This is a genomic window from Streptomyces sp. AMJ-169 (genome assembly GCF_055597585.1).
In genome coordinates this window covers 171,967-228,540 of the sequence record NZ_JBVLTJ010000011.1, presented here as the reverse complement: position 1 = coordinate 228,540, position 56,574 = coordinate 171,967, and the positions used below count along the sequence as shown (strand labels likewise).

The following is a 56,574-nucleotide window of genomic DNA, read 5'->3' as shown; positions in this document are numbered from 1 at the left end:
CCGAACAGGTCGGTCTCGGTCTCCTCGGTGAACGTGGTCTTGATGACCCCGGCGCGGGTGCCGCCGATGGCCTTGGCGTACGACAGCGCGAGCGCGAAGGCGCCCCCGGTCGCGTCCTGCTCGACGGCGGCGATCGCGGGGACGCCGCGGCCTTCCTCGTACTGGCGGCGCACGAGGTGGCCGGGGCCCTTGGGGGCGACCAGGGCGACGTCGACGCCGGCGGGGGCCTTGATGAAGCCGAAGCGGACGTTGAAGCCGTGGGCGAAGAACAGCGCGTCGCCGTCCTTCAGGTTCGGGGCGATGGACTCCTCGTAGACTTTGGCCTGGATGGGGTCCGGGATCAGGATCATGATGAGGTCGGCCTCGGCGGCGGCCTCGGCGGGGCTCACCACGCGCAGGCCCTGCTCCTCGGCCTTGGCCTTGGACTGGGAGCCCTCGTGCAGACCGACGCGCACGTCGACGCCGGAGTCACGCAGCGACAGCGCGTGGGCGTGGCCCTGGCTGCCGTAGCCGATGACCGCGACCTTGCGGCCCTGGATGATGGACAGGTCGGCGTCGGCGTCGTAGAACAGCTCGGCCACTTGGTTTCTCTCCTTGAGTGCAGGTGTTGCGTCCCACCGTATGACGGCGGGGAGCGGGACGGACGCGGGGTCTCGCCATGCGGATCCCGGCTTTAAAGAATCACGCGCCGAAGGATCACGCGCTGCGGTCGAGGGCGCGCAGGGAGCGGTCGGTGATGGAGCGGGCGCCGCGGCCGATGGCGATGGTGCCGGACTGGACGAGCTCCTTGATGCCGAAGGGCTCCAGCATCTTCAGCATCGCCGAGAGCTTGTCGGCGCCGCCGGTGGCCTCGATGGTGACGGCCTCCGGGGAGACGTCGACGGTCTTGGCGCGGAAGAGCTGGACGATCTCGGTGATCTGGGAGCGGGTCTCGTTGTCGGCTCTGACCTTGACCAGGACGAGTTCGCGGTGGACGGCGTGGGACGGCTCCAGCTCGACGATCTTGAGGACTTCGACGAGCTTGTTGAGCTGCTTGGTGACCTGCTCCAGGGGGAGGGCCTCGACGCTCACGACGATGGTGATGCGGGAGATGTCGGGGTGCTCGGTGACGCCGACGGCGAGGGAGTCGATGTTGAAGCCGCGGCGGGAGAAGAGGGCGGCGATGCGCGCCAGGATGCCGGGCTTGTTCTCGACCAGGACGGAGAGCGTGTGCTTGGACATGTCGTACCGGTCTCTCAGTCGTCTTCGCTGTCGCCGAAGTCGGGGCGGACGTTCAGGGCGGCCATGATCTCGTCGTTGGAGGTGCCGGCGGCGACCATCGGCCAGACCATGGCGTCCTCGTGGACGATGAAGTCGATCACGACGGGGCGGTCGTTGATCGCGTTGGCCTCTTCGATGGCCTTGTCGAGGTCCTCGGGGGACTCGCAGCGGATGGCGTGGCAGCCCATGGCCTCGGAGAGCTTCACGAAGTCGGGGATGCGGGTGCCGCGGGCCTGCGGGTCGACGTCGCTGGGGCCCGAGTGCAGGACGGTGTTGCTGTAGCGCTGGTTGTAGAACAGGGTCTGCCACTGGCGGACCATCCCGAGGGCGCCGTTGTTGATGACGGCGACCTTGATCGGGATGTTATTCAGGGCGCAGGTGGTGAGTTCCTGGTTGGTCATCTGGAAGCAGCCGTCGCCGTCGATCGCCCAGACGGTGCGGTCGGGCACGCCGGCCTTGGCGCCCATGGCGGCGGGGACGGCGTAGCCCATGGTTCCGGCGCCGCCGGAGTTCAGCCAGGTCGCGGGCTTGTCGTACTGGATGAAGTGGGCGGCCCACATCTGGTGCTGGCCGACGCCTGCGGTGAAGACCGTGCCCTCGGGCGCGAGTTGGCCGATGCGTTCGATGACCTGCTGCGGGGAGAGGGTGCCGTCGCCGGGCTGGCTGTAGCCGAGCGGGTAGGTGTCGCGCCAGCGGTTGAGGTCCTTCCACCAGGCGGCGTAGTCGCCGTGGTGCCCTTCGCTGTGCTCCTTCTGGACGGCCTGGATGAGGTCGGCCAGGACCTCGCGGGCGTCCCCGACGATCGGCACGTCGGCGGCGCGGTTCTTGCCGATCTCGGCGGGGTCGATGTCGGCGTGGACGATCTTGGCGTAGGGGGCGAAGCTGTCGAGCTTGCCGGTGACGCGGTCGTCGAAGCGGGCGCCGAGGGCGACGATCAGGTCGGCTTTCTGGAGGGCGGTGACGGCGGCGACGGAGCCGTGCATGCCGGGCATGCCCAGGTGCTGGGGGTGGCTGTCGGGGAAGGCGCCCAGGGCCATCAGGGTGGTGGTGACGGGGGCGCCGGTCAGCTCGGCGAGGACCTTCAGCTCGGCGGTGGCCTGCGCCTTGATGACGCCGCCGCCGACGTACAGGACGGGCCGTTTGGCGGCGGTGATCAGCTTGGCGGCCTCGCGGATCTGCTTGGCGTGCGGCTTGGTCACCGGGCGGTAGCCGGGCAGGTCCATGACGGGCGGCCAGGAGAACGTCGTCTTCGCCTGGAGGATGTCCTTGGGGATGTCGACCAGGACCGGTCCGGGGCGGCCGGTGGAGGCGATGTGGAAGGCCTGCGCGATCGTCCGGGGGATGTCCTCGGCCTTGGTGACCAGGAAGCTGTGCTTGGTGATCGGCATGGTGATGCCGACGATGTCCGCCTCCTGGAAGGCGTCCGTGCCGATCGCCTTGGACGCGACCTGGCCGGTGATCGCCACGAGCGGCACCGAGTCCATGTTGGCGTCCGCGATGGGCGTGACCAGGTTGGTGGCGCCGGGGCCCGAGGTCGCCATGCAGACGCCGACCTTGCCGGTGGCCTGGGCGTATCCGGTGGCCGCGTGGCCCGCGCCCTGCTCGTGCCGGACGAGGACGTGGCGCACCCGCTTCGAGTCCATCATCGGGTCGTAGGCGGGCAGGATGGTCCCGCCGGGGATGCCGAAGACCGTGTCGACGCCCACCTCCTCGAGGGAGCGGATGAGGGACTGCGCGCCCGTGACGTGCTCGACGGTGGCGGAGGACGGCCCTCCGGATCGGGGCCGCGGCTGCGGATGCGGGGCCCCGGAGGCCTGCTCGGTCATCGGCATTCTCTTCTCGAAGCTGAGGGTTTTCGGCGGGTTTCGTGCGGAGTGCGGCGGTTGCTCGGGGGGCGTCCGTGCAACAAAAAACCCCTCGTGCCGTAGGGCAAGCGAGGGGAGCGCGTCGGGTGCGGGGGCTGGGCGGTCCGGGTCTTCCGGGCGTCCTCAGCTTCAGCCGACGCGCTGTCCAAGTACGAGAATTCGGGTGCGCATGGCATTGACCCTCCCCCCGACGCGCACCGACTGTCAAGCGGGTGGGACGGGGGTCTCATTATGTGAGCGAGCACCAAGCGGACCATGGGTTCGGCACCTGCGGGAACGAGGGCGGACTGTGCGTCGTACGACTTTTGTACGACGCACAGGTGCCCTGGCGCATCCGCTGGGCCGGTGCCGGTTCACGCATTCACGTGAGGGCCGGTTCCGCCGGGCCGTGCGGCACCGGGTAGGCGCCGGAGCCGAGCGCCCTGCGCAGCCGGTACTCGTCGAGCGGGCCGGAGAAGGCCATGCCCTGCCCGTAGGTGCAGCCCAGCTCGCGCAGCGCCACCACCTGTTCGGGCAGGTCGACCCCTTCGGCGACGGTCTGCATCCCGAGGTCGGCGGCGAGCCGCAGCACCCCGCCGGTGATCTTGTGCAGCCGCGCGGACTCGACGACGCCCTCGACGAGCCCCCGGTCGAGCTTGAGGACGTCGACGGGGAGCCTGCGCAGCGCCGTGAGCCCCGTACAGCCGCTGCCGACGCCGTCGAGCACGATCCGGACCCCGAGCCGGCGCAGGGCCGCCAGACGCCGCTCCAGCTCGTCAGGGGACACCTTCGCGTCCTTCGGGTCGAGATCGGCCAGCTCGATCAGCAGCGCGCCCGACGGCAGCCCGTGCCGGGTCAGCAGCGCCTCGACCGAGCCGAGCGGCAGCGAGCGGTCCACGAGCCGCCGGGCGCCCATCCGGACGACGACCGGCACGGGCCGGCCCCCGGCGGCGCGCTCGGCGGCCTGCTCGACCGCCTCCGCGAGCACCCAGCGGCCCAGCTCGGCCGTCTTGTCGCTGTCCTCGGCGACCCGCAGGAACTCCGCCGGCGTGAACAGCACCCCTTGCGAGGAGCGCCACCGCGCGGTCGCGGCCACCGACGAGATCCGGCCGTCGGCGAGCCGTACGACGGGCTGGTGCAGCAGCGTGAACTCCCCGTCGTTGAGCGCCGCCCGCAGCCGGGTCGCCAGCTCCGCCTTGCGCACGACGTCCTGCTGCATCTGCGGCTGGTACAGCTCGACGCGTCCCTTGCCGCCGGCCTTCGCGCGGTACATCGCGAGGTCGGCGTTGCGCAGCAGTTCGCCCGCGCCGAGGCCGGGTTCGGCGAAGGCGACGCCGATGGAGGCGGCGACGCGGACGTCCTGCCCGTCGATGGCGTAGGGCTGCGAGAGCGCGACGCGCAGCCGGTCGGCGAGCTCCAGGATGTGCCGCTCGCGCGCGGGCCGGTCGTGGGTGTTGTCGCCCAGGATGAGCGCCGCGAACTCGTCGCCGCCGAGCCGGGAGGCGGTGTCGGACTGCCGTACGGCTTCCTGGAGCCGGCGGGCGGCCTGGACGAGCAGGTCGTCGCCGGCGGCGTGGCCGATGGTGTCGTTGACCGCCTTGAAGCCGTCCAGGTCGATGAAGAGGACGGCCGTGCCCCTCGGGCCGCTGCCGCGGTCGGAGCTGCGGCGGCCGGAGAGGGCCTGCTGGACGCGCTGGGTGAACAGCGCGCGGTTGGGCAGGTCGGTGAGCGGGTCGTGCTCGGCGTTGTGCTGGAGCTGCGCCTGGAGGCGGACCCTTTCGGTGACGTCCCGGCTGTTGAAGATGAGGCCGCCGTGGTGGCGGTTGACGGTCGACTCGACGTTGAGCCAGCCGCCGTCGCCGGAGCGGAAGCGGCACTCGATACGGGTGGTGGGCTCCTCCAGGGGGCTGGCTGCGAGGAAGCGGCGCACCTCGTGCACCACGCAGCCCAGGTCCTCGGGGTGGATGAAGTGGGCCAGCTCCCGGCCGAGCATCTCCTCGGCGGGGCGGCCGTAGACCCCGGCGGCGGCCGGGGAGACGTACCTCAGGGCGCCGCTGGGGGCGGCGATCATGATGACGTCGCTGGAACCCTGCACGAGGGAGCGGAAGTGGTTCTCCTTCTGCGCGAGTTCCTGGGTGAGGTTGATGTTGTCGAGGAGCATGATGCCCTGGCGGACCACGAGGGCGAGGACGACGGCCGTCCCGGTGAACAGGACGACGCGGTCGACGCTGTGGCCGTTGAGGACGTTGTACAGGATGCTCAGCACGCAGACGGCCGCCGCCAGGTAGGGCGTGAGCGCGGCCAGCGAGCCGGTGACCGGGCGGGTCGGACGGCTCGGGTGGTCGGGCGGCGGGGGCGCGGGGGGCTGCGGGCGGGGGTGGTCCAGGGCCGGCGGGGCCTGCGGGTGGCGGCCGGGGATGTGCTCGTGGACCACGCGCGTGTGCTGCGCCTCCGGGTGGCCGTGCGGGCCGTGCGGGTGGGCGCCGTCGGCCGCGCGCGGGTGCGGGTCGGCCGGGTGCCGGGGCTGCTTGCCCTCCTCGGGCAGCCGCCGGGTGCGGGCGTCGCGCTCGGGCTGGGAACGGGCGGCGGCCCAGGGCGCGTACGCCAGGAGCAGCGAGCCCGCGAACCAGCCGGCGTCGAGCAGCTGTCCGGAGCGGTAGTCGTTGTGCAGCAGGGGCGAGGTGAACAGGGCGTCGCACATGACCGTGAGCGCGAGCGCCCCCACGGCGGTGTTGACGGCCGCGCGGTTCATCGCCGAGCGCCGGAAGTGCAGCACGAGGACCATGCTGACCAGGGCGATGTCGAGCAGCGGGTAGGCCAGGGACAGCGCGGTGTGGGCGACGCTCGGGCCGTCGAACTTGGCGGCCTGGGCGAGGGCGAGGCTCCAGGAGAGCGTCAGCAGCGAGCCGGCGATCAGCCAGGCGTCGAGGCCCAGGCAGACCCAGCCCGCCTTGGTGACGGGCCGGGCGGCGAGCACCAGGAGGCCGACGATCGCCGGCGGCGCGAAGCAGAGGAAGAACAGGTCGGCGTAGCTGGGGCTGGGCACCTGTTCGCCCAGCACGACCTCGTACCAGCCCCAGACCAGGTTGCCCAGGGACGCCATCGCCGAGGACAGCGAGAACAGCAGCCAGGCGGGCCGGAAGCGGACCCTGCGGGTGCGGGCGTACAGGAAGCAGGAGACGGCGGCCGTCCCCGCGGCGGCGCTGAGGCCGAAGTCGCCCATGACGAGGGCGAGATGGCGCGAGCCCCAGCCGAGCGCGGAACCGACGGCGTATCCCGCGCACAGGAGGGCCAGCAGGAGTTGGTGGACCAGATTGGTCCCGCTCGCAGGGGGCTTCTTCCCGGTCCGGGTGTCACCCGCCGGGCGCTGCGGCCCGCGGGTCCTGTCGAGCGGGTTCACGGCAGTGGGCGGCGCGTTCACGAGGGCCTCCCGGTCTGCTCGGCTCCTGGTGCGTACGTGGCGGAGGGCGCTTTGGGGAGCGGCGCTTCCAGATGCCGCCCCGGATACCGCTCCAGGTGCCGCTCTAGATGCCGCGAGCCCCGGGAAAGGTCAGTTTCCCGGGGCCGGTGCGCCCCTGTGGTCGCGCTGTGCAACTGGTGGGTGTGCGTCTCGTGGTGGCAGGTGCCGTACCGACCGGCGCGGTGACCGCTTGCGTCCGCCGCGGTGCGCCAGGGTCGCCGTCGGCGGCCTCGCCGCGTCGGATCGTTCGCCCATAGGCCGTGCATCACCCGTCGCCCCCCTCACAAAGTCTGAGATGTCATCCCCGGCGCCGATCGGTGCGGCGCAGCCCCTCGTCGGGACGATACACCAGTCTCGTCACTCAGGGACATAGTTCCTCTACGCTCCGTGACGACCAGCGGCGATGCGGGTACGGCCCGCGCTCAGGAGACTGCGGAGGGTGTGCACATCGGATTAGCCGACCGTTTCTCCCGTCGTAGTGAGGATCACGTTCCGAAGAGGTTCACGGTTCACATAGCGGGTCAGCTGATCGACCAGAAGCCGCTCGGCGCGTGGCCGGAAAGCGGTGCTCGGCCCGCCCACGTGCGGACTGATCAGCACGCCCGGCGCGGTCCACAGCGGATGCCCCGGGGGCAGCGGTTCGGGGTCGGTGACGTCGAGCGCCGCGAGCAGCCGCCCGCGCTCCACCTCCGCGAGCAGCGCTTTCGTGTCGACGACGGGCCCGCGCGAGACGTTCACCAGCAGCGCCCCGTCCTTCATCCGCGCCAGGAACCCCTCGTCGACGAGCCCGCGCGTGCTCTCGCTCAGCGGCGTGACCAGGACGACGACGTCGGCTTCCGGAACCAGCAGCGGCAGCTCCTCTATGGGGTGCACGGGACCGCGCTCCGTCATGCGCCCGGAGCGTGCGACCCGTACCACCCGCGCGACCTCGAACGGCACGAGCCGGTCCTCGATGGCGGCGCCGATCGAGCCGTAGCCCACGATCAGCACGGTGCGGTCCGCGAGCGCCGGGCGGAACCCCCCTTCCCACACGCCCTGCTGCTGCGCCCGCACGAACTGCGGGACGCCCCTGAGCGACGCCAGGATCAGCGTGAGCGCCAGTTCGGCGGTGCTGGTCTCGTGCACCCCTCGCGCGTTGCACAGCTGCACCCCGGCCGGCATCGGCGCGAAGGACGGCACCAGGTCGTCGACCCCGGCCGAAAGGCTCTGCACGACCCGGAGATTGGCCATCTGCGGCAGCGGACGCGTGCGCAGTTCAAGGGACTTCATGTAGGGCGCGACGTAGAAGCCGCACCGCGCGGGGTCGCCCGGGAACTCGGCGGCGCCGTCCGGACCGCCGTCCCAGAAGAGGTAGTTGGGCCCTTCGGGGAGGCCTTCGATCTCCTCCGGCGGAAGGGCGAGCCATACATCGTGAACGTCTTGACGTGCGGTGTCGTCAGTCATGGTCAGGAGGCTATGTCAGGACGCGCGCGCGTAGAGGTTAGGTTGGCAGCCGGAACAGGGAGGTTCACGAGCAGGTGGAGCGCAGGACGATCGGCGCGGGGGCGCTCTCGGTGGGGGCCGTCGGACTCGGGTGCATGCCGATGAGCTGGGGGTACAGCGCGTCGCGGCGGCGGGGTGAGGAGTCGGTGCGGGCCCTGCACCGGGCGCTGGACCTGGGCGCCTCGCTCCTGGACACCGCCGACATGTACGGCCCGTTCACGAACGAGCGGCTGGTGGGCCGGGTCCTGCGGGAACGCCGGCAGGAAGCTTTCGTCTCGACGAAGGTGGGCCTCCTGGTCGGCGACCAGCACATCGTGGCCAACGGCCGTCCCGGGTACGTCCGCAGGGCCTGCGACGCGTCCCTGCGGCGGCTGCGGACCGACGTCATCGACCTCTACCAGCTGCACCGGGCCGACCCCGAGGTGCCGGTCGAGGAGACCTGGGGGGCGATGGCGGACCTCGTCCGCGCGGGCAAGGTGCGCGCGCTCGGGCTGTGCGCCGTGGGGGCGCGCGGCGGGCGCCGGACCGGAGCACACCTCCACGACCTGACGCTCCGTCAGTTGACGCGCGTCCAGCAGGTGTTTCCGGTGAGCGCGGTCCAGGCCGAGCTGTCCGTGTGGTCGCCGGAGGCACTGACGTCCCTGCTGCCCTGGTGCACGGCCCGCGACGTGACCCTCCTGGCGGCGATGCCCCTCGGCAACGGCTACCTCTCCGGCACCCTGACCCCCGGCCAGGGTTTCGAACCGGACGACATGCGGGCCCGGCACCCCCGCTTCACCGCCGAGATGATGGCCGCGAACCAGCCGATCATCTCCGGGCTGCGGCGGATAGCGCGGCGGCATGGGGAGGGGGTCACTCCGGCGCAGGTGGCGCTGGCGTGGATACTCGCGCAGGGGCCGGGGGTGGTGGCGGTGCCGGGGGCGAAGCGGGAGCGGTGGGTGGAGGAGAACGCGGGGGCGGTGGGGGTGCGGTTGACGGAGGGGGATCTGGAGGAGGTGAGGGGGTTGCCGGGGGCGGTGGGGTCTTGGGATTGAGGGGGGTTTCGGGGGGCGGGGGTTTCGGGGGGCGGCGCTTTTGTCTTCCAGGGTGGAGCGAGGGGACGGTGTTTCGAGGGGACGGTGTTTTTTGGGGGCGGTGTTTTTTGGGGGGCGGTGCTTCGAAGGGCAGTGTTTTTCTGCTCCGGGGTGGCATGGGCGCGGGGTGTTGCGGAGGGCGCGGGTGTTGCGGAGGGCGTGGGTGTTGCGGAGGGCGTGGGTTGTGGAGGGGGCAGGTCATGGAGGGGGTGTCTCTCGCGGCGGGCCGGGCGGGGGCCCGTCGGCTCCGAGGGCGGTTCCGGGAGTTGCTTCGCCGGCGCCCGTTTCGGTGTGGGCGTCGGCCCTGCGGGGAACCGCATCGGCGGATTCCGGACACTCGTTCGAGTGGGTGGGGTGGTGGGCGGGAACTCCTGGAGGGGCTTGCGGTGTATGACAAGTAGGAACCGTCGCGGGGAAGGGAGCGGGATCGTGGGACGTCGGGGTGCGGGGGCCGGGTTGGCTGTGGGGGCGTTGTTGGTCGTGAGCGGGTGTTCGTCGGACGGGGGCGGGGTCTCCGGCGGTTCCCCGTCAGGGTCTGCCTCGGCCGGCGTGAGCGGGGCGGCGCCGGCCGCGAAGGGGAGCGTCAGGGTCGTACGGACCGTCGCTCAGGGGCTGGACTCTCCCTGGGGGGTCGCCGCGATCCCGGGCGGCGGGCTGCTCGTGGCCTCGCGGGATCGGGGGACGCTCACGCTCGTGGACGTGGGGTCGGGGGCGAAGACCGAGATCGGGGAGGTGGCCGGGGTGGCGGCGGCCGGGGAGGGCGGGCTGCTCGGGATCGCGGTGTCGCCGTCGTACGCCTCTGACCGGATGGTCTACGCGTATCTCACCTCCGCGTCGGACAACAGGATCGTCCGTATGCGGTACGACGCGGCCAAGCCGGCCGGGCAGCGACTGGGGGCGCCGGACACCGTGTTCAAGGGCATCCCCAAGGGTTTCGTCCACAACGGCGGGCGGATCGCGTTCGGGCCGGACGGGATGCTGTACGCGGGGACCGGGGAGAGCGGCGACACGGGTCTCTCCCAGGACCGCTCCTCCCTGGGCGGCAAGATCCTCCGCCTGACCCCCGAGGGCGAACCGGCGCCGGGCAACCCCTTCCCCGGCTCCCCCGTCTACTCCTACGGCCACCGCAACGTCCAGGGCCTGGCCTGGGATCCCGAACAGCGCCTCTTCGCCGCGGAGTTCGGCCAGGACACGTGGGACGAACTGAACGCGATCAAGCCTGGCGGCAACTATGGCTGGCCCAAAACGGAGGGCACCTCAACAAACCCCGCATACCAAAACCCCCTGGCCCAATGGCCCACGGACGACGCCTCCCCCAGCGGCATCGCCTACGCCGGCGGTTCGATCTGGATGGCGGGCTTGAAGGGGCAACGCCTGTGGCGCATCCCCCTGAACGGCACCTCGACGTCGGCGGCCCCTGAGGCGTTCCTCACGAAGGAGTACGGGCGACTGCGGACGGTGGTGGCGGCTGGGGGCGGGAGGCTCTGGGTGACGACCAGTAATACGGATGGGCGGGGGGATGTGGGGGAGGGGGATGACAGGGTTTTGGAGGTGGAGGTTGGTTGAGGGGGCGACGCGGGGGGCTGGCGCGGGGAGGGGTGCGGGGAGGCGCGGGAGGGGGTGCGGGGCTGTGGCGGGGAGGCTGGCTCGGGGGCTGCGGCGACGCGGGGGGGGGCTGGCGCGGGGAGGGGTGCGGGACTGCGGCGGGGGCGCAGCAGGCGGCGGGGGCTGAGCGACGGGAGTCGGAGCGCCGGGCGGCTGATCGGCAGGAGCCGGAGCGGCTGGCGGCTGGCGGCTGGCGGCTGGCGGCTGGCGGCTGGCGGCTGGCGGAGCCTGCATGGCCGGGCTGCTGAAAGCCAGAGCAGCGGGTGGCGGAGTTGCGGGGCTGGGGTTGTCGCGGATCAGAACTGCGGGATGCGTGGCCGGGGCTGCCGAAAGGCAGAGCAGCGGGCGGCGGGGCGGCGGGGGCCGGGGCTGTTGCGCATCAGAACTGCGGGCTACGGAAGCTGCGCGGCCAAGGCCATCGCGAGCCAGAGCAGCGGACACCTACAGCTGGATCATCAGAGCTGCTGGAGCGGCGAGGCCAGGGCGGCGCAAGCCGGGGCGGCGGGCGGCGGAGCTGCGGGACCAGGGCTGTCACGGATCAGAACTGCGGGCTACGGAAGCTGCGTTGCCGGGGGGCGCGAGCCTGAGCAAGGGAAGTGGGAGTTCTCCGGCCAGGGCCGACGTGAACCAGAGCGGCGTCGGCAGTTGCATCGCCGAGGCTGCCGTGAGCCGGAGTGGAAGGCGGCGTGACCCCTTGCGCGGCCAGGGCTCTTGTGAGCCAGAGTCCGGGCAGCGGGGCTCGCTGTGCGGCGGATCCGGGTGGCGAGGCTCGCTGTGAAGCCGAGGCTCCACGCGGCGGGGCCTGCTGCGCTGCCGGAGCTCGCCGTGCCGCAGATTCCGGGTGCGGCCGGACTCGCTGTGGAACCGAAGCTCCGAGCGGCGGGGCCTGCTGCGCTGCCAGGGTTCCTGTGAGCCGGAGCGACCAGCGAAGTGGACTCGGTCTCGCGTTCTCACCTGCGATGCGGCGGGCGGCGTCTCTCGCGGCGTGTGCCTTGCAGGCGAAGTCCCGTAGACGGAAGCAGCGGACGGCCTGCCCCGGAGCGCGCCCTCACTTGAGATGCGGCGGGCGCCAGCTCTCGCAGCGGCTGCCTCGCAGGCGAAATCCGTAGACGGAAGCGGCGGGCGGCGTGCCGCAGAGCGTGCCCTCACCTGCGAAGTCCCGGGCCGTATGTCCAGAAGGGTGCCCCTCGCCGTCGAAGCCTCCCCCCGGAAACAGCGGACACCTACAGCTGGATCATCAGAGCTGCTGGAGCAGCGAGCGGCGGGAGCTGCGTGGCCAAGGCGGCTGCAAGCCAGAGCAGCGGGCCACGGACCAAGGACCAAGGGCGCTCAGCTCTCCCCTTCAGCCCTCCCCCTTACCCCGGCCTTCCCCCTCGCCCTCCTCGTCTACCTCACCCCACCCCGCCCTCTCATCCCCCTCGCCTCCCTCATCAGCCCCCTCCCCCTGCACTTCCCCCTCTTCCTCCCCGCCGGTCCCCTCCCCCTCCTTCGCCACCCGTACCACCACCTTCCCGGACGACAGATCTATCGGCCCCCGGCCTGGATCGGCGTCCCCCACGTCCTCTCGGGTCAGTTCCAGGCGGTTCTGCTCGTCCTGAGTATGTTTGCGGCCCGGGGAGAAAAGTTCCTCGAAAGCGTTGAACATCGCGGTTCCTTTCCGGAGGCCCCCCTCAAGTTCTGTTCCATTATCCCGCGCCCACCCCGAACAGCCCCATCCGATGAGCCACCGCAGCCGCCTCCCCCCGCCCCGACACCCCCAGCTTGGCGAGGATGTTGGAGACGTGGACGCTGGCCGTCTTCGGGGAGATGAACAGTTCCTCGGCTATCTGGCGGTTGGTGCGGCCGGCGGTGACCAGGCGGAGGACGTCCTGTTCCCGGGTGGTCAGGCCCAGGGAGTGGGGGCGCTCCGGGGCCTGCCTCCCCTTCGCCGAGAGACGGGCCCGCTGGGCCAGCAGGGCCGCCGACTCCGACAGGGGGCGGGCCTTGAGATGATCGGCGACCGCACGGACCAGCCGCAGCAACTCCGCCGCCCGCGCCCGGTCGTCCTCACCCCCCTGCTTCAGCAACGCCTCCGCGAGACGATGCCGCACCCGCGCCAGATCGTAGGGCCGCTCCAGGGACTCGAACGCCGTGACCACCTCGGACCAGGAGTCCACCGTGTCCTCACCCCGCGCACGGGCCAGCTCGGTACGGACCCAGTGGGCGTGGGCGTGCCAGACCGGGGCGTCGGTGGTGAGACCCCGGGCGGCGACGGAGATCCGGTCCAGAATCTCCTCCCGCCCCTCATGACCTGCAAAACCGTCCGCCACCGCCAGACCCACGGACCCATCCGCCCCCACCGTCGCCGCGAGCCGCCCCGAGGAAACGTCCGCCCTGGCAGCCGCCCCGGCTCGCCCCGAGGAAACCCCACCCGTCTCCCCCACCCGACCCGAGGAAACGTCCACCCCGGCAGCCGCCCCCACTCGCCCCGAGAAAACGTCCGCCCCGACAGCCGCCCCAGCTCGACCCGAGAGCACGTCCTCCCCCACCGCATCCCCCGCAGAAACATCCACCCCCGCCCGCCCCGAGGAAACCCCAGCAGCCGCCCCCACCCGACCCGAGAGCACATCCGCCCCCGCCGCCCGCCCCGCGCGAACGCCCGTCTCCCCCACTCGCCCCGCAGAACCCCCCACCCCAGCCATCGCCCCCGCCCGCCCCGCAGAACCCCCCGCACCCCCCACCACAACATCCCCCTCCGCCGCAGCCGCCCCCACCAGCAACGGCCACCCATACCGCTGCGTCCCCAGCGCGAACCCCCCGTCCAGAACCCGCACCAGCTCCGCCCGCGCATCCGGCATCCTCCCCTCCGCCACCGCGAGGAGATAGCTCAGATGCGCCAGCGGTATCGCGTGCTGCGGCATCGGGTCATGCGTCCCGTACGCCGCCCGCCCCTCCGCGAGATGCCGGGCCGCCTCGGCCGGGCGGCCCTGGGCCAGGGCCAGGTAGGCGAGGCAGTGGGAGCCGCAGCCCCGGGGTTTCACGGCCTCCGGGGAGCGCTGGGCGTCGTACGCCGTTTGGGCCGCCTCTTTCCAGGCGCCCAGGGAGAGCAGGGACTCGGCGAGGTTGGCGTTGATCCAGGGGCCGTCGTTGAGGCCCATCTCGCCGATGTGCCGCAGGCCCTCGCGCAGGACGGCGACCGCTTCGGCGGAGCGGCCGATGCCCTCCAGGACGGAGGGGAGGTTGACGTGGCTGCGGCCGATGACGAACGGGACGCGCAGGGCCAGCGCCTGCTCCCGCGCGGCCCGCATCTCGGCGAGGCCGGCCTCGGTGTCGCCGGCGTAGACCATGAGCCCGCCCAGGTCGAGGCGGGCGTTGACCTCGATGTCGCCGGCGCCGACCATGCGCGCGTACTCCACGGCCCGCTCGGCGGCGCCGACCGCCTCGGGGCCGGGTTCGCGCAGCATCGACCAGGAGGCGGCGGAGGCAAGCACTTCGGCGTGCACCTCGGACGGGGGCAGGCCGCGCACGAGTTCCTGCGCGTTGGCCAGCTCGCGCCAGCCGTCGCCGCGGGCGAGGGACTGGACGAGCTTGGAGCGCTGGACCCAGAACCAGGCGGCGCGCAGCGGATCGGGGTCGTCCTCCAGGAGCCGCGAGGCCCGTTTGGCGATCATCAGCGCCCGCTCGCGCTCCCCGCTGAGCCGGCCGGCGACGGCGGCCTCGGCCATGAGGTCGAGGTAGCGCAGCGGGGTCGTCTCGGGGTCGCAGCCGCAGGGGGGATAGATCTCGGTGTAGTCGACGGGCCGCAGCCGCGCGCGGACCTCGCCGGGGGCCTGGTCCCACAGCTCCATCGCCCTTTCCAGCAGCCGCAGTTGCTCGCTGTAGGCGTGCCGGGAGCGGGCGACGACCGCCGCTTCGAGGACGGCGGGCAGCGCCTTGGCCGCGTCGCGGGCGTAGTACCAGTAGTTGGCGAGCCGGGTGACGCGCTGGTCGGCCGCGACGAGCCCGGGGTCGGCCTCCAGGGCTTCGGCGTAGCGCCGGTTGAGCCGGGAGCGCTCGCCGGGCAGCAGGTCGTCGCCGACCGCCTCGCGGACCAGGGAGTGCCGGAAGCGGTAGCCGTGGCCGCCGGGCGAGGCCAGCAGGATGTTCGCGCCGACGGCCGCGCGCAGGGCCTCGATCAGGTCGTCCTCGCCGAGCCCGGCGACGGCGGCGAGCAGCGGGTACTCGACGGTGGAGCCGCCCTCGGCGGTGATCCGGGCGACCCGCTGGGCGTGCCCGGGGAGGGCTTCGACGCGGACGAGGAGCAGGTCCCGCAGCGAGTCGGTGAGGCCGGTGCGGCAGCCCTCGGCGCCGGCCACGGCCAGTTCCTCCACGAAGAACGCGTTGCCGTCGGAGCGGGCGAACACGTCGTCCACGCGCGCGGGATCGGGTTCGGCGGCGAGGATCCCGGCCATCTGGCGGCACACCTCGTCCCGCGTGAACCGCGCGAGTTCGATCCGGCGGACCGTGCGCAGCCGGTCCAGTTCGGCGAGGAGGGGGCGCAGGGGGTGGCGGCGGTGGATGTCGTCGCTGCGGTAGGTCGCGAGGACCAGGAGGCGGCCGGTGCGCAGGGTGCGGAAGAGGTAGGTCAGGAGGTGGCGGGTGGAGGCGTCCGCCCAGTGCAGGTCCTCCAGGGCGACGACGACCGTCCGCTCGGCGGCGGCCCGCTCCAGCAGCCGCGCGGTCAGCTCGAACAGCCGGGCCGTGCCCTCCTCGTCGTGCCGGCCCCGGGGCGCCTCGCCCAACTCCGGGAGCAGCCGCGCGAGTTCGTCCTCCTGCCCGGCAGCGGCGGCGGCCAGCTCCTCGGGCAGGGCCCGGCGCAGGGCGCGCAGGGCGGTGGAGAAGGGGGCGAACGGCAGCCCGTCGGCGCCGATCTCGACGCAGCCGCCGACGACGGTGACGGCGCCCTGCCGGACGGCCGCGCCGAGGAACTCCTCGACGAGCCGGGTCTTGCCGACCCCCGCCTCCCCTCCGATCACCAACGCCTGGGGCTCCCCCGCGGCAGCCCTCGCCAACGCCTCACCCAATGCCCCCAGTTCGTCCACCCGCCCGACGAACACCGGGCTCACAGACCTGGTCTCCACGCTTCCGAGCATGGCACAGGGGTCTGACAACGCCCCACCGGTTATCGCCGCCCCCGCCGGAGGAGACGCCCCGGCCAGGCGAGACACCCCAGCCAGGGGAGCCGCCTCAGCCAAGGGAGCCGCCCCCAAGGGAGACGCCCCCGCCAGGGGAGCCCGGCGGCCGACCCCTGTACGGCCGCCGCCCTCCCCCGCCCCAGCCTTCACGCGGCCCGGGTGAAGCGATGCCGCCCCGACCCCGACCCCTGGCTATGGGCGTCCTCCGCGCCCTTTCCCCGGCCGGTGACCCGCGCGCGGGCCGCGCGGCGGGCGCGGGCGGCCTCGCGGGCCAGGCGCTCCCGGTCGGCCTCTCGGATCAGTTCGGCGGAGCGGATCTGCTGCATCTCGTACTCGAACATGGTGGGTTCCCGTTCTCCCGAAGTGGAGGGGTGGCACATCGCTCTTCGCGATGTCTCCACTTTCGGCGCCCGGGGGTGCCCGCCGCATCGGGAGAGTGCCGCATCTTCGGGCACGGGAAGGGGCCTTAGACGGGCCGCCGGACATGGCGAAGGGGCCTTAGGGAGGGCCGTAAGTGCTTACGGCCCTCCCTAAGGCCCCTCTCAGAACGGGCTCAGGTCGCGGAGGGCAGGCTGAGCAGCGCGTCGCTGTACTTGAGGACGGCGAGCAGCAGGCCGATGACGCCCAGGGAGACGCCGGCCCAGGCGACCGACTTGATCCACAGGGGCTGCGGCTTGTCGGAGGCGCCGAACGCGGGGCGGACCAGGACGACGACGGCGGTGATCAGCGCGGTCAGCGCGAACAGGCCGGCCCACATCGCGCTGGTCTTCCACGCGTCGCCGTAGACCTCCTTGATCTGCGTGGCGACACTCGCGCTCGACGAGGTCTGGAGCTGGCCCACCAGGGTCTCGCGCGCGGAGGCGACCGTGCCGATCCAGCTGCCGGTGAGCGAGACGAAGCCCAGGACGGCGGAGACGACGGCCGCCGCGCCCTGGCCGACGCCGGAGGGGCCGGCCTCCTCGTCACCGGCGGCGAGCAGCTCGTCGTCGTCCTCGAAGTCCTCGTCCTCCTCGGAGGTCTCGGCGGCGCTCTCCTCGGTGACCTCCCCGACCGAGCCGGCCGAGCCGCCGGTGCCCTCGGTCTCCTTCTTGAGGTCCGCCTTCACCCCGGTCTCCTCGTCGCGCTTCTCCTCCGCGGTCTCGGCGCCCGTCTCGGCGCCGGCCTCGTCAACAGTCTTCGTTCCCATGTCTCGCACCGTACGGACGCTCTCTGAGAGGTTTCTTAACGAACGTTGTGACCGGGTCGCGCGCGCAGGGCGCGCCACTCCGGGGCGAGGAGCGACCAGACCTCCATGTCGGCCCGGACTCCTCCGGCGGGCATGGACTCGCGCATCGTGCCCTCGTGGGTCATGCCCAGCCGCCGGGCCACCCCGATGCTGGGGTGGTTGGCCGACGCCACGTGCCATTCCACACGGTGCATGCCGCGTTCGTCGAACGCCCAGTCCAGCAGCGGGCGCATGCCCCGGGTGACGAGGCCGCGGCCCACGGCGGCCGGCTCCAGCCAGCAGCCCGCCTCGCAGACCCCGGCCGCACTGTCCCAGGTCCGGAAGAGCAGTCCGCCGACGAGGGTCCCGGCCAGCCAGATGCCGTGCAGGCCGCCGGTGTCGGCGGCCCGCTTCTCGGCGTACGAGGTGAGGTAGCGGTGGGCGGCGTCCAGGTCGGGGACCGCGGCGGCGAGGCCGGTGAAGGCGCCGATCAGCTCGCGTCCCCGGTCGATGTTGGCGAGCAACTCCCTTGCGTGCCAAGCCTCCAGAGGGCGCAGCTCGGCCCCGTCGTCCCCCAGGGGCAACCCGTACATCCAGATCCTCATCTCGTACGTCTGACTGACCGACCAGTCAGCCCGACCCTCTCACATCACGGAACGGCAACGACCGGCATGTCCGCCGGACCGTGGGTGAGACGCGGGGGAACCACGCGTACGACAGAGGACAGATGCCCGAGTCACCCGACACCCTGCCCGCCACGCGCCAGACACTCGACCCGCCGGCCCAGAAAGCCCCGGCCCGCTCGCCCGCCCCGGAACCGGCACCCGCACCGCCCCCACGCCTCGCCCTCCTCGACGGCCTGCGCCTCCTCGCCGCCCTCGCCGTCGCCTGCTTCCACTTCTTCGGCCAGGACTTCCCCTCGATCCTCGGCGCCGCCCCCAAGCACTTCGCGTACGGCCTGCACAAGGCCTCGATGTACGGCTGGCTCGGCGTCGAGATGTTCTTCCTCATCAGCGGGTTCGTGATCTGCATGAGCGCGTGGGGCCGCACGCCCGGACAGTTCGCCGTCTCCCGCATATCCCGCCTGTTTCCCGCCTATTGGGCGGTGATCGTGCTGATCGTGACCCGGCTCGCGCTGCTGCCGCAGAAGTCGGACGACGTCCCGGCCGAACTGCACCCGCGTACGGTTCTCGCCAACTTGACGATGTTTCCCGGGCCGTTGAAGAGTGATCTGCTCGCGGGGGTGGCCTGGACCCTCGATGTGGAGGCCCGGTTCTATCTGCTGATGGCGCTGCTGCTGAAGTTCGGCGCGACCTACGAGCGGCTGCTGGGGTTCTGCACGCTCTGGCTGGTCGCGGCGTTCGTGACGTACTCCACCGGCAACCAGCTCCTCGACCAGTTCGTGCTGAGCGGGTACACGGGCCTGTTCGTCGCCGGGATCGCCCTGTACCTGATGTGCCGGTTCGGGCAGAACCTGATGCTGTGGACGCTGCTGGGCATGGCGTGGGCGTATCAGATGAGCGTGCTCCAGACCCGGGTCGGCTGGCATATGGACGAGGCCGGCAGCAAGGTCACCGTCTCCTGGAGCGTGTGCGCGCTGCTGCTGACGGCGTTCCTGGGCGTAGTCGTGCTGGCGACCCTCGGTCCGCTGCGCGGGCTGCGCCACCCGTGGCTGGTGACGGCCGGCGCGCTGACGTACCCGTTCTACCTGGTCCACACCAGCCTGGGTTTCCCGCTCGCGAAGGCGCTCACGCATCATGTGCCGGCGCTCGGCCCGTGGGGGAACGTGGCGGTGACGCTGACGGCGATGCTGCTGCTGTCGTACGGCGTGCACCGCCTCGTCGAGCGGCCGGGCGGGCGGTGGCTGCGGCGCCGGCTGGCGCGGGGGCTCAGTCCGTCTGGTCCCCGAACGCCATCACCATCACACCCAGGATGAGCAGCCACAGCGCGCGCCGGGTGTGACCGCGGGAGCCGAGGAAGGCGGCGCCCGCGCAGACCGCGGCGCCGGTGGCGAAGGCCGCCGGGACGAGCGCGGAGGAGCGGCCGGCCAGCCGCATCAGGGACGCGGCGAGGCCGGCCAGGGTGAGCAGGGCGCCGGTGCCCGCGGCGGTCCAGCGGGCCCGGCGGGCGTCGTCCAGGGAGTCGTCGAGGTCGTCGTCCGCGTCGGTGGGGTGTATGTCGTCCTGAGTGGTGCCCATGGCGCGGGAGCGTAGCGCGTCCTGCTGAGAGGGCGGGTTTTCGTGGCCGCGTCATCCGTCCGGGTGACGGCGGGCCGGTTCTTTGAGCGTCCGGCCGGAAATCCGCGTACCCCTGTTCGCCTCCCCGGACTCAAGGAGCCCGTTCACCGATGCCGGACGACATCAACATCACCAGAACCTCGGACGAGGACCTGAACAAGCGGCTGACGCACGGCCGTTACCCCCGAAGCAACGCCTACGACGCCCGCTGGGCCGTCGACAACCAGATGGGCCCGCACGCGCTGTGGCTGCTGGAGTGGCTGGCGCCCGCGCTGGGCCTGGAGGCGCTGCGGCCCTGTGCGCGCGTCCTCGACCTGGGCTGCGGCCGGGCGATGACCTCGGTCTTCCTGGCCCGCGAGTTCCACGCCCAGGTCACGGCGGCCGACCTGTGGATCGAGCCGGACGACAACGCGCGGCGGATCGCCGCCGCCGGGTTCGCCGACCGGGTCCAGCCCGTGCGCGTGGAGGCGCATGAACTCCCGTTCGCCGAGGGCGGGTTCGACGCGGTCGTGAGCATCGACGCGTATCAGTACTTCGGCACCGACGACCTGTATCTCCCCACGCTCACCCGGCTGCTCAAGCCCGGCGGCCGGATCGGGGTCGTCGTCCCCGCGCTGCGCGAGGAGTTGGCGGGCAGCGAGCCGCCGGAGCATCTCAAGTCCTGGTGGGAGCCGGCCTATTGGTGCTTCCACTCGGCCGGCTGGTGGCGCCGGCACTGGACCCGCAGCGGCGCCGTCGAGGTCGAGACCGCCGACTGGCTGGACGACGGCTGGCGGGACTGGCTCCTGTGGTGCGACATCGTCGCCGAGGAGAGCCCGGAGGAGTTCCACCGGACGATGGCCCGGCAGGTCGCGCAGATGCTGCGGGCGGACGAGGGGCGGACGCTGGGGTTCGTACGGGTGGTCGGACGCCGGCTCTAGAAAACGGGCGGCTCCTATAAGCGCCGGTAAAGGCTTGCGGCAAAAACTTACGGCCCCGGAGACCAACTCCCCGGGGCCGTAACGGAGTTACCGAACGCTCAGCCCTCGCTGACGCCCAGCTGCTCCAGGATCAGTTCCTTGACCCGCGCCGCGTCCGCCTGCCCGCGCGTCGCCTTCATGACCGCGCCGACCAGGGCGCCGGCGGCGGCGACCTTGCCGCCGCGGATCTTGTCGGCGATGCCGGGGTTGCCGGCGATGGCCTCCTCGACGGCCTTGGTGAGCGCGCCGTCGTCGGAGACGACCTTGAGGCCGCGCTGGTCGACGACCTCGTCCGGGGTGCCTTCGCCCGCGAGGACGCCCTCGATGACCTGCCGGGCCAGCTTGTCGTTCAGGTCACCCTTGGCGACAAGTTCGGAGACCCGGGCCACCTGCGCCGGGGTGATCGCCAGTTCGTCCAGGGAGACCTGGGACTCGTTGGCGCTGCGGGCGAGTTCGCCCATCCACCACTTGCGCGCGGAGGCCGCGTCGGCGCCGGCGTCGGTCGTCGCGACGATCGGGTCCAGCGCGCCCGCGTTGATGATCGACTGCATGTCGGTCGCGGAGACGCCCCACTCGGCGAGCAGCCGGGTGCGGCGGGCCAGCGGGAGTTCGGGCAGCGCGGCCCGGATCTCCTCGACCCACGCGCGGGAGGGAGCGACGGGGACCAGGTCGGGCTCCGGGAAGTACCGGTAGTCCTCGGCCTCCTCCTTGACGCGGCCCGAGGTGGTCGAGCCGGTGTCCTCGTGGAAGTGCCGGGTCTCCTGGATGATCGTCCCGCCGTCGTTCAGGACGGCGGCGTGCCGCATGATCTCGAAGCGGGCGGCGCGCTCGACGGAGCGCAGCGAGTTGACGTTCTTCGTCTCGCTGCGGGTGCCGAACTTCTCGCGGCCGTGCGGGCGCAGCGACAGGTTGACGTCGCAGCGCATCTGGCCCATCTCCATGCGGGCCTCGGAGACGCCGAGCGCCCGGATGACCTCGCGCAGCTCACGCACGTACGCCCGCGCGACCTCGGGGGCCCGCGAACCTGCGCCCTCGATCGGCTTGGTGACGATCTCGATGAGGGGGATGCCGGCCCGGTTGTAGTCGAGGAGGGAGTGCGAGGCGCCGTGGATACGGCCCGTCGCGCCGCCGACGTGGGTCGACTTGCCGGTGTCCTCCTCCATGTGGGCGCGCTCGATCTCCACGCGGAAGGACTCCCCGTCCTCCAGCTGGACGTCCAGATAGCCGTTGAAGGCGATCGGCTCGTCGTACTGGGAGGTCTGGAAGTTCTTCGGCATGTCCGGGTAGAAGTAGTTCTTCCGGGCGAAGCGGCACCACTCGGCGATCTCGCAGTTCAGCGCGAGGCCGATCTTGATGGCGGACTCGACGCCGGTCGCGTTGACGACCGGCAGCGCGCCGGGCAGACCGAGGCAGGTCGGGCAGGTCTGCGTGTTCGCGTCCTGTCCCAGCTCGGTCGAACAGCCGCAGAACATCTTGGTCTTGGTGCCGAGTTCGACATGGACCTCAAGGCCCATGACGGGGTCGTACGACGCCAGCGCGTCCTCGTACGACACCAGGTCGGTCGTGGTGGTCACGGTGAAACTTCCCTCTCAGCCCAGCAGGACGTCGTCGTCGCCCAGCCGCTTCAGTTCGCGGTACAGGATGGCGAGGCCGGTGACGATCGCGACCGCGGAGACGGTGGCGTCGATCAGCCGCAGGGTGTCCTGTTCGGCGCGGGCCTTCTTGATCTGCTTGGTGACACCGATCGCGCCGAACGCGGTGGTGGCCATCGACAGGTACGTGCCTGACTTGGACTTCTTGAAGTCCTTCGCCTTGGACAGCTTGCTCATAGCGACGGTGCCTCCTCCAGGAGCGGGTGACCCCACTTTTCCACGAAGGCGGCCTCGACGGCGGCGCCGACCTTGTAAAGGCGGTCGTCCTTGAGCGCGGGGGCGATGATCTGGAGCCCCACCGGCAGCCCGTCCTCGGGCGCGAGACCGCACGGCAGGGACATCGCCGCGTTGCCCGCGAGGTTGGTCGGGATGGTGCACAGGTCGGCCAGGTACATCGCGATCGGGTCGTCGGCGCGCTCGCCGATCGGGAACGCGGTGGTGGGCGTCGTCGGCGACACGATGACGTCCACCTGCTCGAACGCCTTCTCGAAGTCCCGCGTGATGAGCGTGCGGACCTTCTGCGCGCTGCCGTAGTAGGCGTCGTAGTAGCCGCTGCTCAGCGCGTACGTGCCGAGCATGATGCGGCGCTTGACCTCGGGGCCGAAGCCGTCGGCGCGGGTGATCGAGGTGACCTCCTCGGCCGAGTGGGTGCCGTCGTCGCCGGTGCGGCGGCCGTAGCGCAGGCCGTCGAAGCGGGCGAGGTTGGAGGAGCACTCGCTGGGGGCGATCAGGTAGTACGCCGACAGCGCGAGGTCGAAGCTCGGGCAGTCCAGCTCGACGATCTCGGCGCCCAGCCCCTTCAGCAGCTCGACGGACTCGTCGAACCGCTGGAGGACACCGGCCTGGTAGCCGTCGCCGCGGAACTGCTTGACGACGCCGACGCGCATACCTACGACGCTGCCGCTCCGGGCCGCCTCGACGACGGGCGGGACGGGGACGTCGACCGACGTCGAGTCCAGCGGGTCGTGTCCGGCGATCACCTCGTGCAGGAGGGCGGCGTCCAGGACCGTACGGGCGCAGGGGCCGCCCTGGTCGAGGGAGCTGGAGAAGGCGACCATGCCGTAGCGGGAGACCGCGCCGTAGGTCGGCTTGACGCCGACCGTGCCGGTGACGGCGGCCGGCTGGCGGATGGAGCCGCCGGTGTCGGTGCCGATGGCGAGGGGGGCCATGTGGGCGGCGAGGGCGGCGCTCGATCCGCCGCCGGAGCCGCCGGGGATCCTGGTGAGGTCCCAGGGGTTGCCGGTCGGGCCGTACGCGCTGTTCTCGGTGGAGGACCCCATGGCGAACTCGTCCATGTTGGTCTTGCCGAGGATGACGACGTCGGCGGCCTTCAGCTTCTTGGTGAGGGTGGCGTCGTACGGCGGGATCCACCCCTCCAGGATCTTGGAGCCGACGGTGGTGGGGACGCCCTCGGTGGTGAAGATGTCCTTCAGGGCGAGGGGGACGCCGGCGAGGGGGCCGAGCTTCTCGCCGCGCTCGCGCTTGGCGTCGACGGCGCGGGCCTGGGCGAGCGCCCCTTCCCGGTCGACGTACAGGAAGGCGTGCACCTTCTCGTCGACGGCGTCGATGCGGGCGAGGTGGGCCTCGGTGACCTGGACGGCGGTGAGTTCGCCGGCGGCGATCTTCGCGGCGGTCTCGGCGGCGGTGAGCTTGATGATGCTGACGTGGTCCGTCATGGCGGTTAGTCCTCCCCCAGGATCTGCGGCACCTTGAAACGCTGCTGCTCCTGGGCAGGGGCGCCGGAGAGCGCCTGCTCGGGGGTGAGCGAGGGACGGACCTCGTCCGCGCGCATGACGTTCGTCAGCGGCAGCGGGTGGGAGGTCGGGGGTACGTCTTGATCGGCGACCTCACTGACGCGGGCGACCGCGCCGATGATGTCGTCCAGCTGTCCCGCGAAGTGCTCCAGCTCTTCGCTCTTCAGCTCCAGACGCGCCAGCCGGGCGAGGTGGGCGACCTCCTCGCGCGTAATGCCAGGCATGCAGCGTTCCTCTGGGGTGAGTGTGTGTGTTTTGGGGTTGGGGGCGGGGGTGCCTGGCTGGTAAACGGTTTCAGTTGGGCAGCCGCCGAGCGGGGAAGGCCGTCTCTCAGTCCGCCGCCGGAAGTGCCGCCCTGGGGCGTTGCCAGCCCCGGGAGCCCCTTGCCTTCAGCCATGCCGTCGTCTCCTCCGGGGGCATCGCCGCTGAGACCAGCCAGCCCTGGATGGCGTCGCAGCCCAAGTCCCGCAGGCGTTCCCAGGTTTCGTCGTCCTCCACGCCCTCCGCCACCACCAGCAGGCCCAGGGAGTGGGCTAGGTCCACCGTGCAGCGGACGATCTCCGCGTCCTCGTTGTCGACCGCGAGCCTGGCCACGAAGGAGCGGTCGATCTTCAGCTCGCTCACGGGGAGGCGTCTGAGGTGGACGAGGGAGGAGTAGCCGGTGCCGAAGTCGTCCAGGGACATCTTCACGCCGTGGCCCGTCAGGCCGTTGAGGGTGTCGGCGGCCTTCTGGGGGTCCTCCAGGAGGACGTGTTCGGTGATCTCCAGTTGCAGCGAGCCCGCCGGCACCCCGTGCCGCGCCAGCCGCGCCGCCACCGAACCGGCGAACCCCGGCGTGTGGACGTCGCGCGGGGAGACGTTGACGGCGACGGGGACGTACAGCCCCTGCGCGCGCCAGCGGGCGACCTGCGCCAGGGCCGTCTCCAGGACGTACTCCGTGAGGTGCGGCATCAGGCCGGAGGACTCGGCGATGGCGATGAACTCGTCCGGCGGCACCTTCCCGCGCTCGGGATGCACCCACCTGACCAGCGCCTCGAGTCCGGCCACCTGCCCGTCGAACCGCACCTTGGGCTGATAGTGCAACTGCACCTCGTGCGCGTCGAGCGCCCGCCGCAGATCCCCCAGCAGGCCCAGCCGGTCAGGGGTGTTGGAGTCCCGCTTGGACTCGTACACCTCCACGCCCGTACGGTCCCGCTTCGCCTGGTACATCGCGACGTCGGCCCGCCGCAGCATCCCCTCCGCGTCCAGCGCGTGATCGGGGAAGACCGCGACCCCGGCGCTGGCCTCCAGCACGAGGGTCAGCCCGTCGAGGTCGAGCGGCGAGCCGAGCGCCGTGACCAGCCCGCGCGCCACCCGCGTCGCGGACGTCGTGGAGTCGGCGACCGGCAGCAGCACGGCGAACTCGTCCCCGCCCAGCCGCGCCACCTCCGCGCCCCGGGGCAGCGCCGCCTTGAGCCGCTCCGCTATCTGCAACAGCAGCCGGTCCCCCGCGAGATGCCCCAGCGTGTCATTGACCGACCGGAACCGGTCGAGGTCGATCAGCATCAGCGCCGACCGCGCCCCGATCCGCTCGGCGTCGTCCAGCGCGGTCCAGATCCGCTCCAGCAGCCACTGCCGGTTCGGCAGCCCGGTCAGCGGGTCCCGCAACTGCTCCTCCGCCCGCATCCGCGCGATCCACAGCGTGGAGTCCAGCGCAATCAGCGGAATCGCGAACAGCGGCAGCAGGATCGGTTCAGCAATGGCGACCACGCAGACGAGCGGGGCGATCCCGAGCAGCGCGACGGTGACGAGGCCCTGCCGCACCAGCGCCGTGCGCGCGACGGTCGGCACCCCGCCGTCGCGCGGCGCGTACAGGTACCACAGCAGGGCGCGGGTGACGGCGAGATAGGCGACGGCGACGAGGGCGACCTGCGGGGCGGTGTAGACCGTCCAGCTCCCGGGCTCCCACGGCGACTCCACCGACGGCACCCGCCCGCACAGCGCGAGCAGCAGCGCGCCCACGCCGATGCCGAGGATGTCGACGGCGCCGTGCAGCACCCCGTGCCGCCAGCGGTGGTGGCGGCCGATGCCGACGAGGACGACGACGGTGAGGCTGACCAGCCCCGCCGGCACCCACCCGTACAGCAGCAGCACGGCGAGGGTGAGCGCGGCCCCCGACCCCGTACCGCCCCACCAGCGGGAGCGCCCGAGCATCACGAGGTGCCCGACGATGACCCCGGTCAGCAGCGCCAGTGCCCATCCGACGGTCCCGTCGGGGAACAGCGCGTGCCGGCCGGTGAAGGCGCGGTAGAAGCCGGCGCCGAGCGCGATCGCGGCGACGGTGACGATCGTGGCGGGCAGCGCGGGCCAGAAGTGCCGCCCGGCGCCGTCGGGGCGGTCGGGGCCGCCGGGTTCGGGCAGGACGGCGAGGGCGGGGGGCGGGGGGACGGTGAGGGTCGGACGGGCGGGGGTGGCGAAGGGGGTGCGGCCGGCGGGGGCGGGGGCGCCGGAACGTCTCGCGCCGACCGGCTGCACACCGCCGACGCCGTCGGCCTCCGTACGCCCGTCCGGGCGGCGCAGGGCGCGTTCCCACCAGGTGGCGGGGGCCCGGTGCGGGCCGGGGCGCGCGTCAGGGGCGGCGCTCTCGGTCGGTTCCATTCCCGTCCCTCTCACAGCCGGCGGGGCCCACGCCCGGCGGTCCGCACCGGCGACTCCGCCCGGGGCGCGCCGCGTTGGAAAACCGTTCCCCCGGCCCGGCAGGAGCAGGGGAATGCCCCGGCCGCAGCTGGGTACGGCAGGCGCACACCTCAACAGTAGGCCGCCGAGGGGGCGTGCGGGCAGCGGTCGACGGCGGTTGCCCGAATGCGCCCGGGCCACCCGTAAGCAGCCGAAATGCGCCGTACGGGTGGCCTTTCACGCCTGTTCCTCTCCCGTCACTCTCCCCCTTCTCACCTACTTCTCGGACTCGGCCGCCTTCTCGGACTCCGCCGCCTTCTCGGGCTTCCCGGCCTTCTCCGGCTTCTCGGGTTCCTCCACCGGAAGGGCGGCCTCCGCCGCGGCCTCGGGGCCCTGCTCCAGGAGCACCCCGAACCCCGCCTCGTCCAGCACCGGCACCTTGAGCTGCATGGCCTTGTCGTACTTGGAGCCGGGGCTGTCGCCGACGACGACGAAGGCGGTCTTCTTCGAGACCGAGCCGGTGACCTTCGCGCCGCGCGCCTGGAGCGCCTCCTTCGCGCCGTCCCGTGTGAAGTGCTCCAGCGTGCCGGTCACCACCACCGTGAGCCCCTCCAGCGGACGCGGCCCCTCGTCCTCCCCGGTGTGCTCCTCCTCCATGCGGACGCCGGCCGCGCGCCACTTGCGGAGGATCTCCTGATGCCAGTCCTCCGCGAACCACTCCTTCAGGGAGGCGGCGATGATCCCGCCGACGCCCTCGGTCGCGGCCAGCTCCTCCTCGCCGGCCTGCTCGATGCGCTCGATGGAGCGGAACTCCCGCGCGAGCGCCTCGGCGGCGACCGGTCCGACGTGCCGGATGGACAGGCCGGTGAGGATGCGGGCCAGCGGGCGCTGCTTGGCGGCGGCGATGTTCTCCAGCATCGCGAGGGCGTTCTTCTTCGCCTCGCCCTGCTGGTTGGCGAAGACCGTGGCGATCTTCTCCTCGCCGGTCTTCGGGTCCCGCTTGGGCAGTCCGCTGTCCTGGTCGAGGACGTACGCCTTGATGGGCAGCAGCTGTTCGACGGTGAGGTCGAACAGGTCGCCCTCGTCGGTCAGCGGCGGGTCGGCCGGCTCCAGCGGCTTGGTGAGCGCGGCGGCGGCGACGTACCCGAAGTGCTCGATGTCCAGGGCCTTGCGGCCGGCGAGGTAGAAGAGGCGTTCGCGCAACTGGGCCGGGCAGGTGCGGGCGTTGGGGCAGCGCAGGTCGACGTCCGCCTCCTTCATGGGCCGCAGCGGCGTACCGCACTCGGGGCACTCGGCCGGCATGACGAACTCGCGCTCGCTGCCGTCGCGCAGGTCGGCGACGGGCCCGAGGATCTCGGGGATGACGTCACCGGCCTTGCGGATCACGACCGTGTCCCCGATGAGGACGCCCTTGGCCTTGACGACGTCCTGGTTGTGCAGGGTGGCGAACTCGACCTCGGAGCCGGCCACGGTGACCGGCTCGACCTGCGCGTACGGCGTGACCCGGCCCGTACGGCCCACGCCCACACGGATGTTGACGAGCTTGGTGTTGACCTCCTCCGGCGCGTACTTGTAGGCGATGGCCCAGCGGGGGGCGCGGGAGGTGGAGCCGAGCCGGCCCTGGAGCGGGATCTCGTCGAGCTTGACGACGACGCCGTCGATCTCGTGTTCCACGGAGTGGCGGTTCTCGCCGTAGCGGGTGATGAACTGCCGTACGCCGTCGAGGGTGTTCTCGACGCTGTTGTGCCGGGAGGTGGGCAGGCCCCAGGTCTTGAGGAGGGCGTAGGCCTCGGAGAGCCGGGTGAGGCCGTCGTAGCTCTCCAGGGCGCCGATGCCGTGGACGACCATGTGCAGCGGGCGGGTCGCGGTGACGCGGGGGTCCTTCTGGCGGAGCGAACCGGCCGCCGCGTTGCGGGGGTTGGCGAAGGGCTTGTCGCCGGCCTCGACCAGGCGGGCGTTCAGCTCCTCGAACTTCTCCATCGGGAAGTAGACCTCGCCGCGGATCTCGACGAGGGCGGGGACCCGGTCGCCGGTGAGGCGGTCGGGGATCTCGGCGATCGTGCGGACGTTGGGGGTGATGTCCTCGCCGGTGCGGCCGTCGCCCCGGGTCGCGGCGCGGGTCAACCGGCCGTGCTCGTAGGTGAGGTTGACGGCGAGCCCGTCGACCTTGAGCTCGCACAGGAAGTGGTACACGGACGTCCCCACGTCCTTGTGCACCCGCTCCGCCCAGGCCGCCAGCTCCAGATCGTCGAAGGCGTTGTCGAGGGACAGCATGCGCTGGCGGTGCTCGACGGCCGTGAACTCGGTCTCGTACGCGCCCGCGACCTTCTGGGTCGGGGAGTCGGGGGTGCGCAGCTCCGGGTTTTCCTCCTCCAACGCCTCCAGGGAGCGCAGGAGTTGATCGAACTCCGCGTCGCTGACGACCGGAGCGTCCTTCACGTAGTACCGGAAGCGGTGTTCCTCGATCTGCTCGGCGAGCCGCGCGTGCCGCTCCCGTGCCTCCGTCTGCTTGTCGCCGGCCACCTTGTCTCCCGTTACTCGTCGTTCGTCACTCAGGGTTGTCCGCGAGGGATCTCGCCGCCCGGACGCAGTGGGCGAGCGCCGCGCGGGCGTACGCGGGGGAAGCGCCCGCCAGCCCGCACGCCGGCGTGACCGTCACCGCCTCCGGGAGCAGCTCCGCGGAGAGCCCCAGCCTGCGCCACAGCGTCCTGACACCCATGACGCTACCGGCAGGGTCTGACAATGCCGCGTCCGTGCCGGGTACGACACCGGTGAACAGCCGCGTCCCCGCCTCGACGGCCTCCCCGATCACCTCCTCATCACGCTCCGTAAGCAGCCCGAAGTCGAAGGAGACGCCCGTCGCGCCGGCCCTGCGCAGCAGTGCGAACGGGACGTCGGGGGCGCAGGAGTGAACGAGGGTGTGCGGGTTGACGCCGAGTACGTCTCTGAGGGTGGACTCGACGAATTGCCGGTCCACGGCGCGGTGGGTGCGGTATCCGCTGGCGGTCCTGACATGTCCCCGGAGCACTGCGGTCAGGGAGGGTTCGTCGAGTTGCAGCGCGATCTGGGCGCCCGGGATGCGGTGTTGCACATCGGCGAGGTGCTGGCGCAGTCCCTCCGCGAGGGAGGCGGCGAGGTCGCGTACGGCGCCCAGGTCGGAGAGGAACGACTCGCCGTTCCTGAGTTCGAGGGCGGCGGCGAGGGTCCAGGGCCCCACGGCCTGCACCTTCAGCACCCCGTCGTACCCCTGGGTGAACTCTTCGAGGGCGTCGAGGTCTTGGCGCAGCCAGCCGAGGGCCCGGCGGGTGTCGCGCCCCGGCCGGTCCCCGATCCGCCACCCACTGGGCTCGACCCGCGCATACATGTCGACGAGCAGCCCAGCGGTACGCCCCACCATGTCGGCCCCGGGCCCCCGCCCCGGCAACTCCCCGAGAAACGGAAAGTCCTCGAAGGACCCGACGGAGGTCTTGGCGGCTTCCCTGGCATCACTGCCGGGGAGGGAGCCGATGGCGGTGGCTGGGGGGAAGCGGAAGTGGTTGGTCACGGGGGAAGCCTACGTAGCGCTGACCGGCCTATCTCCGGGCTGCCGCCCCTTCAAGGACGGGAAAGGTAGGGGCGGCGGGGGCGAGGGAAGCTTTCAGGGGCCCGGCCGGACCGTCAGGTCGTTCACCTCTGCGTCTCTCGGCAGGTCCAGCGCCATCAGGATCGTCGTCGCCACCGCCTCCGGGGTGATCCACTTCTCCGGGGTGTAGGCGGCCCCCTCCTGCTGCTGCACCTTCTCCTGCATCGGCGTCGCCGTCCGCCCGGGATACACCGACGTCACCCGGATCCCGTTACCCCCCTCCTCCTGCCGCAGCGCGTCGGCCAGCGCCTTCAGCCCGTGCTTGGACGCCGCGTACGCCCCCCACTCGGCGCTCGCCCGCAGCCCCGCCCCGGAGTTGACGAAAACGACATGCCCCCGGGTCGCCCGCAGCTGGGGCAGAAAGTGCCGGGTCAGCTCAGCGGGCGCGACAAGGTTGACGTTCAGCTGATGCCGCCAGCTCTTGGGCGTCAGCTCCCCCACCGCCCCCAGATCGACGACCCCGGCGATGTGCAGAAGGCCGTCCACCCGGTCCGGCAGACTCTGATGCGAGAACGCCCAACTGAGCCGCTCGGGATCGGCGAGATCCCCCACGAGGGTCCGGGCCCCGGGATACGCGGCCGCCAACTCCTTCGCCCGCCCGGCATCCCGCGCATGCAGAACAAGCGCGTCCCCCCGGTCGTACAGCCGCCGCGCGACGACCGCGCCGATGCCGGACCCCGCACCGGTGATCACATGTGTTGCCATACGACCATGCTCGCATCAGCGGAGGACGCCGACTCCGGGCGGGGGAGCCGCAGGGCACGCCCTCCCCCGGGCACGCCCTCCTCCCAGGGCGGACCCGCCGCAAAGCACGCAGGACTCAGCCGAGGGCACACCGCAGACCAGCCGCACACTCCAGCCGCAGCCCTCATCCCCGAGGCACGCCCGAGCCGCAGCCCCACCCCCAAAGCCCACCCCAACCGCACGCCCCACCCCCGAGGCACGCCCGAGCCGCAGCCCCCACCCCCGAGGCACGCCCAACCGCAGGCCCGCCCCCACGAGGCGCCCTCGTCCAAGACCCCGCCCCCATGAGGCATCCTCGCCAAGACCCCGCCCCCATAAGCCCCCCCCCAGCCAAGCCCCCCCTCACCCCCGCCCCTCCACCAGATACCCCATAGCCTCGGCAGGCTCCTTCGCGAAGACCATCAGCTCCGTGAGCGGCACCGGCAGGAACCCCTCCGCCTCCATCCGCTCGAACTGCTGCCGCAGCCCGTCGTAGAACCCCTCGGTGTTCAGCACGACCACCGGCACACCGGTACGCCGGTGCTTCTTCAGCTCGACGATCTCGGTGGCCTCGTCGAGCGTGCCGGCCCCGCCGGCCATGACGACGACGGCGTCGGCCTTCTCTATCAGCAGCCGCTTGCGCTCGGCGAGATCCTTGGCGACGACCATCTCCTCGGCCCCCGCCCGCGCGGTCGCCGCCAGAAACTCCACGGACACCCCGCACAGCCGCCCGCCGGCGGCCGCGACCCCGTCCGCCACGACCTTCATCAGCCCGACGTCGGACCCGCCCCACACCAGGGTGTGCCCGCCTTCACCGAGCAGCGTGGCGAACTCCCGCGCGGGGCGCGTATAGCGCTCGTCGAGATCGGAGGCGGAGAGAAAGACACAGATACGCATGCCCAGCACCGTACGGGGAACATACGAGCCCCCGCGCGCGCTTTCACTGCATGAGCACCGGACACAAGATCACGATCGAGCCGACGACCGCCCGGGTCCGCGTCCACCACGGCACCGACCTCCTGGCGGACACCACCCAGGCCCTCCTCCTGAAGGAGACAGGCTGCCCCCCGCGCTACTACGTCCCCCCGTCCGACGTCCACTTCCCCCTCCTGTCCCCCTCCCCCACCCACACCACCTGCCCCTTCAAGGGCAAAGCCTCCTACTGGTCCCACCCCGACACCCCCGACCTGGCCTGGTCCTACCCGGATCCCCTGCCGGAAGTGGCGGCGATCAAGGGGTACTTGTGCTTCTACGAGGCCGAGGTCTCCTGACCGATCCGGACCACTGACTAAAGCCGGACGAGCCCCTCGACGGACTCCAGGAGGGCATGGAGAGCGGGGGCGGAGACCAGGAGGAGCACCCGGGTCGTCGGGTGCTCCGGGGCGTACAGATCGTCTTCCCCGTCGTCCCCAGGGATCGCGTTGGGCTGGATCTCGATCCGGCCGGGAGGGACCTCGGCCACGTGATAGCCGCCCCGGTAGTCGCTGTCGCGCTCCGTGAAGACGACCCCCAGGCGGGCGCCGACGAGCCGGGTCAGCTCGTCGGCGGTGTGGGCGCTGGTGCCGTAGGTGCGCATAGGGGTGTCGGCGGCGCTCAGACCCCCGCCGTAGCCCGCCGCACAGTCGTCGCGATCGTCGCCGACCCCACCACCCGGCTGCCGTCGTACAGGACGACCGCCTGCCCCGGCGCCACCCCCCGCACCGGCTCGGTGAAGGTCACCCGCAATTCGCCGGTCACCAGTTCCGCCGTGACCTCTGTCTCGTCGCCATGGGCGCGCAGCTGGGCGGTGTAGGTCGCCGGGGCCGTCGGGGCCGTTCCGCACCAGCGGGGCTTGATCGCTGTCAGGGCGATCACGTCCAGGGCCTCCGACGGGCCCACCGTCACCGTGTTGTTCACCGGGGAGATGTCGAGGACGTAGCGCGGCTTGCCGTCGGGGGCCGGGGTGCCGATGCGCAGGCCCTTGCGCTGGCCGATGGTGAAGCCGTACGCGCCCTCGTGGGTGCCCAGCTTGGCGCCGGACTCGTCGACGATGTCGCCCTCCGCCTTGCCGAGGCGGCCGGCGAGGAACCCTTGCGTGTCGCCGTCGGCGATGAAGCAGATGTCGTGGGAGTCGGGCTTCTTGGCGACCGCGAGACCGCGCCGCTCGGCCTCCGCGCGGATCTCCTCCTTCGTCGTCACGGTGTCCCCCAGCGGGAACATCGCGTGCGCGAGCTGCTTCTCGTCCAGGACGCCGAGGACGTACGACTGGTCCTTCGCCATGTCGCTCGCGCGGTGCAGTTCCCGCGCCCCGTCCGCGCCCACCAGCACCTTCGCGTAGTGACCCGTGCACACCGCGTCGAAGCCCAGGGCGAGCGCCTTGTCCAGCAGGGCCGCGAACTTGATCTTCTCGTTGCAGCGCAGGCAGGGGTTGGGGGTGCGGCCGGCCTCGTACTCGGCGATGAAGTCCTCGACGACGTCCTCGCGGAAGCGGTCGGCGAGGTCCCACACGTAGAAGGGGATGCCGATGACGTCCGCCGCGCGGCGGGCGTCGCGGGAGTCCTCGATGGTGCAACAGCCCCGCGCGCCCGTGCGGAAGGATTGCGGGTTGGCGGAGAGGGCGAGGTGGACACCGGTGACGTCGTGGCCGGCTTCCGCGGCTCGGGCGGCGGCTACGGCGGAGTCGACGCCGCCGGACATGGCGGCTAGGACACGGAGGGGGCGCGAGGTTTCAGTCATGGCCCCTCCAGGGTACGGGGCGCCGGATACCGGTACCTATGGACGCCGGGAACCGCTTCCCACCGGCGCCGGGAACCCGCCCCCACGGCTGATCGTTGGGGGTGGTGAGACCTAGCGAAAAAAGGGGCACGCCCATGGGGGACAGGAAACGAGACAGCGACCGGCACCTCGGCCGCCGCGCCCTCCTCATCGGCACCGCCGCGACCGCCGCCGGCGCCGCCGCCCTCTCCTGGGGCGAGCTCTCCCGCCTCTGGTACCGCCTCCCCGGCGTACAACGCCCCCGCGTCGAAGGCGCCGTCGACTTCACCAGCGCCCGATGGGTCGCCGCCTCGACCGCCAACTTCCGCTGGGCCGACCGCCCGGACGACTACGGGATCGACATGGTCATCGTCCATGTCACCCAGGGTGACTTCGCCAGCGCCGTGAAGGCCTTCCAGGACCCGGGGCATCAGGCCGCCGCCCATTACATCGTCGGCAAGGACGGCCGGATCGCCCAGATGATCCGCGAGCTGGACGTGGCGTACCACGCGGGCAACCGGTCGTACAACGAACGCAGCATCGGTATCGAGCACGAGGGGTTCGTCGACCGCCCGCAGGACTTCACGGACGCCATGTACACCGCGTCCGCGCGGCTCACGGCGGGGATCTGCGCGCGGTACGGCATCCCGGTCGACCGCAAGCACATCATCGGGCACGTCGAGGTGCCGGGCACCGACCACACCGACCCGGGCAAGCACTGGGACTGGGGCCGGTACATACGCCTCGTACGCGAAGCAGCAGCTCAGACGGCCTCTTCCGGTACGCCGTCCGCCAAATCGGCCACCGCCTGACATTCCGTCACCCGGGGCCGGGACTCCTCATGTTTTTCTCAGGTCACGGCTCAGCAAAGCCGGCGGCCCGAAAAGGCGCCCTTTACGTCCCCGGCCCGCCCCACGACCAGCCCCCGCCCCAACTCCCTTATTTTTCAAGGAAGTTCGGCACCCAGCCGGTTCACAGCTCACCTGTTCGACTCCTAAGCTCGGCCCAGTCTTTACACAGCCCTTAGGAAAAACATCCCGGGCTATGACGCACTCCACAGAGCCCACGGACAACGCCAAGGGCGAGCAGAGCAAGGGCGAGCACACCAAGGTCACCCGGCGCGGCAAGGGAATGCACCGGCGCAAGTTCCTCGGCGGTCTCGCCGGGGTCGGGTTCGGCGCGGTCGCCGGGGCCGGCTCGGCCATCGGACTGCTCGGCGGCACGGGCGGCAACAAAGCGAGCGCCGCCACCAACACCGCCACCCTCACCGTGCCCGACCTGCTGGAAGGCACCACCTCCGGCACCACGACGACCTACACCCTGGAGGCGGCGACCGGTACCCACGAGGTCCTGAGCGGGGTCACCAGCTCCAGCGCCGGCTACAACGGCAGCTACCTCGGCCCGACCATGAAGTGGACGAGCGGCGACACGGTCCTGCTGAACATCACCAACAGCCTCGGCGCCGACACCACCGTGCACTTCCACGGCGCGCACATCCCGGCCGAGATGGACGGCGGCCCGCAGAACGCGTTCGCCGACGGCAAGACCTGGTCGCCGACGTTCGAGGTCAAGGACGAGGCGAAGACTCTCTGGTACCACCCGCACGCCCTCGGCACCACCGCCGAGCAGGTCGTCAAGGGCCTCGCCGGAATGATCATCGTGGAGGACGACTCGACCACGTCCTCCGCGCTGCCCAGCGACTACGGCGTGGACGACATCCCGATCATCCTCCAGTCGCTGGCCGCCGACAGCAGCGGTGACGTCAAGTACAACCTGACCGGCTACCTCGGCAGCAGCCTCGTCTACCCGCTGCTGTGCAACGGCGTCAACGTCGACGACACCACCCTCACCTTCACCGCGACCAAGACCCGCACCCGCTTCCGCGTCCTGAACGCCTCCCCCGCCGACATCCTCACCATCCAGCGCAGCGACGGCGGCACACTCACCCAGATAGCCACCGACCAGGGCTACTTGGCGTCCGCCGCCGAGGTCACCTCGATCCGTCTGGTGGCCGGCGCCCGCGCCGAGTTCGTCATGGACCTCAGCGACGCGGTGACCCTCCAGACGGTCGTCACCACCGGCTGGGTGCGCGGCGGCAGCGGCACGTACGACTTCCTGACCGTCACCCCGGACGCCTCCGACACCCCGGCCGACCTGCCGTCGTCGCTCAACACCATCACCCGGTACGACACGTCGAGCTTCACGGCGCGCACGATCACGCTCGGCCAGAGCGGCCTGAACATGACCATCAACGGTTCGGTCGGCACGACGATGTCCGGGATGGCGATGATCAGTACGACGCTGGACGCCGAGGAGATCTGGACGATCACCAACGCGACCCAGCTGGAACACTCCTTCCACCTGCACGACGTGCCGTTCCAGCTGATCGAGGTCAACGGCGAGGAGCCGGCCGGCGTCGACCTGGGCTGGTTCGACACCTTCGAGGTGGTCGGCGGCGGCTCGATAAAGATCGCCATGAAGTTCACCGACTACACCGACGACACCTACATGTACATGCTCCACTGCCATCTCCTCCAGCACGAGGACGAGGGCATGATGGCGGCGCTGATGGTCACCGAGAGCTGACCGGCAAAGGCCCGGCGGATCCGCTTCCGCCGGGCCCGATGAAACCCCGCCGAACCGAACCCCACGGCTCAGCGCTACGAAAGCCCCGCCACCCGAGCCCGCTCCACCGCAGGCCCGATCGCCTTGGCAACCGCGTCCACATCGGCCTGGGTCGAGGTGTGCCCCAGCGAGAACCGCAAGGTCCCGCGCGCCAGATCCGGGTCAACTCCCGTCGCCAGCAGCACATGACTCGGCTGCGCCACCCCCGCCGTACACGCGGAGCCCGTCGAGCACTCGATGCCCTGCGCGTCGAGCAGCAGCAGCAGCGAATCCCCCTCGCAGCCGGGGAACGTGAAGTGCGCGTTGGCCGGGAGCCGCCCGCCGGGCGCGGGGTCGCCGCCGAGGATCACGTCCGGGACCGCTGTACGGACCGAGTCGACCAGCCGGTCGCGCAACTCCCCGATGTCACGGGCGAATCGCTCACGATGGGAGGCGGCGTGCGCACCCGCCACGGCGAAGGAGGCGATGGCGGGGGTGTCCAGCGTCCCGGAGCGGACATGCCGCTCCTGGCCGCCGCCGTGCAGGACGGGTACGGGGGTGTACTCGCGGCCGAGGAGGAGCGCGCCGATGCCGTACGGGCCGCCGACCTTGTGCCCGGAGACCGTCATCGCGGCGAGGCCCGACTCCGCGAAGTCGACCGGGAGCTGCCCGAAGGCCTGGACGGCGTCGGCGTGCAGCGGGACGCCGGACTCGGCGGCCACGTCGGCGAGTTCACGGACCGGGAAGACCGTGCCGATCTCGTTGTTGGCCCACATGACGGTGGCCAGCGCCACGTCGTCCGGGTTGCGGGCGATCGCCTCGCGCAGGGCATCGGGGTGGACGCGGCCGTAGGAGTCGACCGGCAGGTACTCGACGGTGGCGCCCTCGTGCTCGCCGAGCCAGTGCACGGCGTCGAGGACCGCGTGGTGCTCGACGGGGCTGGCGAGGACGCGGGTGCGGGCCGGATCGGCGTCCCGGCGGGACCAGTACAGGCCCTTGACGGCGAGGTTGTCGGCCTCGGTGCCGCCGGAGGTGAAGACCACCTCGCTGGGGCGGGCGCCGAGCGCCTCACCGAGCGCCTCCCGCGCCTCCTCCACCGTACGGCGGGCCCGGCGGCCGGATGCGTGCAGCGACGAGGCGTTGCCGGTGACTCCCAGATGCGCCGTCAGCGCCTCTACCGCCTCGGGCAGCATCGGGGTCGTCGCGGCGTGGTCGAGGTAAGCCATGGTGAGGTGATTGTACGGGGCCCGGCGCGGGCGGCTCCGGCGCGGGTCAGACGCTCCAGGAAATCGTGGAGTCGGCGTACGTCAGCACGCCCAGGACCACCAGGTCGGCGATGCCGAGGGTGAGTCCGAGGACGGCCCGGCCCGGCCGCTTCGTCCCCCGCCACAGGGCGACCGACGCCAGCACGACGGCGATCGGACCGAGGAAGAGGTTGAGGACGAGGAGGCCGACGAGGCCGAGGATGAAGGAGGCGACGGCCATGCCGTCGGTGTCGCGGGCGGCCGTCGGGCGGTCCGCCGGCGCCGTGAGGTGCGGCATCTCAAGTGCCTTTCGGGGCAGGTCAGTTGGCCCGGCGGCGGGCGATGCGCTCGCGGACGGCGAAGACGGCGAGCCAGGCGGCGATGCCGGCGCCGGCGACGAGGGTGACGCCGAGCGGCACATGGGCGACGGTGCCCAGCGCGACACCGAGCAGGAGGAGTGCGACTACGAGGAACAGCATGGGGTTCCCCTCCGCCTTTCTGTCTTTCTGTCGGTCAGCTCTCGTTACGGTTCGGTGAACAGTTGTAGTAACAGTTGTTCACTGACTCCGGAGTCTAGCCCGCCCACCGGCTTTCCAATTACGGAGAACAGTTGTTAACTGGATGACATGAGTCACACCCTCGGCATCCGGCAGGCCCAGAAGCAGAAGACCCGGCAGGCCTTCCTGGACGCCGCGCTGGAGCTGCTCCAGGAGCAGAGCCTGAGCAGCCTGGGCCTGCGCGAGGTCACCCGCGCCGTCGGCGTCGCCCCCACCGCCTTCTACCGGCACTTCCGCTCCACCGCCGACCTCGGCGTCGCCCTCGTCGAGGAGGCGCTCGGCAGCCTGCACCCGATGATCCGCGAGACGGTCCTGGCGAACGACCCCGACGAGCAACGCATCGGCCGCGCCCTGGAGTTGATCGAGGGATACGTGACCTCCCTCCCCGCCCACGTCCGCTTCGTCGCCCGCGAGCGCAACGGCGGCGTCCAGCCGGTCCGCGCCGCGATCCGGGCCCAGCTGGAGCGGTTCGCCGAGGAGGTGAAGGCCGAACTCGCCAAGGACCGCGCGGCGGAGGGCTGGAGCGACGCGGACCTGCTGATGCTGGCGCAGCTGTACGTCGACCAGATGCTGATCGTCGCCGTCCTGTTCCTGGACACACTGGACGCCCCGGCGCAGGAGCGGGCCCGCGTCATCGACCGGGCGACCCGCCAGCTGCGGCTGATCAACGTGGGCCGCCGGCACTGGCTCGACAGCCCCCAACTCCCTTGAGCGCCAAGGCCATACAAAACCAAGGGCATACGAAAGGGGCGGCGCCCCTGACCGGGCAGCGCCGCCCCTTCTCCGCGAGGATCAGCCCCGCCGAGGATCAGCCCTGCTGCTGGGCCTGGCCGCCCTGCCCGCCCTGACCCCCGCCGGGCCCGCCGCAGCCGCCGCCCTGGCCGCCCCCGCCGGGACCGCCCTGGCCGCCCTGCCCGCCGCCCCCGGGCCCGCCGGACGGCATCGCCGTGGGCGTACCCGTCGGCTTCGGCTGCCCGGACGCCCCGCCGGTCGGCGCCCCCGAAGGCGCCCCGCTCGGCGCCCCGCTGGGCATCGCCGTCCCCGTCGGCATCGGCTGGCACGACGCCGAGGACGACGTCCCGCCGTTGCCGGTGGACGACGTGGAGGACGAGGAGTCGCCGCCGCCGCACGCGGCGAGGGCGAACGGCGAGAGCGCCAGGAGCGCCACAGCGGGGACGAGACGCGCACGCTTCATGAGAAAAAGCTCCAAGGAGGATGAGGAGGGCCTGAGGAGTCGAACTCAACCAACGGCGTCTGAGCCTTCCTTGGGCCTCCTCTGTGCCCACCCTGTCAGCAAGGTCAAGGGCGCCCCAAGAAAAGCCGCTGACCTGCGGCTTCATCAGAAGAGCGCCCTTACCAGCCGGTACCGTCCCGTGACAGAACCCGCACAACTCACATACGTACGCGGGCGAGTTGGCGCGACTGGGCCACCAACCGGTCGGCGCTGTCCCAGACTTCGGCGTCCTCCTCCAGATAGCCGCCCGCGAGGTTGCGCGTGGTGATGACGACCCGCACCGGCCCCGGCGCCGGCACCGCCCGGACGTGGACCGTCAGCTCCACGGTCGGCACCCACCCGTTGATCCCGAGGTCGAAGGCGGTCGGCGGCAGCGCGTCCACCGCGAGCAGCAGCGCGAGCGGGTCCACGTCCCGGCCGTCGGCGAGCCCGAACCATGCCTTGGACTCGCCCCGGCCCGAGGGCCGGCCGAGCGCCCAGCCGATCGTCGTGGGGTCCAGCTTCAGCATCAGGCGTTCGGCTATGGGCTGCTGGTCGGCGGAGCCCGGCGCGTCCTCGGGGCCGAAGCACTGCTCCAGCGGCGCGAGTTGAGGCACGGCGGCGGTCGTGCGGACGTCGTCGGGGAGGGCGGCGAGGTCGCCGTAGGAGGCGAGGACCCGGATGCGTTCGACCTCCTGGCCGTTGTCGTCGTGCTGGAGGAGGGACGCCTGGCCGGTGGAGAGGGTGCGGCCGGTGCGGACGGTCTCGGTGCGGACCGTGGCCGGGCCCGGGCGGGAGGCGCTGAGGTAGTGGGCGGAGATGGTGAAGGGGTCGGGGTGCGGGAGGGTGTCGGCCAGGGCGCGGCCGAGGACGGCGAGGAGGTAGCCGCCGTTGAGGGCGCCGAAGATCGTCCAGCCGGTGGGGAGGTCGATGCCGTACACGCCGGGGCCGCGCGGGGTGAGGGCCGTGTCGCGGTCGAACTCGCTGCGGGCGGGGGCGTCAGGAAGGAGGGCCATGGAGGAAAGATACAACACTATATTACTAAGCAGTAGCTTTTATGGAAACAGTCTGCTCCGGGCCAAGGAAGCGCAAAAGCTCCGGTAGTACGTGGGTGAGGTCACGGCAATTTCTCGGTAAGTGTCCGCTACGTCCGTAAACCTATGCTGCGCCTTTCCCCTCTCTACGGGCATGAGCCTCACCGGGACCCCGTTCCTCTACACCCTGATCGTGCTGGCCGTCGTCGCCGTCGTGCTGCCGTTCGTGCTGTGGTCGCGGATGCGCGGCCCGCGCGCGCTGCGGGCCGGGGCGCGCATGCTGATGCTGCTGTTCGCGCAGGGCACGGCGGTGGCCCTGGTCTTCGTGATGGTGAACAACGCCAACAACCTGTACGACAACTGGCACGACCTCCTGGGCACCGGCTCGCATGTGCAGCAGGCCGCCGACCTCGGCAAGTCGGGCACCGGCGGGATCGCGCTGAAGCAGCTGCCGAAGGTGAAGCAGACCTTCGCGCCCGCCACGGGCCCCGGGATGAGCGCGGCCGGCGGGGTGCTGGAGACCCAGCTGAAGGGCCAGGTCTCCGGGGTGAGCGCGGAGGTCTACGTCTGGCTGCCCCCGCAGTACAACGAACCGGACTTCAAGCACATCCACTTCCCCGTCGTCGAGGTCCTCCCCGGCTACCCCGGTTCGGCGAAGGCCTGGTTCGGCTCGATGAAGGCCCACGAACAGCTCGCCCCGCTGATGAAGCAGGGCAAGGTCGCCCCGTTCATCCTGGTCGCGCCGCGTACGACGCTCCTGGCCGGCGTCGACACCGGGTGCGCCAACGTGCCGGGCACGGTGAACGCGGACACCTGGCTCAGCATCGACGTGCCGAAGATGGTGACGGACAACTTCCGCGCGCTGCCCGCGCCGAAGGGCTGGGCCGTGGCCGGGTACTCGGCGGGCGCGCACTGCGCGACGAAGCTCGCGGTCGCCCACCCCGACCGCTACCGGGCCGCCGTCAGCCTCTCCGGCTACAACGACCCGATGGGCGAGCGCTCCTCGCTGACCGCCCAGGACCCGAAGCTGCGCCGGGAGAGCAACCCGTACCTGATGCTGAAGTCGGCGGCGACCCCGCCGAAGGTCTCGCTGTACCAGTCGGGCCAGCCGGGCGACGGCTACGAGGCGGGGCTCGCGCTGAAGAAGGCCGCGAAGGCGCCGACGTACGTGAGTGTGATCTACATCCCGAAGAGCGCCGGCGGGCACACGATGGCGCTGTGGAAGCCGCAGGTCGTGCCGTCGTTCCAGTGGCTGACGCAGCAGATGGGGCTGACCAACGTCAACGGGAACGCGGGCGCGGACGACGGGGCGAACGGCTCGCAGGCCGGGGCTACTCTTCCCGGACCGTCGAACGGCGGTGCCACGCGCGAGGAGCTCGCCAGTGAAAACGCATCGCGAGCAGGCGCAGGACAAAAGCCGTGAGGGCGGCGGCGCCGCTGGCCGCCGGGGTGAGGGCGTCGTAGCGGATGCACAGCACGACCATGGTGGAGCCGACGATCGCCGGCACCGCGTAGAGGTCGCGGTCCCAGCGCAGCAGGGACGGCACCTCGTTGGCGAGCACATCGCGCAGGACGCCGCCCCCGACGGCGGTGGCGAGACCGAGCGCGGCCGAGGAGGTGAGGCCCAGGCCGTGCTCGTACGCCTTCGTGGTGCCCGCGACGCAGAACAGGCCGAGGCCGGCCGCGTCGAGGACGTTGACGGCCGCCTGGATGCGCTCCACCTCCGGGTGGAGGAAGAAGACCAGCAGCGCGGCGAACAGCGGGGTCAGGAAGTAGCCGAGGTCGGTGAAGGCCGCCGGGGGCACGGCGCCGATGACGACGTCGCGCAGCAGCCCGCCGCCCAGCGCGGTGACCTCGGCGAGGACGGCGATGCCGAAGACGTCGAAGTTCTTGCGGACGGCCAGCAGCGCGCCGGAGAGCGCGAAGACGAAGATGCCGGCCAGGTCCAGGGTGTGCTGGACGGAGGGGCTGAAGATTGGCTGGAGCACCCGCACATTCTGGCTTGTTACAGCGTGGGCTTACCTGTCGTGAACAGCCAGGTCTGGAACAGATCGGTCAGATCTTGCCCAGAAACCCGCTCCGCGAGCTTCACGAAGTCGGCCGTGTCCGCGTTCCCGTACCGGTGCAGCTTCGTCCAGGCCGGCAGCAGTTCGAAGAACGCGGTGTCCCCGATCCGCTCGCGCAGCATCTGGAGCGTCATCGCGCCCCGCTGGTAGACGGCGGACGCGAACATCGTGTCGCGCTGCGGATCGCCGACGGTGATCTGCCAGAACGCGTTGTCGGCGGGGCGGGAGTTGTAGGCGGCGAGGAAGGAGTCACGGGCGGTGGCCGTCCCCTTGTGCTCGGCCCACAGCCACTGCGCGTACGTCGCGAAGCCCTCGTTCAGCCAGATGTCCTTCCAGCGCTCGACGGACACCGAGTCGCCGAACCACTGGTGGGCCAGCTCGTGCACGATCGTCGACTCGTTGCGCACGGCCGAGTACACCGGCTTGCTCTGCACCTCCAGCGAGAACCCCGCCTCCGGCATGTCGTCGACGATCGCGCCGGTCTCCTCGAAGGGGTAGGGGCCGAAGACTTGCGACCAGTAGTCGGTGGCGGCGGCCGTGACGCCGTACACGTCCACGTTGTTGCTGTTCTTCAGGACCGGGTCGATGGCGACGTAGACCGGGATGCCGCCGGGGGTCGTGCCGGTCTGGACGTCGAACTTCCCGATGGTCGCCGTCGCGAGATAGGTCGCCATCGGCTTGGTCTCGCGCCAGTGCGTGTACGTCGAGCCGCCCTTGTCGAACGTCGAGACCAGGCGGCCGTTGGAGACGCCCTTCAGGCCCTTGGGGGCCTTGATGCGGATGTCGTAGGTGGCCTTGTCGGAGGGGTGGTCGCTGGAGGGGAACCAGGTGGAGGCGGCGTTGGGTTCGCAGGCGACGAAGACGCCGTCGTCGGTCTTCATCCAGCCGTACTTGGAGCCGAACACGATCGGGCCGCTGAGCGGCTGGGGTACGCCGCCGTAGGTCACCGTGACCTTGAACTCGCGGCCCTTGCGCAGGAACTGGCGGGGCGTGATCTGGATCTCGTCGCCCGCGCGGGTGAACTCCGCGCGTCTGCCGTCCACTTCGACCCGGGTCACCTCCAGCTGCTGGAGGTCGAGATCGAAGGCGGAGAGGTTCTGGGTGGCGCGCGCGGTGAGGGTGGTGCGGCCGTCGAGGCGGCCGGTGGGCGGGTCGTAGGCGATGCCCAGGTCGTAGTGGAGGGCGTCGAAGCCGCCGTTGCCCAGCAGCGGGAAGTAGGTGTCGCCGATGCCGGGCGCGCCCGGCGTGGGGGCCGGGGCGGCGGCGATCACGCCGAAGAAGGAGACCGCCACGGTCGTGAGGGCGGCGATGCGGGCCGAGCGGGTGAGTGCCATGGTCGTCCCTTTCACGCGGTGCGTACGGACAGGGACGACCCTGCACTTCGTCAGCTGGTCATGTCCATGGCTTTACGAACTCGTCATGCCTCATCCGGCAGTTGGGCCGGATTGCGTCGACAGGGGCGCGTCGTCCGGGACCTGGTCCGCGAAGTTCTCCGGGTGATGGCACGCCACCCGCTGGCCCGGGGCCAGTTCCACCAGCGCCGGTTCCGTCGTCCGGCACACCTGCGTCGCCTTCCAGCAGCGCGTGTGGAAGCGGCAGCCGCTCGGCGGGGAGATCGGGGACGGGACGTCGCCCTTGAGCAGGATGCGGTCGCTCTTCGCCGAGCGGCGCCCCGGATCGGGGATCGGGACGGCCGAGAGCAGCGCCTTGGTGTACGGGTGCAGCGGCGCCTTGTAGAGCTTGTCCCGGTCGGCCAGCTCCACGATCTTCCCGAGGTACATGACCGCGATCCGGTCCGAGACGTGCCGGACCACCGAGAGGTCGTGCGCGATGATGACGTACGTCAGGCCCAGCTCCTGCTGGAGGTCGTCGAGGAGGTTGACGACCTGCGCCTGGATCGAGACGTCCAGCGCGGAGACCGGCTCGTCGGCCACGACCAGCTTCGGGTTCAGGGCCAACGCCCGTGCGATGCCGATGCGTTGGCGCTGGCCGCCGGAGAACTCGTGCGGATAGCGGTTGTAGTGCTCGGGGTTGAGGCCGACCACCGACAGCAGCCGCTGGACCTCCTTCTTCACCCCGCCCTCGGGCTGCACGCCCTGGAGCTTGAACGGGGCGCTGACGATCGTGCCGATCGTGTGCCGGGGGTTCAGCGAGGAGTACGGGTCCTGGAAGATCATCTGTACGTCCCGGCGCAGCGGGCGCATCCCGGCCGCGCTCAGGTGCGTGATGTCCTTGCCCTCGAACTCGACCTGGCCGCCGGTCGGTTCGAGCAGCCGGGTGATGAGCCGGCCCATCGTCGACTTGCCGCACCCCGACTCGCCGACCACGCCCAGGGTCTCGCCCTGGCGGACCTCGAAGTCGATGCCGTCGACGGCCCGCACCGCGCCGGTCTGGCGCTGGAGCAGGCCTTTGCGGATGGGGAAGTGCTTCTGGAGGCCGGTGACCTTGAGGAGGATCTCGCGGTCGGCGACGGCCTCCGAAGTACCGGCCTGTTTCCCGGCGTTGGACGCCGCGTTGGATTCACTCACAGCTTCGGCGCAATCTCTTCGGTCCAGATCCGCTCCCGCTGCTCCTTGCTCAAGTGGCAGGCGGCCCAGTGCCGTTCCCCGACCTCGGTCAGGTCGGGGCGGACCGTGCGGGTGACGTCGTCCTTGGGGAGGTCCGCGTACGGGCAGCGCGGGTTGAAGGCGCAGCCGGACGGGATGTTGATCAGGGAGGGCGGGGCGCCCTTGATCGGGATGAGCCGGTCGGTGTCGTCGCGGTCCAGGCGCGGCATCGAGCCCAGCAGGCCCCAGGTGTAGGGGTGGCGGGGGGCGTCGAAGACGGTCTCGGCGGGGCCGCGCTCGACGCACCGGCCGCCGTACATGACCAGCAGGTCGTCGGCCATCTCGGCGACCACCCCGAGGTCGTGGGTGATCATGATGACGGCCGAGCCGAACTCCTTCTGGAGGTCGCGGATGAGGTCCAGGATCTGGGCCTGCACCGTGACGTCGAGGGCCGTGGTCGGCTCGTCGGCGATGAGCAGTTCGGGGTTGTTGACCAGGGCCATCGCGATCATCGCGCGCTGGCGCATACCGCCGGAGAACTCGTGCGGGTAGCCGTCGACGCGCTTGCCGGGCTCGGGGATGCCGACCCGGTCGAGCATCTCGACGGCGCGCGCCCGGGCCACCTTCTTGGTGACCTCGTGGTGGACCCGGTACGCCTCGACGATCTGCTGGCCGACCGTGTAGTACGGGTGCATCGCGGAGAGCGGGTCCTGGAAGATCATCGCCATCTTCCGGCCGCGCAGCCGCCGTACCTCGTCGGGGTCGGCGCCGATCAGCTCCTGCCCGTCGAGCCAGACCTCGCCGCTGACCTTGGCGTTGGGGGAGGCGCGGTGCAGGCCCATGACGCCGAGGGAGGTGACGGACTTGCCGGAGCCGGACTCGCCGACGATGCCGAGGGTCCTGCCGCGCCGGACGTCGAAGCTGACCCCGTCGACGGACCTGACCAGGCCGTCGTCGGTGTCGAAGTGGATGCGCAGGTCGCGGACCGAGAGGAACGCCTCTTCCGAGGGCTGCACAGGGGTCGGCTTGCTCACGAGTACCTCACCCGGGGGTCGATGGCGGCGTACACCAGGTCGACGACGAGATTGCAGAAGACGATGAAGAACGCGGCGACCAGGGTGACGCCCATGACGATGGGCAGGTCGTTGTCCCGGATGGACTGCACCGAGTAGGCGCCGATGCCCTGGAGGGAGAAGACGGTCTCGGTGAGGACGGCGGTGCCGACCAGGGTGCCGAAGTCCATGCCGAAGATCGTGACGATCGGGGTGAGCGCGGCGCGCAGGCCGTGCCTGGTGACGACCGTGCTCTCCTTCAGGCCCTTGGCGCGGGCGGTGCGGATGTAGTCCTCGCCCATGGTCTCCAGCATGCCCGCCCGGGTGAGCCGTGCGTAGAGGGCGGAGAAGAGGAAGGCGAGGGAGACCCAGGGCAGCAGCAGGTGCCAGGCCCATTCCGCGGGGTTCTGGGTGAACGGCACGTAGTCGATCGAGCTCCAGATGGGAACTTGGTAGACGAACAGCGCGTTCAGTACCTGACCGGTGAAGAAGATCGGGAGGGAGACGCCGGCGAGCGCGATGAACATGGAGATGCGGTCGACCGGGGTGCCCTTGCGCAGCGCGGAGATCACGCCGGTGGTGACACCGAAGACCACCCAGAGCACGGAGGCGCCGACGGCGAGCGAGAAGGAGACCGGGATGCGCTCGGTCAGCTGGGGCCAGACCTCGACGTGGCTCTTGAAGGAGTAGCCGAAGCAGGGGGCGTCGCAGCGGGTGGCGTCGGGGCCGAACTTGTAGTCCGCGCCGACGAACAGGCCTTTGACGAAGTGCCAGTACTGCACGTAGATGGGCTGGTCGAAGCCCAGGTTCTTCTTGATCGCGGCGACCGAGTCGGGGTTGGCGTCCTTGCCCACGTACTGGGTGGCCAGCTGATCGGCCGTCTGTCCGCCGAGCCGGGGAACGAGGAAGAAGATCGCGTAGGTGACTGCGCTGACCACCAGCAGCAGTACCAAAGCGCCGAAGACGCGTCGGATGATGTACGCAGCCACAGCTGTCCGGCTCCGGGCGGGCCTGCGGGATGTCCACGGGCCCGCCCGGAGCCTTCACCTGCCTTTCAAAGGGATACGGCCTTTAACGCCTAGGGCGTTATTTGGAGGAGCTGAGCAGCAGGTAGTCGTACATGCCCAGGTACGCCTGGGTGACCGTGACGTTGGTCGCGGACGCCGGCCGGTAGAGCAGGTTCTTGCGGTAGACGGTCGGGACGGCCGTGGCGGTGTCCATGACCATCTTGTCGATGTCGCCCCACGCCTTGGTGCGGGCGGCGGCGTCGGTGTTGGCGATCGCCGCGGACAGCGCCGCGTTGATCTTCGGGTCGTTCAGCTCCGCCAGGTTGTTGCCGCCGGAGGGCTTGATGGAGTGGCCGCTGACGACCTGGTCGAGGAAGCCGAAGCCGGTCGGCCAGTCGGCGCCCCACGCCATGGAGAGCATGCCGAGCTTCTGCTCGTGGACGTAGGACGGGACGCCCGCGAAGTTCGAGAAGTACTTGCCGGCCGGGAACTGCCGGATCTCGACGTTGATGCCCACCTTCTTCAGCGCCGCCTGGACGGCCGTGGCCTGCGCGACCTCGGCGGGCCGGTCGGAGCGGGCGGTGAGGATGGTGTTGAAGCCGTTCGGCTTGCCGCAGGCGGTCAGCTCGGTCTTGGCCTTGGTGGCGTCGCCCTTGTTGCCGGCCGTCGCGTACTCGTCGAACTTGGTGTAGCCGTTGACCGAGGGCGGCAGCAGCGTGGAGGCCACGTCACCCTTGGGGGAGCCGCCGATGGCGTCCAGGATGGACTGCTTGTCGATGGCGTACTGCACGGCCTTGCGGCAGTGGATGTTGTCGAACGGGGCGACGTTCTGGTTCAGCGCGATCCACTGGGTGGCGCCCGCGTAGGAACTGTCCGTCTGCTGGAGGTTCTTGCCGCTCAGCACCTTCGGCTGGGTGGCGCCCTGGACGCCGGTGCCGCCCGCGTCGGCGGTGATCTTGTCGGCGAGCAGGTCGTTGTCGATCGTGATCGCGTTCACCTTGAACTTGATCGTGATCTTGTCCGGCAGGGCCTTGCGGATCGGGTCCGTCTTCGCGTCCCACTGCGGGTTGCGCACGAGGGTGGCGCTGCGGCCCTCCTCGTAGGAGGAGAACTGGTAGGGGCCCGAGGAGACCATGTGCTGCACGTACTTGGCGCCGTCGTCCTTGGCCTGCGGCACCGGCGCGGTCTGCGAGAAGGTCGCCAGGTAGTCGAAGTCGGCGAAGGGCTGCTTCAGCTTGAAGACGATGGTCCGGTCGTCCGGCGTCTCGATGGAGGAGAGGCCGCCCGGGGACTTGTCCTTGTAGGGGCCCTGGTACTTGTCGCCGCCGTCGAGGTACGTCTTGAAGTACGTCGGCCCGTTGGAGAGCACGTCGGGCGCGAAGTTGGAGCGCTCGATGGCGTACTTGACGTCCTTGGAGGTGACCGTCGTCCCGTCCTGGAACTTCACGCCGGCCCGCAGCTTGTACGTCCACGTCTTCGCGTCGGCGCTCGGCACGCCCAGCGACTCGGCGAGGTCGGGGACGACCGTGAGGCCGTCCTTGCCGGCGGCGGGCTTGAACGTCGTGAGCGTACGGCCGTACAGGCGGGAGAAGTTCTGCACCCAGCCGTAGTACGTGTTGCCCGGGTCCAGGGAGTCGGCGACGTCGGAGTGCTCGAAGCTGAGGGTGCCCCCCTTCTTGTCCGACGCGTTGACCACGGAGGTCAGTGCCTCGTTCTGCTTGCCCTTGGCCGTCGTACCGCCGCCACCGCCACCGCCGCACGCGCTCGCGCCGAGCGCCAGCGCCACGACCGACGCCAGACTCGCGGTCACCCTTCTCGTCTTCACCTGAGGAAAGCCCCCTCCATCGATGCGGATCACTTGCTGCGAGGGTCGAGCGCGTCGCGCAGCCCGTCACCCAGCAGGTTGAACGCCAGGACGGTGATGAAGATCGCCAGTCCGGGCACGAACATGTACTGCGGATCGGCCGCGTAGAAGTTCACGGCGTCGCTGAGCATCCCGCCCCAGGAGGACTGCGGCGGTGCGATGCCCACGCCGAGGAAGCTCAGCGAGGCCTCGAAGAGGATGTTCGTCGGGATGATCAGCGTCGAGTAGACGAGGATCGGGGCGACGAGGTTGGGCAGCAGCTCCCGGAAGAGGATGTACGGCCCGCGCGCTCCGAGGCTGTGCGCGGCCTCCACGAACTCCCGCCCCCGCAAGGTCAGGGTCTGGGCGCGCACGATACGGCCGATGTAGGGCCAGCTGAAGAAGCCGATCACGAAGATCAGCACGCAGATGCGGAGCGTGAGCCCGTTCAGTCCGAAGAAGCCGTCCTGCACGGAGGCGGAGATGGCGATGGCGAACAGCAGCAGCGGGAAGGCGAGGAAGGTGTCCATCAGCCGGCTGATCACGCTGTCGACCCAGCCGCCGTAGTACCCGGCGATCACACCGAGGACGGTGCCGATGACGACGGACAGCACGGTGGCGCCGCCGGCCACCAGCAGGGAGACCCAGGAGCCGTCGATCACACGGGCGAGCAGATCCCGGCCGAACGTCGGGTCGACGCCCAGCGGATGGGCCCAGCTCATGCCGCCCCAGCCGCCCTTGGGCGCCTGCATCGCCGGGTCGAGGAGGTCCTGGTTGAACTTGTCCGGGTCGAGCCCGAAGACCTTCTCGATCGGCTTGGCGAGGACCGCCATCAGCACGAGCAGGGCGACGACGACCCCGCCCGCGACGGCCACCTTGTCCCGCTTGAACCGGGTCCAGGCGATCTGGCTGAGCGAACGCCCTTCGATCTGGCTCTTCTTGACCCCGACGAGCACGGTCTCGGGCTCTGCGCCCGCCGCTCCTCCGGTGGTCTCGATCGGTGCGGTCACTGTGATCAGACCCCTCCTGCCTTCTTTGAGAGGCGAGTCTTCAATGCCGTTGTGATCACGCGCCAGAGCTGGCGGGGAAAGTATGCGCAACCGTGATGCCGACGGCCGGGTTCCGCTATCCGAACAGCGGGTAACGCCCGCCGGACGGGGGCAAGTTGGGAAAAGGCCGGTACTAGTGGGACTTACCCGGCGTCTCTACGCGCGCAGATCTTGTGAAACGCAAGTGACGCGTGTGTTACGCGAGTTGGGACTGACGGACCGTCAGTATCCGCTGGGGGCGGCCGGATAGCCGTATCCGGCGGCCGGGGACTGCGGCGGCTGGGCGGCGTGCGCCTCGCGGTCGTAGAACGGGCGGGCGTTGCCGCGCATCCACAGCACCACGGGGTCGTACTCGTCGGTCATCGTGACCGTCGAGACGGGCAGGCCCTCGGGGACCGCGCCGATGGACTGCTGCATCATCGCGCGTACCGCGTCCACGGACGGCGGCGAGGTGTCGTACACATCGAGGCCGATGGAGAGGTACGGCGCGCCCAGCGCGGGCTGGACCCAGGCGCGGCGCAGGGCGCGGACCGCCGGGGTGCGGTGGGCGTTCTGGCTCAGCAGGGCGTAGAAGTGCGGGATGTCCACGGCCGGTTCGGCCAGCCGCAGGGGTCCGGCGGGCTGGCGGTCGAGGCCGTGGGCGATGCGGCGCAGGTCGGCCCAGGGGACGCCGACGCCGCCGCCCGGGGCGTGCGGGTTGAGCCACAGGCCGTGGTGGTCGGGGTAGAGGGCGCGGGCCACGTCGAGGGCGTCGACGACCTCGTAACTGCGGTTCCAGCCGCTCGCGGAGAGCTCCTGGGCGGAGGTGACGGCGGGCGCGTACCCCTGGCCCTCGACCTCCATCGAGCCGTACTGGGCGTCCGGGGAGCCGGCCTGGCCGTGCCACAGGAGCATCCAGATCTGGCCGGTGGCGGGGGTGGCGAGGGCGCGGAGGAGTGCCTCGTAGGCGTCGTAGCGCCCGGGCGTGACCTGGCGCAGCATGTGCTCGACCTGGCCGGTCGCAGCGGTGCCGCTCACGCTCACGTCTTTACCGCCCCTTCATTGGAGTTGGCCCGCGTTTTTCAGTTGGCTGTGCGGGTCAAGCTTAAGCGGCCCTAGCTGTAGAAGGGCCGCACGTTCGCCCGCATCCACTCCCCCACCGGGTCCTGCGCCACGTCCAGCAGGATCAGGTTCACCGCCCACGGCACCGGCACCCGCCCGAGCGCCCGGCCCAGCGCGTCCAGCGGCCGTTCCCTCAACTCGCCCTCCCACTGGGAGAGTTCGACGCCGACGAACATCACGGGCCGCGTCGTCTCTATCGCGGCGAGGCAGCGGCGGGCGCTGAGGACGACGCCGGTCGCGGCGAACTCGCGGGCCGCCTCGGCGAGGAAGTCGACGGGGTCGTCCTGCCAGTCCGGTTCGAAGAGCCGCACCCGCGCGCCCGTCGCCGTCCCGTCCAGCGCCGTGCGCCCGGAGCGGCACAGCTCGGCGACGGCCTCCGGGGGGAGGGGGACGCCGACGACGCCGTCGGGGTTGAGGGCGATGCCCGCCTGCGGGGGCAGGCCCCGGGCGAACTCGACGGCCGGGGCGATCGTATACGCCATGTGCGAGCCGGTGACCTGGCGGAACTGTTCCTCGGAGGTGAAGACGGGGACGTAGGTCTGGCCGCCGATGTCCATCGTGGGCAGGTCCAGGGGGCCGGTGCGGGGGCCGCCGCCGTTGGGCAGCGGGACCCAGACGAAGCTGCGGCCGAGCACCTCCAGGATGCGGGCGCCCGCCGACGGGACGCCGAGGGAGGCCGACAGCACCTCCTCCAGCTCGTTGCCCGGCCAGCCGCCGTGCGCATAGGGGTGTGTCTGGGCCGGGAAGTCGGCCGGGAGTTCCGCCGGGAAGTCCATCTCGTCTACCGCCTGCTGGAAACTTCTGCTGAAGGTCGAAGTTTAAGGGGACGTCAGCCTGTGAACGCGATCCTCCTCAAGGCGTCCGCCGAAGCCCGGTCCAGCAGCACCGCCGCGGCGCAGCCCTCGGGGAGGTTCCCCCGCTCCGCCGCGCGGATCAGCCGGGCCGCCGCGTGCCGGTGGCGCAGGAACGCGTAGCGCGAGACACCCCGCCCCCGCTCCCGCTGGCCTTCAAGTGCCGTGCCCGGGGTGACGTCCAGCAGGAGCAGATGCAGCCGGCCCCCCTTGCGTTTCGCCTCGCGCGCCAGCCAGGACCGCACCCACGACTGGGTCCCGCAGTCATGGACGACGACCCCCTCGCCCGAGCGCAGCGCGCGGTACAGCCCCGCGTAGTGGGCGAGCCTGACCAGCGGCCGGTAGACGGCGTACGGCAGCGCGGCCGGCAGCCGCGCGGCCCAGCGGTCCCTGGTGTCCTGGGAGTCGACGGCCACGCCCTTCACCGCGCGCCGCATCAGCGTGGACTTGCCGCTGCCGGGCAGGCCGGTGACGACGACGAGGTCGCGGGGGCCGAAGAGGAGGGCGTGCGGGCTGCGGCCGGCGCGCTCGCGCAGATCGCGGACGGCGGGGGCGGGGGCGCAGGCCTCCTGGGCCGGCCGGGTGGGCTGCGTGGGCACCGCGAGGGCCGTGCCCGCCGCGTACGCCGTGGTCCTGTTCACCGTGATCGTCCTCCCCATCGGAGCAGCCCCTTGGCTAAGGGTCTCCCCATAGACAGTAAAGAGAAGGTAATGCCCGGTGTATCGCGAGGTGATGCGCGGATCGGCACAGCCCGGTTACAGATGTGGCCTGCCGCGGGGCGGGGGTGGCGTGCGATGATGACCGCGTCAACTGCATACAGGCCGTTCGAATCCGCGCGGGAGAGTCCCCATCCGGTGGGGCGCCGAAGGAGCAAGTCCCTCCCTTGAATCTCTCAGGCACCGTTACCGCGCGGGCGAGGCACATCTGAAAAGCGGACCGCCGCGACGTGCGGGGGTCCCACCCAAGGTGCAAGCCCTGACCTGTGCGGATCCCTCCGCGCGGCTCGCGGCGAACCTCTCAGGTTCCGATGACAGATGGGGAGGAGACCTTCCAAGGGTTTTCTCCGTCCACCGGGGTTCCCCTGCCGGAAGCCCGCCCTCGCCGTACGTCCTGGGAGACACCGTTCCATGAGCAGTTCCACGCCCCGCCACACCGCGCTCGACGCCCTGCACCGCTCGCTCGGCGCGACCATGACCGACTTCGCCGGCTGGGACATGCCGCTGCGCTACGCCTCGGAACGTGACGAACACCACGCCGTGCGCACCCGGGCCGGCCTCTTCGACCTCTCGCACATGGGCGAGATCACGGTCACCGGACCGCAGGCGGCCGAGCTGCTGAACTACGCACTCGTCGGCGACCTCGCCGCGGTGAAGGCGGGCCGGGCCCGCTACACGATGATCTGCCGCGCCGACGGGGGCATCCTGGACGACCTGATCGTCTACCGCCTCGCCGAGACCGAGTTCATGGTCGTCGCCAACGCCTCCAACGCCCAGGTGGTCCTGGACGCGCTGACCGAGCGGGCGGCCGGCTACGACGCCGAGGTCCGCGACGACCGGGACGCGTACGCGCTGCTCGCCGTGCAGGGCCCGGCGGCGCAGGGGATCGTCCAGGCGCTCACCGACGCGGACCTGGCCGGGCTGAAGTACTACGCGGGGCTGCCCGGGACGGTCGCCGGGGCGGCGGCGCTGATCGCGCGCACCGGCTACACCGGCGAGGACGGCTTCGAACTCTTCGTCGCCCCGGCGGACGCGGAGAAGCTGTGGCAGGCGCTGACGGCCGAGGGCGCGGCGGCCGGCCTGGTCCCCTGCGGCCTCTCCTGCCGCGACACCCTGCGCCTGGAGGCGGGCATGCCGCTGTACGGCCATGAGCTGTCGACGTCCCTGACGCCCTTCGACGCCGGGCTCGGGCGGGTCGTGAAGTTCGGGAAGGAGGGCGACTTCGTGGGCCGGGAGGCGCTGCTCGCGGCTTCCGCACGGGCGGCGCAGGCTCCGCCCCGGGTCCTCGTCGGCCTGATCGCCGAGGGCCGCCGCGTCCCGCGCGCCGGGTACCCGGTCGTCGCCGCCGGCGAGGTGATCGGCGAGGTCACCTCCGGCGCCCCCTCCCCCACCCTGGGCAAGCCGGTCGCGATGGCGTACGTCGACGCCGCGCACGCCGCGCCGGGGACGGCGGGGGTGGGCGTGGACATCCGGGGCAGCCACGAGCCGTACGAGGTGGTCGCGCTGCCGTTCTACACGCGGGAGCGGTAGTTCTTTCAGCTTCGCGGGCCGCGTCGCAGGTCACACGTGCCCTTTACAGTCCCCCATTCACCAGCAGTCCCGCCCGTACAGGAGAATTCACGCCATGAGCAACCCCCAGCAGCTGCGCTACAGCAAGGAACACGAGTGGCTGTCGGCCGTCGAGGACGGCGTGGCGACGGTCGGGATCACCGAGCACGCGGCGAACGCGCTCGGCGACGTCGTCTTCGTCCAGCTCCCCGAGGTCGGCGCCGAGATCACCGCGGGCGAGTCCTGCGGCGAGCTGGAGTCGACGAAGTCGGTGAGCGATCTGTTCGCGCCGGTCACGGGTACGGTCACGGCCGTCAACCCGGATGTCGTCGAGGACCCGTCGCTGGTCAACTCCGAGCCTTTCGACGGCGGTTGGCTGTTCAAGGTGCGGCTCGCGGACGAGCCCGGCGACCTGCTGTCCGCCGATGAGTACACCGCTTTCACCACCACCGGCTGAGGAGTCGTACCCATGTCTGTCCTGAACACCTCCCTGCACGAGCTGGACCCGGAGATCGCCGCCGCGGTCGACGCGGAGCTGGGCCGGCAGCAGTCGACCCTGGAGATGATCGCGTCGGAGAACTTCGCTCCGCTCGCGGTGATGGAGGCGCAGGGGTCGGTCCTGACCAACAAGTACGCCGAGGGCTACCCGGGGCGCCGCTACTACGGCGGCTGCGAGCACGTCGACGTGGCCGAGCAGATCGCGATCGACCGGCTGAAGGAGCTGTTCGGCGCCGAGTACGCGAACGTCCAGCCGCACTCGGGCGCGTCCGCGAACCAGGCGGCGCTGTTCGCGCTGGCCCAGCCCGGGGACACGATCCTCGGCCTGGACCTCGCGCACGGCGGTCACCTCACGCACGGGATGCGGCTGAACTTCTCCGGCAAGCAGTTCAACGTCGTCGCCTACCACGTCTCGGCAAAGACCGGTCTGGTCGACATGGAGGAGCTGGAGAAGCTGGCGCGCGAGCACCGGCCGAAGGTGATCATCGCGGGCTGGTCGGCGTACCCGCGGCAGCTGGACTTCGCGGAGTTCCGGCGGATCGCGGACGCGGTGGACGCGTACCTGTGGGTCGACATGGCGCACTTCGCGGGCCTGGTGGCGGCGGGGCTGCACCCGAACCCGGTGGAGCACTCGCACATCGTGACCTCCACGACGCACAAGACGCTCGGCGGACCGCGCGGCGGGATCATCCTCGCCAAGCAGGAGTTCGCGAAGAAGCTGAACTCCTCGGTCTTCCCCGGCTTCCAGGGCGGCCCGCTGGAGCACGTGATCGCCGCGAAGGCGGTCTCCTTCAAGGTCGCGGCCTCGGAGGACTTCAAGGAGCGGCAGCGGCGTACGGTGGAGGGTGCGCGCCTGCTCGCCGAGCGGCTGACGGCGCCGGACGCCCGCGCGGCCGGCGTGAACGTCCTGTCCGGCGGGACGGACGTGCACCTCATCCTCGTCGACCTGCGCGCGTCCGAGCTGGACGGCAAGCAGGCGGAGGACCGGCTGCACGAGGTCGGCATCACCGTCAACCGCAACGCGGTGCCGGACGACCCGCGTCCGCCGATGGTGACGTCGGGTCTGCGGATCGGGACGCCGGCGCTGGCGACGCGCGGCTTCACGGCGGAGGACTTCGCGGAGGTCGCGGACGTCATCGCGGAGACGCTGAAGCCGGCGTACGACGCGGAGGGGCTGCGGCTGCGGGTGAAGGCGCTGGCGGACAGGCACCCGCTGTACCCGGGCCTGAACAAGCAGGTCTGACTTCATCCGTTCTCCCGGCGGGGTGTGCTTTCGGGCGCGCCCGCCGGGACCGTATTTTTCCGGCCGGGCGCTCCCGACCGTATTTTTCCGGCGGGGCGCCCGAAGGCGTGCCCCCGCCCGCTCCCAGGAGGAACCCCGTGGCGATCTCGGTCTTCGACCTCTTCTCGGTCGGTATCGGCCCGTCCAGCTCCCACACGGTCGGCCCGATGCGCGCGGCCCGCATGTTCGCGGCGCGGCTGCGCGCGGAGGGCCTGCTGGAGCCGGCCGCGAGGGTCCGCACCGAGCTGTACGGCTCGCTCGGCGCGACCGGCCACGGCCACGGCACCCCGAAGGCGGTCCTGCTCGGCCTGGAGGGCGCCTCCCCGCGCTCGGTGGACGTGGAGCGCGCGGACGAGCGGGTGGCGGAGATCAAGGAGGGGGGCCGGCTGCGGCTCCTGGACGAGCACGAGATCGCCTTCGACTTCGACGCCGACCTGGTCCTGCACCGCCGCGAGACGCTCCCCTACCACGCCAACGGCATGACCATCTGGGCGTACGACGCCCAGGGCGCGGAGCTGATGCGGCGCACGTACTACTCGGTGGGCGGCGGTTTCGTCGTCGACGAGGAGGCGGTGGGCGCGGACCGGATCAAGCTGGACGACACCCCGCTGAAGTACCCCTTCCGCACCGGCGACGAGCTGCTGCGGCTGGCCAAGGAGACGGGTCTGTCGATCTCGTCCCTGATGCTGGAGAACGAGCGGGCCTGGCGCACCGAGGACGAGATCCGCGCGGGCCTGCTGGACATCTGGCAGGTCATGCAGGCGTGCGTCTCGCGGGGCATGACCCGTGAGGGCATCCTCCCCGGCGGGCTGCGGGTGCGCCGGCGCGCGGCCATGACGGCCCGTCAACTCCGGGCGGAGGGCGATCCGTTGGCCCGCTCGATGGAGTGGATCACGCTGTACGCGATGGCGGTGAACGAGGAGAACGCGGCCGGCGGCCGTGTGGTG

The 56,574-nt window shown here is 71.2% G+C and carries 50 protein-coding genes and 2 riboswitches (2 of these 52 cut by a window edge); of the genes, 13 read left to right on the top strand and 37 right to left on the bottom strand.

All coding sequences use genetic code 11. The features are described from left to right. The 5 genes from ilvC to ACYUD3_RS26605 form a co-directional block, all read right to left on the bottom strand. A protein-coding gene (ilvC, locus tag ACYUD3_RS26625; RefSeq protein WP_470974697.1) for a ketol-acid reductoisomerase crosses the window boundary here: on the bottom strand, positions 1-581 show its 5' portion. It extends 418 nt beyond the left edge of the window; only the first 581 of its 999 coding nucleotides appear in the window; it begins with the start codon at positions 579-581; its stop codon lies beyond the left edge, outside the window. 115 nt (positions 582-696) lie between these two features. Beyond that, positions 697-1,221 (bottom strand): acetolactate synthase small subunit, encoded by a 525-nt coding sequence (ilvN, locus tag ACYUD3_RS26620; RefSeq protein WP_470974695.1) that lies wholly within the window; start codon positions 1,219-1,221, stop codon positions 697-699. Between the two features lie 14 nt (positions 1,222-1,235). Then, positions 1,236-3,086: an acetolactate synthase large subunit gene (locus ACYUD3_RS26615; RefSeq protein ID WP_470974693.1), complete on the bottom strand. Its 1,851-nt coding sequence runs from the start codon at positions 3,084-3,086 to the stop codon at positions 1,236-1,238. Between the two features lie 400 nt (positions 3,087-3,486). Then, positions 3,487-6,417, bottom strand: a complete 2,931-nt coding sequence (locus ACYUD3_RS26610) for a putative bifunctional diguanylate cyclase/phosphodiesterase (RefSeq protein ID WP_470974974.1) — start codon at positions 6,415-6,417, stop codon at positions 3,487-3,489. 600 nt (positions 6,418-7,017) lie between these two features. After that, positions 7,018-8,007 (bottom strand): 2-hydroxyacid dehydrogenase, encoded by a 990-nt coding sequence (locus ACYUD3_RS26605; protein ID WP_470974691.1) that lies wholly within the window; start codon positions 8,005-8,007, stop codon positions 7,018-7,020. A gap of 74 nt (positions 8,008-8,081) precedes the next feature. Between ACYUD3_RS26605 and ACYUD3_RS26600 the strand changes: the two genes are divergently transcribed. Both ACYUD3_RS26600 and ACYUD3_RS26595 read left to right on the top strand, forming a co-directional pair. Next, positions 8,082-9,080 carry an aldo/keto reductase gene (locus tag ACYUD3_RS26600; RefSeq protein ID WP_470974688.1) on the top strand — a complete coding sequence of 333 codons (999 nt, stop codon included), beginning with the start codon at positions 8,082-8,084 and terminating at the stop codon, positions 9,078-9,080. Positions 9,081-9,509: 429 nt separating this feature from the next. Next, complete coding sequence (locus tag ACYUD3_RS26595) at positions 9,510-10,685, top strand: PQQ-dependent sugar dehydrogenase (protein ID WP_470974685.1); 1,176 nt, start codon at positions 9,510-9,512, stop codon at positions 10,683-10,685. 1,381 nt (positions 10,686-12,066) lie between these two features. Here ACYUD3_RS26595 and ACYUD3_RS26590 read toward each other — a convergent pair. The 5 genes from ACYUD3_RS26590 to ACYUD3_RS26570 all read right to left on the bottom strand — a co-directional run bounded on the left by ACYUD3_RS26590 (position 12,067) and on the right by ACYUD3_RS26570 (position 17,674). Beyond that, on the bottom strand, positions 12,067-12,369 hold the full coding sequence (locus ACYUD3_RS26590; RefSeq protein WP_470974682.1) for a DUF6191 domain-containing protein: 303 nt from the start codon (positions 12,367-12,369) through the stop codon (positions 12,067-12,069). Positions 12,370-12,409: 40 nt separating this feature from the next. Beyond that, the gene (locus ACYUD3_RS26585; protein WP_470974680.1) at positions 12,410-15,835 is read right to left on the bottom strand and encodes a helix-turn-helix transcriptional regulator; all 3,426 of its coding nucleotides are present in this window, start codon (positions 15,833-15,835) and stop codon (positions 12,410-12,412) included. Between the two features lie 188 nt (positions 15,836-16,023). Continuing rightward, positions 16,024-16,218, bottom strand: a complete 195-nt coding sequence (locus ACYUD3_RS26580) for a hypothetical protein (RefSeq protein ID WP_470974677.1) — start codon at positions 16,216-16,218, stop codon at positions 16,024-16,026. Between the two features lie 212 nt (positions 16,219-16,430). Then, complete coding sequence (locus tag ACYUD3_RS26575) at positions 16,431-17,063, bottom strand: hypothetical protein (RefSeq protein ID WP_470974675.1); 633 nt, start codon at positions 17,061-17,063, stop codon at positions 16,431-16,433. Between the two features lie 35 nt (positions 17,064-17,098). Next, entirely contained in the window at positions 17,099-17,674 is a 576-nt protein-coding gene (locus ACYUD3_RS26570) for a GNAT family N-acetyltransferase (protein ID WP_470974672.1), read from the bottom strand. Positions 17,675-17,808: 134 nt separating this feature from the next. Between ACYUD3_RS26570 and ACYUD3_RS26565 the strand changes: the two genes are divergently transcribed. Then, complete coding sequence (locus ACYUD3_RS26565; protein WP_470974669.1) at positions 17,809-19,017, top strand: acyltransferase family protein; 1,209 nt, start codon at positions 17,809-17,811, stop codon at positions 19,015-19,017. Here ACYUD3_RS26565 and ACYUD3_RS26560 read toward each other — a convergent pair. Further along, positions 18,971-19,279, bottom strand: a complete 309-nt coding sequence (locus ACYUD3_RS26560) for a hypothetical protein (RefSeq protein ID WP_470974667.1) — start codon at positions 19,277-19,279, stop codon at positions 18,971-18,973. The two genes, ACYUD3_RS26565 and ACYUD3_RS26560, sit on opposite strands and share 47 nt — an antisense overlap. Positions 19,280-19,428: 149 nt before the next feature. Between ACYUD3_RS26560 and ACYUD3_RS26555 the strand changes: the two genes are divergently transcribed. Then, positions 19,429-20,238 (top strand): SAM-dependent methyltransferase, encoded by an 810-nt coding sequence (locus ACYUD3_RS26555; protein ID WP_470974664.1) that lies wholly within the window; start codon positions 19,429-19,431, stop codon positions 20,236-20,238. Positions 20,239-20,336: 98 nt separating this feature from the next. Here ACYUD3_RS26555 and gatB read toward each other — a convergent pair whose 3' ends face one another. From gatB to ACYUD3_RS26510, 9 genes are all read right to left on the bottom strand, one after another. Beyond that, a complete protein-coding gene (gene gatB, locus ACYUD3_RS26550) occupies positions 20,337-21,851 on the bottom strand; it encodes an Asp-tRNA(Asn)/Glu-tRNA(Gln) amidotransferase subunit GatB (protein ID WP_470974662.1) in 1,515 nt (504 codons plus the stop codon). Between the two features lie 15 nt (positions 21,852-21,866). Beyond that, on the bottom strand, positions 21,867-22,106 hold the full coding sequence (locus tag ACYUD3_RS26545) for a hypothetical protein (protein ID WP_470974660.1): 240 nt from the start codon (positions 22,104-22,106) through the stop codon (positions 21,867-21,869). Beyond that, the gene (gene gatA / locus ACYUD3_RS26540) at positions 22,103-23,605 is read right to left on the bottom strand and encodes an Asp-tRNA(Asn)/Glu-tRNA(Gln) amidotransferase subunit GatA (protein ID WP_470974657.1); all 1,503 of its coding nucleotides are present in this window, start codon (positions 23,603-23,605) and stop codon (positions 22,103-22,105) included. Before gatA ends, ACYUD3_RS26545 begins: the two co-directional genes overlap by 4 nt. A 5-nt stretch (positions 23,606-23,610) precedes the next feature. After that, positions 23,611-23,907: an Asp-tRNA(Asn)/Glu-tRNA(Gln) amidotransferase subunit GatC gene (gene gatC, locus ACYUD3_RS26535; protein WP_388814698.1), complete on the bottom strand. Its 297-nt coding sequence runs from the start codon at positions 23,905-23,907 to the stop codon at positions 23,611-23,613. A gap of 106 nt (positions 23,908-24,013) precedes the next feature. Further along, positions 24,014-26,320, bottom strand: coding sequence for a putative bifunctional diguanylate cyclase/phosphodiesterase (locus ACYUD3_RS26530; protein ID WP_470974654.1), 2,307 nt, complete (start codon positions 26,318-26,320; stop codon positions 24,014-24,016). 294 nt (positions 26,321-26,614) lie between these two features. Beyond that, positions 26,615-28,861: an NAD-dependent DNA ligase LigA gene (gene ligA / locus ACYUD3_RS26525; RefSeq protein WP_470974651.1), complete on the bottom strand. Its 2,247-nt coding sequence runs from the start codon at positions 28,859-28,861 to the stop codon at positions 26,615-26,617. Between the two features lie 25 nt (positions 28,862-28,886). Next, complete coding sequence (locus ACYUD3_RS26520) at positions 28,887-29,882, bottom strand: methionine synthase (RefSeq protein ID WP_470974649.1); 996 nt, start codon at positions 29,880-29,882, stop codon at positions 28,887-28,889. 93 nt (positions 29,883-29,975) lie between these two features. Next, the gene (locus tag ACYUD3_RS26515; RefSeq protein WP_470974647.1) at positions 29,976-30,665 is read right to left on the bottom strand and encodes an SDR family oxidoreductase; all 690 of its coding nucleotides are present in this window, start codon (positions 30,663-30,665) and stop codon (positions 29,976-29,978) included. A gap of 381 nt (positions 30,666-31,046) precedes the next feature. After that, positions 31,047-31,580 carry an LOG family protein gene (locus ACYUD3_RS26510; RefSeq protein WP_470974645.1) on the bottom strand — a complete coding sequence of 178 codons (534 nt, stop codon included), beginning with the start codon at positions 31,578-31,580 and terminating at the stop codon, positions 31,047-31,049. A 50-nt stretch (positions 31,581-31,630) separates the two neighbouring features. Here ACYUD3_RS26510 and ACYUD3_RS26505 point away from each other — a divergent pair, with 50 nt between their 5' ends. Next, positions 31,631-31,954, top strand: a complete 324-nt coding sequence (locus ACYUD3_RS26505) for a DUF427 domain-containing protein (RefSeq protein WP_470974643.1) — start codon at positions 31,631-31,633, stop codon at positions 31,952-31,954. Between the two features lie 17 nt (positions 31,955-31,971). On the opposite strand, the gene ACYUD3_RS26500 is transcribed toward ACYUD3_RS26505, so the two are convergent. Continuing rightward, positions 31,972-32,259, bottom strand: a complete 288-nt coding sequence (locus ACYUD3_RS26500; RefSeq protein WP_470974641.1) for a hypothetical protein — start codon at positions 32,257-32,259, stop codon at positions 31,972-31,974. A gap of 17 nt (positions 32,260-32,276) precedes the next feature. Next, positions 32,277-33,398: a tRNA 2-thiouridine(34) synthase MnmA gene (gene mnmA / locus ACYUD3_RS26495; RefSeq protein WP_470974638.1), complete on the bottom strand. Its 1,122-nt coding sequence runs from the start codon at positions 33,396-33,398 to the stop codon at positions 32,277-32,279. 134 nt (positions 33,399-33,532) lie between these two features. Between mnmA and ACYUD3_RS26490 the strand changes: the two genes are divergently transcribed. Next, positions 33,533-34,228 carry an N-acetylmuramoyl-L-alanine amidase gene (locus ACYUD3_RS26490; protein WP_470974636.1) on the top strand — a complete coding sequence of 232 codons (696 nt, stop codon included), beginning with the start codon at positions 33,533-33,535 and terminating at the stop codon, positions 34,226-34,228. Between the two features lie 232 nt (positions 34,229-34,460). Continuing rightward, the gene (locus ACYUD3_RS26485) at positions 34,461-36,002 is read left to right on the top strand and encodes a multicopper oxidase family protein (protein ID WP_470974633.1); all 1,542 of its coding nucleotides are present in this window, start codon (positions 34,461-34,463) and stop codon (positions 36,000-36,002) included. A 74-nt stretch (positions 36,003-36,076) separates the two neighbouring features. Here the strand turns inward: ACYUD3_RS26485 and ACYUD3_RS26480 are convergent, their stop codons facing one another. From ACYUD3_RS26480 to ACYUD3_RS26470, 3 genes are read right to left on the bottom strand one after another with little or no spacing between them, the layout of a single operon-like run. Continuing rightward, the gene (locus ACYUD3_RS26480; RefSeq protein WP_470974630.1) at positions 36,077-37,246 is read right to left on the bottom strand and encodes a cysteine desulfurase family protein; all 1,170 of its coding nucleotides are present in this window, start codon (positions 37,244-37,246) and stop codon (positions 36,077-36,079) included. A 46-nt stretch (positions 37,247-37,292) separates the two neighbouring features. Then, the gene (locus ACYUD3_RS26475) at positions 37,293-37,562 is read right to left on the bottom strand and encodes a DUF4190 domain-containing protein (protein ID WP_470974628.1); all 270 of its coding nucleotides are present in this window, start codon (positions 37,560-37,562) and stop codon (positions 37,293-37,295) included. Between the two features lie 22 nt (positions 37,563-37,584). Then, positions 37,585-37,743 (bottom strand): hypothetical protein, encoded by a 159-nt coding sequence (locus ACYUD3_RS26470; protein ID WP_470974626.1) that lies wholly within the window; start codon positions 37,741-37,743, stop codon positions 37,585-37,587. Between the two features lie 147 nt (positions 37,744-37,890). Between ACYUD3_RS26470 and ACYUD3_RS26465 the strand changes: the two genes are divergently transcribed. Then, positions 37,891-38,532, top strand: coding sequence for a TetR family transcriptional regulator (locus tag ACYUD3_RS26465; protein WP_470974623.1), 642 nt, complete (start codon positions 37,891-37,893; stop codon positions 38,530-38,532). 97 nt (positions 38,533-38,629) lie between these two features. Here the strand turns inward: ACYUD3_RS26465 and ACYUD3_RS26460 are convergent, their stop codons facing one another. Next, positions 38,630-39,016, bottom strand: a complete 387-nt coding sequence (locus ACYUD3_RS26460; RefSeq protein WP_470974620.1) for a hypothetical protein — start codon at positions 39,014-39,016, stop codon at positions 38,630-38,632. A gap of 197 nt (positions 39,017-39,213) precedes the next feature. Continuing rightward, positions 39,214-40,050 (bottom strand): thioesterase family protein, encoded by an 837-nt coding sequence (locus ACYUD3_RS26455; protein WP_470974617.1) that lies wholly within the window; start codon positions 40,048-40,050, stop codon positions 39,214-39,216. Positions 40,051-40,222: 172 nt separating this feature from the next. Here ACYUD3_RS26455 and ACYUD3_RS26450 point away from each other — a divergent pair, with 172 nt between their 5' ends. Next, the gene (locus tag ACYUD3_RS26450; protein WP_470974614.1) at positions 40,223-41,491 is read left to right on the top strand and encodes an alpha/beta hydrolase; all 1,269 of its coding nucleotides are present in this window, start codon (positions 40,223-40,225) and stop codon (positions 41,489-41,491) included. Here the strand turns inward: ACYUD3_RS26450 and ACYUD3_RS26445 are convergent. The 10 genes from ACYUD3_RS26445 to ACYUD3_RS26400 all read right to left on the bottom strand — a co-directional run bounded on the left by ACYUD3_RS26445 (position 41,400) and on the right by ACYUD3_RS26400 (position 52,224). Then, complete coding sequence (locus ACYUD3_RS26445) at positions 41,400-42,056, bottom strand: trimeric intracellular cation channel family protein (RefSeq protein WP_470974611.1); 657 nt, start codon at positions 42,054-42,056, stop codon at positions 41,400-41,402. The genes ACYUD3_RS26450 and ACYUD3_RS26445 overlap by 92 nt on opposite strands. Before the next feature lie 17 nt (positions 42,057-42,073). Beyond that, complete coding sequence (locus tag ACYUD3_RS26440; RefSeq protein WP_470974608.1) at positions 42,074-43,468, bottom strand: M1 family metallopeptidase; 1,395 nt, start codon at positions 43,466-43,468, stop codon at positions 42,074-42,076. 90 nt (positions 43,469-43,558) lie between these two features. Further along, complete coding sequence (locus tag ACYUD3_RS26435; RefSeq protein ID WP_470974971.1) at positions 43,559-44,590, bottom strand: ABC transporter ATP-binding protein; 1,032 nt, start codon at positions 44,588-44,590, stop codon at positions 43,559-43,561. Positions 44,591-44,658: 68 nt separating this feature from the next. Beyond that, positions 44,659-45,714, bottom strand: coding sequence for an ABC transporter ATP-binding protein (locus tag ACYUD3_RS26430; protein WP_470974605.1), 1,056 nt, complete (start codon positions 45,712-45,714; stop codon positions 44,659-44,661). Next, positions 45,711-46,721 (bottom strand): ABC transporter permease, encoded by a 1,011-nt coding sequence (locus ACYUD3_RS26425; protein ID WP_470974602.1) that lies wholly within the window; start codon positions 46,719-46,721, stop codon positions 45,711-45,713. The genes ACYUD3_RS26430 and ACYUD3_RS26425 overlap by 4 nt, the downstream gene beginning before the upstream one ends. Positions 46,722-46,818: 97 nt before the next feature. Continuing rightward, complete coding sequence (locus ACYUD3_RS26420; protein WP_470974599.1) at positions 46,819-48,564, bottom strand: ABC transporter substrate-binding protein; 1,746 nt, start codon at positions 48,562-48,564, stop codon at positions 46,819-46,821. A gap of 29 nt (positions 48,565-48,593) precedes the next feature. Next, complete coding sequence (locus ACYUD3_RS26415; RefSeq protein WP_470974596.1) at positions 48,594-49,592, bottom strand: ABC transporter permease; 999 nt, start codon at positions 49,590-49,592, stop codon at positions 48,594-48,596. A 261-nt stretch (positions 49,593-49,853) separates the two neighbouring features. Continuing rightward, entirely contained in the window at positions 49,854-50,654 is an 801-nt protein-coding gene (locus tag ACYUD3_RS26410; RefSeq protein WP_470974593.1) for an enhanced serine sensitivity protein SseB C-terminal domain-containing protein, read from the bottom strand. Positions 50,655-50,725: 71 nt separating this feature from the next. Then, positions 50,726-51,508, bottom strand: a complete 783-nt coding sequence (locus tag ACYUD3_RS26405; RefSeq protein WP_470974590.1) for an enhanced serine sensitivity protein SseB — start codon at positions 51,506-51,508, stop codon at positions 50,726-50,728. Positions 51,509-51,561: 53 nt separating this feature from the next. Continuing rightward, positions 51,562-52,224: an AAA family ATPase gene (locus ACYUD3_RS26400; protein ID WP_470974587.1), complete on the bottom strand. Its 663-nt coding sequence runs from the start codon at positions 52,222-52,224 to the stop codon at positions 51,562-51,564. Positions 52,225-52,409: 185 nt separating this feature from the next. After that, a riboswitch (glycine riboswitch) is annotated at positions 52,410-52,501 on the top strand. Further along, positions 52,502-52,627, top strand: a riboswitch (glycine riboswitch). Positions 52,628-52,710: 83 nt separating this feature from the next. On the opposite strand from ACYUD3_RS26400, the gene gcvT reads away from it, so the two are divergent. From gcvT to ACYUD3_RS26380, 4 genes are all read left to right on the top strand, one after another. After that, positions 52,711-53,829, top strand: coding sequence for a glycine cleavage system aminomethyltransferase GcvT (gene gcvT, locus ACYUD3_RS26395; protein WP_470974585.1), 1,119 nt, complete (start codon positions 52,711-52,713; stop codon positions 53,827-53,829). A gap of 94 nt (positions 53,830-53,923) precedes the next feature. After that, the gene (gene gcvH, locus ACYUD3_RS26390) at positions 53,924-54,304 is read left to right on the top strand and encodes a glycine cleavage system protein GcvH (protein WP_470974582.1); all 381 of its coding nucleotides are present in this window, start codon (positions 53,924-53,926) and stop codon (positions 54,302-54,304) included. A gap of 12 nt (positions 54,305-54,316) precedes the next feature. Further along, positions 54,317-55,588, top strand: coding sequence for a serine hydroxymethyltransferase (gene glyA, locus ACYUD3_RS26385; RefSeq protein WP_470974579.1), 1,272 nt, complete (start codon positions 54,317-54,319; stop codon positions 55,586-55,588). Between the two features lie 137 nt (positions 55,589-55,725). Beyond that, on the top strand, positions 55,726-56,574 hold the 5' portion of the coding sequence (locus tag ACYUD3_RS26380; RefSeq protein WP_470974577.1) for an L-serine ammonia-lyase. It continues 519 nt past the right edge of the window; the window shows 849 of its 1,368 coding nt (coding positions 1-849); the start codon lies at positions 55,726-55,728; the stop codon falls past the right edge of the window.

Coding starts and splice junctions, on each gene's coding strand:
- ACYUD3_RS26480 (WP_470974630.1), bottom strand. CDS start 37,246: ATGGCTTACCTCGACCACGCCGCGACGACCCCGATGCTGCCCGAGGCG.
- ACYUD3_RS26450 (WP_470974614.1), top strand. CDS start 40,223: ATGAGCCTCACCGGGACCCCGTTCCTCTACACCCTGATCGTGCTGGCC.
- ACYUD3_RS26575 (WP_470974675.1), bottom strand. CDS start 17,063: ATGGGAACGAAGACTGTTGACGAGGCCGGCGCCGAGACGGGCGCCGAG.
- ilvN (WP_470974695.1), bottom strand. CDS start 1,221: ATGTCCAAGCACACGCTCTCCGTCCTGGTCGAGAACAAGCCCGGCATC.
- ACYUD3_RS26565 (WP_470974669.1), top strand. CDS start 17,809: ATGCCCGAGTCACCCGACACCCTGCCCGCCACGCGCCAGACACTCGAC.
- gcvH (WP_470974582.1), top strand. CDS start 53,924: ATGAGCAACCCCCAGCAGCTGCGCTACAGCAAGGAACACGAGTGGCTG.
- ACYUD3_RS26590 (WP_470974682.1), bottom strand. CDS start 12,369: ATGTTCAACGCTTTCGAGGAACTTTTCTCCCCGGGCCGCAAACATACT.
- ACYUD3_RS26560 (WP_470974667.1), bottom strand. CDS start 19,279: ATGGGCACCACTCAGGACGACATACACCCCACCGACGCGGACGACGAC.
- ACYUD3_RS26500 (WP_470974641.1), bottom strand. CDS start 32,259: ATGCGCACCTACGGCACCAGCGCCCACACCGCCGACGAGCTGACCCGG.
- ACYUD3_RS26595 (WP_470974685.1), top strand. CDS start 9,510: ATGACAAGTAGGAACCGTCGCGGGGAAGGGAGCGGGATCGTGGGACGT.
- ACYUD3_RS26405 (WP_470974590.1), bottom strand. CDS start 51,508: ATGGACTTCCCGGCGGAACTCCCGGCCGACTTCCCGGCCCAGACACAC.
- gatA (WP_470974657.1), bottom strand. CDS start 23,605: ATGACGGACCACGTCAGCATCATCAAGCTCACCGCCGCCGAGACCGCC.
- ACYUD3_RS26510 (WP_470974645.1), bottom strand. CDS start 31,580: ATGCGTATCTGTGTCTTTCTCTCCGCCTCCGATCTCGACGAGCGCTAT.
- glyA (WP_470974579.1), top strand. CDS start 54,317: ATGTCTGTCCTGAACACCTCCCTGCACGAGCTGGACCCGGAGATCGCC.
- ACYUD3_RS26585 (WP_470974680.1), bottom strand. CDS start 15,835: ATGCTCGGAAGCGTGGAGACCAGGTCTGTGAGCCCGGTGTTCGTCGGG.
- ACYUD3_RS26605 (WP_470974691.1), bottom strand. CDS start 8,007: ATGACTGACGACACCGCACGTCAAGACGTTCACGATGTATGGCTCGCC.
- ACYUD3_RS26440 (WP_470974608.1), bottom strand. CDS start 43,468: ATGGCACTCACCCGCTCGGCCCGCATCGCCGCCCTCACGACCGTGGCG.
- ACYUD3_RS26555 (WP_470974664.1), top strand. CDS start 19,429: ATGCCGGACGACATCAACATCACCAGAACCTCGGACGAGGACCTGAAC.
- ACYUD3_RS26545 (WP_470974660.1), bottom strand. CDS start 22,106: ATGAGCAAGCTGTCCAAGGCGAAGGACTTCAAGAAGTCCAAGTCAGGC.
- gatC (WP_388814698.1), bottom strand. CDS start 23,907: ATGCCTGGCATTACGCGCGAGGAGGTCGCCCACCTCGCCCGGCTGGCG.
- gcvT (WP_470974585.1), top strand. CDS start 52,711: ATGAGCAGTTCCACGCCCCGCCACACCGCGCTCGACGCCCTGCACCGC.
- ACYUD3_RS26530 (WP_470974654.1), bottom strand. CDS start 26,320: ATGGAACCGACCGAGAGCGCCGCCCCTGACGCGCGCCCCGGCCCGCAC.
- ACYUD3_RS26485 (WP_470974633.1), top strand. CDS start 34,461: ATGACGCACTCCACAGAGCCCACGGACAACGCCAAGGGCGAGCAGAGC.
- ACYUD3_RS26470 (WP_470974626.1), bottom strand. CDS start 37,743: ATGCTGTTCCTCGTAGTCGCACTCCTCCTGCTCGGTGTCGCGCTGGGC.
- ACYUD3_RS26475 (WP_470974628.1), bottom strand. CDS start 37,562: ATGCCGCACCTCACGGCGCCGGCGGACCGCCCGACGGCCGCCCGCGAC.
- ACYUD3_RS26460 (WP_470974620.1), bottom strand. CDS start 39,016: ATGAAGCGTGCGCGTCTCGTCCCCGCTGTGGCGCTCCTGGCGCTCTCG.
- ACYUD3_RS26580 (WP_470974677.1), bottom strand. CDS start 16,218: ATGTTCGAGTACGAGATGCAGCAGATCCGCTCCGCCGAACTGATCCGA.
- mnmA (WP_470974638.1), bottom strand. CDS start 33,398: ATGACTGAAACCTCGCGCCCCCTCCGTGTCCTAGCCGCCATGTCCGGC.
- ACYUD3_RS26515 (WP_470974647.1), bottom strand. CDS start 30,665: ATGGCAACACATGTGATCACCGGTGCGGGGTCCGGCATCGGCGCGGTC.
- ACYUD3_RS26455 (WP_470974617.1), bottom strand. CDS start 40,050: ATGGCCCTCCTTCCTGACGCCCCCGCCCGCAGCGAGTTCGACCGCGAC.
- ACYUD3_RS26570 (WP_470974672.1), bottom strand. CDS start 17,674: ATGTACGGGTTGCCCCTGGGGGACGACGGGGCCGAGCTGCGCCCTCTG.
- ACYUD3_RS26505 (WP_470974643.1), top strand. CDS start 31,631: ATGAGCACCGGACACAAGATCACGATCGAGCCGACGACCGCCCGGGTC.
- ACYUD3_RS26615 (WP_470974693.1), bottom strand. CDS start 3,086: ATGACCGAGCAGGCCTCCGGGGCCCCGCATCCGCAGCCGCGGCCCCGA.
- ACYUD3_RS26490 (WP_470974636.1), top strand. CDS start 33,533: ATGGGGGACAGGAAACGAGACAGCGACCGGCACCTCGGCCGCCGCGCC.
- ACYUD3_RS26465 (WP_470974623.1), top strand. CDS start 37,891: ATGAGTCACACCCTCGGCATCCGGCAGGCCCAGAAGCAGAAGACCCGG.